The following is a 54478-nucleotide window of genomic DNA, read 5'->3' as shown; positions in this document are numbered from 1 at the left end:
AGCGTGCAGGCGGCATGGATCAGGGCGAGGTGACTGAGACCCTGCGGCGTGTTGCCGAGGAAGTCACCGGTCTTCAGGTCGACCATCTCGCTCAGGATGCCGACCCCTGCAGGCAGAGCACGGATCGTGCCGGTGAAGACCTGCTCTGCCTCCTCCTGCCGCCCGAGCTCTGCCAGCGCCTCCGCCAGCCAGAACGAGCAGGCCAGGAACGCGCCTTCCTCCCGCTCGGCCCCGGAGTAACGGTAGAGGAAGGGCCCGCGTCCGAGCTCCTCGCGGATCGCGTCGAGCGTCGAGGACAGCCTGTCCCGGCCGTCGAAGCCGAAGCGGACGGCCAGCGCCAGCGACGCGTCGAGCCGCTCGGTGCCAGGATGGAGCACGAAGGCCTTGCGTGCTTCGGACCAGCAATGTTCCTCGATCCAGGCCGCGATGCGGTCGCGCTCGCGCGTCCAGCGCGGCACGCAGGTCGGGGGCAGGTGTCCGGCCTCGGCAAGCTCGACGGCGCGTGCGAGCCCCTGCCAGGCGCTGATCTTCGACATCGTGTAGTGCTGAGGCTCTCGCAGCTCCCAGATGCCGGCATCCTTCTGGCGCCAGCGGTCGGCGGCTTGGTCGGCGAGCGCCGACAGCACGGTGGCGCTTCTTTGGTCGAGGATGTTGCCATCGGCCACGAACAGGGCCGCCGTCTCGAAGATGTCGCCGTAGATGCCGTGCTGGTGCTGTAGAGCCGCGGCGTTGCCGACCAGGACCGGGCGCGAGGCGCGGTAACCCGGCAGCTCCAGGGCCCGCTCGTCCGGTCCGACCTCGCCGCACAGGGTGTAGAGCACCCGAGGACCGTGCTGGTCGAGGCGCTTCATCAGCCAGGAGAAAGCCGCCTTGGCCTCCGGCATCGCGCCGACCCGCAGGAAGGCGTTCACCGAGTAACCTGCATCCCGGATCCAGGCGTAGCGGTAATCGTAATTCTTCTCCCCGCCGATGCCCTCGGGCAGGGACGTCGTGGCTGCCGCGGCGATGGCGCCGCTCGGCGAGTAGAGGAGGAGCTTCAGCGCGAGCGCGCTGCGGCGGACCTCGTCGCGGTGCGGGCCGTCGTAGCGCAGCCCTTCGGCCCAGCGCCGCCAAGCCTCGTCGCTGACGTCGATGCGATGGTCGATCTCCTCCATCGTCGGCACTCCGAGCGGCTCGTCCTCACCTGCGAGCAACGCCACGGTCGCGCGCTCGCCCTCGGCGAGGGTCACGGTGGCGGCGATGGTGCGGTCATCCTCCTCGGTGACCCGGACGTTGTCGCTGCACCGGAACAGCCCGAGCACCGGCCCGACGTGGAAGACGCAGCCGTTCGGGTTCGGCTGAAGCCAGGGCGAGGCCGTGTCGCCGCGCGTGCCGAACACTGCGCGGACGCGGAACGTCATCGTACCCGACAGGACCTCGATGCGGCGGGCGAACTCGCACCAGGGCAGGCGGCCGGCGGTGGAACTGTTGAGCGACTCGGTCAGACGCGCCCGGCCCGTGCCCGAGGCCAGCACGGTATCGAGTACGTTGCTGTCCCGGCGGTAGCGCCGCTCGATGACCTTGGCACCCTCTGCCTCGACCTGGAAGAAGCCGCCGGCTTGCGGGTCGAGGAGGCTGTCGAAGAGCGGGGGCGAGTCCATCTCGGGCACGCACCACCACGCGACGGCACCATCCGGCGCCACGAGGACGACGGAGCGCCCGTCGCCCAATGCGGCGTAGTCTTGGATCGGGAAGTCCGAGCCCGGCAAGCGGGCGCCGTCCGAGCCGGCGCCATTGCAGTCCCCGGCGAAGTCTCGCCCGCCGTTCGTCCGTTTGCTCATGGTGCTGCTAGGGTCCCGTGCTCGTGCGATGGTTTCGGGCGGCTTCAGTTCTTGGGCATGGGGCGGGCTTTGGGCCGAGAAGGGCGAGGAGAAGGGCGAGGAGTGCCTGCCGATCGGCGGCGCGTACCTCGACAACAGTGCATCGCAGCATCAGTTGCATACCTATGCAGCCCGGCGCACGGAAAAGGGCTGCGTCGGAGGCAGTGCCTATGAGCGAGGTCGGGCCGGTGACTCGGAAGCGTCCACCTTCGTCGGTCGAGGTCGCGCGTCTGGCCGGCGTCTCGCAATCGGCGGTGTCACGGACGTTCACGCCCGGCAGCGTCGCCTCGCCGTCAACGCGGGCCAAGGTCCTCGCCGCGGCCGAGAGCCTTGGCTATCGGCCGAACCTTCTCTCGCGCTCGCTGATGACCGGTCGTTCGGACATCGTCGCCGTAGCAGTGGGCGCGCTGTCCAACCCGTTTCACGCCATGACCCTGGAGAGCTTCACGGCCGGCCTGCAGCGAACCGGCCGCCAGGTCATGCTGGTGCAGGTCGAGGACGAGTGGGCGCTGGGCTCTGCGGTCGAGCTGCTCGCGGGCTATCAGGTCGACGCGATCCTGAGCTCGCTGCCGGTTACCGAGCCGGAGGTCGTGCAGGCGCTCTCGCGCTTCGGGGTGCCGGTCGTCACCCTGAACTCCCCGGCGACTACGGACTGGGTGCGGACCGTCGTGACCGATGATGCCTGGGCGGGCGCCGAGATGGCGCGCCTGCTCCACGAGCGGGGTGCCCGACGCTTCGGCTACGTCGCGGGCCGGTCCGGAACGATGGGCCAGGAGCGTCGCGAGGCCGGCTTCCGGGAGGGGCTGCGGGAACTCGGGATCGACAGCTACGCCCGCGCTCAGGGCGACCACAAGCACGGCGGCGGCTACGAGGCGGTTCGAGCGCTCTACGCTTCGGGCACCGGGCCCGACGGCCTGTTCTGCTTCAACGACCTGACCGCGATGGGCGCCATCGACGGGCTTCGGCATGAGTTCGGGCTACGCTGTCCCGAGGATGTGCTCGTCGCCGGCTACGACAACATCGCGGCTGCGGCTTGGCCGTCGTACCGCTTGACCACGGTCGATATCGGGCTCGCGGCGGTCACCGAGTCCGCGTTGGCGCTGATCGCGTCGCAAGCCGGCGAAGCCACGGAGGCGCTGGTCAGGCCTCATTTGGTCGAGCGCACCAGTACCCTGAGCCAGCGTTAGCAGGCCAAACACCTATTGGCATCAACAAACCGGCCGGCCGGCCGACTCAAGGAATGCCCTTGTCTGCTGAAGGCGCAGATCTATCAATCATCGCAGCCTGATTAAAAGGTCGCCTCAGCAATTCAGTTCTTGAGAGCTGATCCGTCCCATCCCACGATCGTTGCGCCATCCGTCGGGCCTCGCCCGGCGTGGCCCGCCCGAGCGAGCGCAGGATCTCGCGCTGGCCGAACCGCTGGCGCAGGTCGTGGGGGATGATACGGCGAAAAAAGACCGTTTGTCGGCGGCGGCGGGTGCGAGGCAAGGCAGGAATCCCTGCCGTCCGGACAAGTGGACCTCCCGAGTGGACCTGGACGGAGCGGTCGGCCCGGGCGGGTCCGAAAACAGCCGGAGAATCAACGGTCGGCTGAGAATCTCGAGCCTTTGGCTGGGGCGCCAGGATTCTCACCCAGAACGACCTCAGCAAAAGACATCTACTAAATCATTGCAATTGCATGCGCTTTACCTTCTTGCGCACACGCAGTGGATACGATCCTGCGCTCATTGCCAAGGGCGCCCTCTGGCCATCCACAGGCGGCTGCAAGGCATCGCCCTCTTGCTCACTCAGGTCGCTCTGAAGCATGTTGATCTTGCCCTCTGGCCTGCCCTCATTCTGAAGCTAAGGTCCGTCGATCAGGAGACGGACGATGAAGAAGAGCCGGTTCAGCGAAGAGCAGATCATCGGCATCCTGAAGGAGCAGCAGGCCGGGCTGCCGGTCGCTGAGATCTGCCGCCGCCACGGCATCAGCGACGCGACGTTCTACACGTGGCGCTCTCGCTACGGCGGCATGGAGGTCTCGGACGCGCGCCGCCTGAAGACGCTCGACGAGGAGAACCGCAAGCTCAAGAAACTCCTGGCCGAAGCGATGCTCGACGTGGCCACGCTGCGTGAGGGTTTGAGAAAAAACTTCTGACGCCCGGCGCACGGAGAACGGCCGTGAGCTGGGCCATCGAGGAGAAGGGCTACTCGCAGCGTCGCGCCTGCGGGCTGATCGGCCTGGAGCCGAAGACCTACCGCTACGCCTCGACGCGAGGTGACGATGCGGCCGTGCGGGTACGCCTGCGCGGCCTGGCCGGCGAGCGCCGCCGGTTCGGCTACCGGCGCCTGCTCATCCTGCTGCGGCGGGAGGGCCTCACGCTGAACCACAAGAAGCTGTTCCGCCTCTATCGGGAAGAGCGGCTCTCGGTGCGCAGGCGCGGTGGGCGCAAACGTGCCCTTGGCACGCGGGCACCGGCCGCCGCGCCGCAGGAGCCGAACCAGCGCTGGAGCCTCGACTTCGTCTCCGACACGCTGATCGGCCCCCACGCGGTGGTCCAAGTTCTAAGTTAGTGCAGGGTCGGCCTTTGCTCCACGGGTCGCTTGGCCGGCGGAGCCGACCGGGTGAGCGCAGCCGGCCAAGCGGTGAAGGCCGGCACGAACACCTCCGGGGCCGGTGGTCGGTAGCCGAGCGAGGCGTGCGGGCGCACGCTGTTGTAGTGTAGACGCCAACTCTCGATCACGATCTGCGCCTCCTTGAGCGTGTAGAAGATCTCACCGTTCAAAAGCTCGTCCCGTAGTCGTGCGTTGAAGCTCTCGACGTAACCGTTCTCCCATGGCGAGCCGGGTGCGATGTAGGCTGTTCTGGCGCCGACACCGGTGATCCAGGCCTGCACGGACTTGGCGATGAACTCCGGACCGTTGTCCGAGCGGATATGGCCGGGCACGCCGCGCAGGATGAACAGGTCGGACAGCACGTCGATCACGTCCGCCGCCTTCAGCTTGCGTGCGACGCGGATCGCCAGGCACTCCCGCGTGAACTCATCGACCACGTTCAGCATCCGGAACTTGCGGCCCTCGTGCGTGCGGGCTTCGACAAAGTCGTAGGACCAGACGTGATCGCGACGCTCCGCCCGCAATCGCAGGCAGGAACCATCCCCGTCCCAGATGCGGCCGCGCTTGGGCTGCCGAGACGGGACCTTCAGCCCCTCGCGCCGCCAGATCCGTTCGACCCGCTTGTCGTTGACGAACCAGCCCGCCGCCTTCAGCAATGCACCGATCTTCCGGTAGCCGTAGCGCCCGTACTGGCGAGCCAGTTCCACGAGGTCGGCTGTCAGCGCGGCCTCATCCTCTCTTCCCCGCGGCACCTTGCGCTGCGTCGAGCGATGCTGCCCGAGCGCCCGACAGGCGCGGCGCTCGGAGACGTCTAGGACGTTCATGACATGCGCGATGCAGGCGCGTCGGCGCGCGGGGCTGGTCAGTTTCCCCGAGCGGCCTCCTGCAGGATCAGCTTGTCGAGGGTGAGATCCGCAATCGCCTTGCGCAGCCGCTGGTTCTCAACCTCCAAGTCCTTCATCCGTCGAACCTGATCGCTCTTCAGGCCGCCGTACTCCTTGCGCCAGCGGTAGTAGGTCACTTCCGTCACGCCGATGGCCCGGATCGCCTCCGCCACGCTCTGGCCCTGCGAGACCAGAACATCCACCTGCCGCAGCTTGGCGACCACGTCTTCCGGCTTGTGCCGCTTCGTTCCCATCTGTCCGTCCTCATCTGGCTCAAAAGCCATACCTCAGGGCGGACCACTTCAGTGGGGGCGGATCAGTTGATCGTGGAAGGCCCCGGGAGTGACCAAGGGTCAGCGCCGATCAGAGCGGGGTGGCCCCTGCACGACGCGCCGAGGTATGCGCCGTCGTCGGCCTCTCGTGATGTCGTCGCCAGCGTTGCCGGATCTGAGCGGGTCGGGCATCTCTCGGATGGAGCGCCAGAGCTCTGTTGCCGTCACGATGGCCGCGAAGGCTTGGTGGCGGGGGCGATCCCTCGCGCAACCAAGCGTGGCAAACCGCAGCTTCGGACTGGATCGCGTCCGCACGAGCGCCTACGATCCGGTCAGGGTGGTACGCGCCGCCCTGGGGCGTGGAAACCCCTTGTCTGACGGTATGGCGCCGGCCGTGACGGCGCCGGATTCCTTGACCTTCTTGGTCGGGGAGCCTGCGACGCATGTCCAAGCGCCCCACTGCTAAAGGTCGTAGGGACCGTTCAGACACGGTTTTCCAACTCCCCGACTATGGGTGGTTGAGGCTCGTTAGCGGGGGCGCACCGCGGACACGGGCCTGCAGGGGTGGTTCGATGCACCGCTCGCACGATCGCGAAACCCTGGAAGCGCGGACGATCGAGGCCCAGCGCCTCTACATCAAGGCCCTCGTCGAGCTTGAACGGGTGCAGGACGGGATCGATGAAGGGTCGCTGATCGTCACCCATGGCGACCTGATCCAGGCCGAATGCCTGCTCGCCGAGCGTCGTTTCGCGCTCGTGGATCTGCTGAGCGCGCTCGGCTACACGCCGAAAGGCTTCACCGCCAAGCTGCCGCGCAGGTCGGGCAAGGGCGGCCACCGGCTGGACGCGACGTCCGATCCGGACATCGCCGCTCTGCGCCTCTGCTACCTCGCATGGCAGGGCAATTCCGTCTCGGTGGACACCGGACGGTCGATCCGCTCGATGCTCAACCTCGGCAGGGTCCTGATCCTGCTCGGAGCCCTTTCCGAAGAGGACATGGCGGCGGAGGAGCCGAGCGGAGAGGCCATCCCCAACTGACCCCTGCGAGGCGGGGATGTGCTGGCTGCGCCAAGCGCGGGACCGTGCGCGGGTCCGGGCAAGAGCCCGGATCATGGTCGCGCGCTATGGCGGCCCGGCCTACTGGCTGGCCCGGGATCGGGCTCGGGCCGCGCGCGGCGCGGATGCGGCCCGGGATCGGTTCTGGGGGAAAGTGGCCGTCGAGATCGCCCGGCTCGACGGTCGGGTGATCGGACTCGGGACCGGCGAACGCTGGCGCTAGGGCCCGGCCCCGCAAGAGGATCGGCGCGCCCCTCGTTCGAGAAGCGCAATGCGACAACGCGAAACGTAAGGCCGCCACCCACCAGCGCGACATCCTCGAACGGCTCGGCGCCATACCCTGTCATCGAGGCGATCTCGGCGCCGGCGTGCATGCCGTAGGTGTCGGGCCGCCGCGGCGAGGGCGGCCTGGGCCAGCGCGTGGTCACGCCGTCGGCGACCATCCGCTCGGCGAGGTCCTGGGTCAGCCGCGCGTCGTAGGCCGCGATCGGCGTCGCCGCGTCGCGGAAGCCGTAATGGGCCGACAGGAATGCGACCCGGGCCCGCCGGCCCGCCGGGTCGGCGGCGCGCAGGGTCCGCCACAGCGGGCCGTCGTAGCGCGCGAGTGCCGGGATGGGGTCGGGATCGGAGCGCTTGGTCGCCGAGCAGGCGAGGACGAGGAGACGGGCCATCGGCTTAGCTTTCGCAACGGGCGCCGGAGCCTCTCTCCGGTCGATCATCCCATCGCGAAGCCCCTGGCCTCCTCCGACTCTTGAGCCCGGTCCTAGTTAGGACCGGGCGACCGGCCTGAGGTAAGGGGCCGGGATGTCAGCTCCCCACCCCGTCGCTACCGACCCTGCACCGAATTTTCACTCCTGGCGCGACCGCATCGAGCGCATGAACCCGGCGACGTCCCCCTGCCCCGGCCTGCATGGCGAGACGTGGCAGAGGGTCCACGCGGCGATGCTCGACTTCCTCGAGCGCTTCGGAGCGGAGGCGGTGGATCTCGGCTGGAGCGAGTTCGACCTGTTCGGGGTCCATCCCACGGTCGGGATCATTCGGGCGGACCATTGTGGTGCCCTGGTGGTGGGTGGGCGCGCGGCGCAGTGGATCGACCCGACCCGGATCAACTTCGGCAACTTGACCTACTATCGCGACACACCCGGCCGGCCGCGCGGCATTCCGATCTGGGCTTACGGGGGCTGAGGCGATAGGCCGGGCGCGAACACCGCGAGCGTGAGGGGAGCTGCGATGAGCCGTCGGATGTGGGCCGTGCTGGGGCTGGCCGTCGGCTGTGCGAGCACGCTGGCGATCCGGCCGGCGTCGGCCGAGCGGTTCGATGGCGACCGCCTGATCGTCCTCGACGGCGATACCGTCGCCCTCCCCTGCGCCATGCCCGCGCGCGGTTGTGCCGAGAAGGTCCGTTTGAGTGGGATCGACACGCCGGAGGTGTCCCGGCCGCGCTGCGAGGCCGAGCGGATCTCTGGCCTGAAGGCGAAGGAGCGCCTGGCCCGCCTGATCCGTGGACAGGCCGTCGAGCTGGCGCGCGCCGGCGAGACCGATCGCTACGGCCGGACGCTCGGGACGTTGCGGGTGCCGGCGGGAGAGGTCGGCGCGATCCTGATGCGGGAGGGCCTGGCGGTGGCCTACCGGCCGGGCCGGAAGGCGTGGGAGGAGCGGGCGGATCACTGGTGCCGCTCGGACCGGCGCTGAGGAGCCGGGCGACCGAATTCCGAGGGACGACGAGGCGCCGGGGGGATTCCTCGGACTCCTTGCCGTGCTAGCGTGGCCGGACCGTGCCGATCCGCCCCGAACACCGCCACTTCTACCCGATCGACTGGCCGCAGCTCTCGGCGGTGATCCGCTTCGGCCGGGCCGGCGGGTTCTGCGAGCGCTGCGGACGCCCGCATGGGCGGGTCATCGTCTGCGTCGATGACGGGAGCTGGTACGATGCCGACGGCGGCGTCTGGCGCTCGGGCCGGGGGCGCATTCTGCGGCGCATGCCAGACCTCGCGAGTGCCCGGCTGACCCGGCCGATCCTCGCCGCCTGCCACCGCGAGCACGACACAAGCCGCAACGGCCCCGCCGATCTCGCCGCCTGGTGCCAGCGCTGCCACCTGGACCACGACCGGCCGGAGCACATCCGGCGGCGACGCCTGACCTTCCTGCGCCGCCGGGCGCTGGGGGACCTGTTCCTCGGGCTGTATCCGGTGCTCTGATGACAGTCGGATCCGACAGGTCACGCCTGGCCGCGCTGATCGATGGGAAGGACCGTGCGCTGCTCGCCGCGTTCCTGCGCGACGAGGGGACCGACTTTGCCCTCAACCCGTTCCCGTCGACCACGGCCGGCGCGGCGCGCCTGACCTGTGCCGGGCTGGCCTTCGAGTATCCGATCCTCGGCATCCTCTCGGCCGGCCTGCCGTGTCTCATGGAGGCGCTGGCGCAGTTGCCGAAGACGACGCCGCTCACGCGGTGCATTCTGAAATCCGCGGCGCATACCTGCGTCGTGTTCCTGACCGCCGAGAAGGCCTGCGTCGGCGCGTACCTCCACGGGAAGGCCGGGGTGCCCCTGCCGGTGTTCGCGCCGCCCGCGCCGACGCCTCGCAAGGGCCGGGGACGCCTAGCCAGGGCCCAGCAGCTCGATCTGTTTCTCGACCTCGCCTGAAGCCGGACTGGACGCCGCCTCATTCCGACTGCGCAGGCTCGATACATCTGGACGGCCATCACGACGTACGACTCTCCAGGATATTCCTTACAAATCGAAATATCTCATCCGCACTCTTGGCCGAAGCTGGAATTTCCATGATCGCGCCGACCACTACGATTGCATTTTGTTAAGTCCGCGCGGTCAACCTATGCAGATATAAATATCAGCATTGTCGAACGCGCGGGCTGTGGCATGCCATATACTTCTACGAGCGATGGGAGTTCCGCGCTCCTGCAAAGTCATCTAGCCGCGATATCGACGGCGATCGAGCGGACGCGGCAGGAAATCGCCGAGCTGCGGCATGAGCAGGAGACCGGCCGCACCTGCGACGAGTTGAACGCAGTGGTTCAGGGGATCGAGCGGGCCACCAACACCATCCTGTCGACCGCGGAAGCCGTCGATGCCCCGACCCGCGGGATCGCCAAGCGGAGCCGCGACGAGGGGACCCGGGCGGACGTGATGGCGATCCAGGATCACGTGCAGACGATCTTCGAGGCCTGCAACTTCCAGGATCTCACCGGCCAGCGCCATCGCGAAGGTGGTGAGGACGATCGAGTTCGTCGAGGAGCGGATCGTCGAGATGGTGCGCCTGTGGTCCGGTTCGAGCGCGGCGGCTCCGACGCTGGCGCGCCGCGAGCGGACCGGCAAGTCCGCGCTCCTGAACGGTCCGGCGCTGCCCGGTGCGGTCAGCGTGTCCCAGGATGCCATCGACGCAATGTTCCCTTAGGCCGTCCGGGAGCGAGATCCATGATGGGACAGATGCTTCTGATCACCGACGATCCGGGTCGGAGCGCGGATCTCGTGGGCGGTCTCGATCCCGGCTTGGCGTACCGGGTCCACGACCTGCGTGACGAGGCGGATCCGGCCGAGGCCGCGGCGGTGCTGGTCACGGATGTGGCCGATCTCGGGCCGGCCAACGTCGAGCGCCTGCGCCAGCTTCTGGCACGGACGCGCCGCGGTACTCCGCTGGTCGTGCTGCTGCGCCAGGACACGCCGCAAGCCCGCCTTCAGGCACTGGCGCTCGGGGCGAGCCGGACGGTGAGGGCTCCCTTCGACCTGGGCCGGCTCCGGCGCGCGCTGGGCGCGGCGGAGGATCGGGCGGAGACCGTGCCGGCCGAGGCCCGGCGACGGGCTGAGGCGGTGCGCGCCTTCTACGGGTCGGTCTTCGTGGCCGGCGGGCCGGTGACGCCGGTCGTGGTCGACAACGGCACCGACCTCGTCGCGCAGGCGGTCCAAGAAACCGGCATCCGCGACTGGATCCGGACGGTGCGCCGCTTCGACGATGCTACGCACCAGCACTGCCTGCTGGTGGCCGGGCTGGCCGCTGCCTTCGCGGCGGGCCTCGGCCTCGGACCTTGCGAGCGCCATCGGCTGACCAAGGCGGCGTTGCTGCACGATGTCGGCAAGATCCACGTCCCGGCCGCGATCCTCAACAAGCCGGGCAAGCTCGATGCGGCGGAGAAGGCAGTGATGCGCCTGCATCCGGCGCAGGGCGAGGCCATGCTGGCCAACCAGGGCTTCGAGCCGGAGTTCCTCGGCGTGGTGCGCTCGCATCACGAGATGCTCGACGGCTCCGGCTACCCGGACGGGCTCGTGCGGAGGGCGATCCCCGATCTCGTGCGTGTGGTGACGGTGTGCGACATCTACGGCGCCCTGATCTAGCGCCAGTCCTACAAGCCGCCGATGGCGAGCGAGGCCGCCTACGCGATCCTCCAGGGGAGGATGGGCCGCCTCGATCCTGCGCTGGTGAAGGCCTTTCATCCCATCGCGACGGCTTTCACCCCAAGCTTCCCCCTCGACACCTGACCTCGGTTTAATGGGCGTACCATGCACATCGTCCTCGTCGATCCCAGCGGCGTGATCCGCAAGACAATCTCGGGAATGCTCATCGCGGCCGGACATACCGTGGTGGCGTTCTCCGACTCGGCCGCGGCGCTGGCGCAGGTCGCTGCCGATCCGTCGGTGACCTGCGTGCTCACCAGCCTTGAGGTTCAACCGCTCGACGGGCTGGAGCTGTGCTGGTCGCTGCGGGCTCTGGCCGACGATCGGCGCCCCCTGACGATCCTGGTGATGTCCTCCGCACGGGAAAGGCGGCCGCTGGACGAGGTGCTCGATGCCGGCGCGGACGACTTCCTGATGAAGCCGCCGGAGGCACAGGAGTTGCGCGGGCGCCTGCGCTCGGCCGAGCGGGTGCTGAAGCTGCAGCAGGCGCTGATCCGGCAGGCCGACACCGACCACCTGACGCAGCTCCTCAACCGCGGGGCGCTGATGCGTCAGGCTCGGGCAGCGGTCGAGAACGCGGCGGCGAGCCGGCCGCTGGCGGTGATGCAGATCGACATCGACCATTTCAAGAAGATCAACGACCGCCATGGCCACGATGTGGGGGATCTTGTGATCCGGCATGTCGCCCAGATCCTGCGGGAGACCGGGGCGGTCGCCGGCCGGCTGGGCGGTGAGGAGTTCGCGCTTCTGTTGCCCGAGCACAGCCTGGGCGGCGCGGGGGTAGTGGCTCACCGCATCCGCAGGCAATGCGCCGGATCGGCGCTTCTGGAACGGAGCAATCCGCTGCGCTTCACGGTCAGCATCGGGCTGAGCGAATGGCCGGAGGGCGACAGCGTCGGCACGTTGCTCAAGCGGGCGGACGTGGCGCTCTATGCCGCCAAGGAGGGCGGCCGGGACCGGGTGGCGTTGACGAGTTCGTCGTTGAAGACCGAGTTCGTGAGCTAGGATCGAGCGCTGTCAGTTTGCCCGAGCGATGGGCCGCTCGGGGTGGAAAGCAGCCATTCATAACACGATGAGGCAGGACTTGTTACCTTCTAAGCCGCGCACGCGAGATGATGCGGTGGCCGATAGCAACCAGAGCGAGGCCCGGCAGCGTCAGGTGCCAGTTGCCTTCCAAGACGATGCCGTTGAACCGTCGACCGTCGCCAGTGCGATTGATCACCACAAGGCCTACGTAAAACAGTAAGCTCACACCGCAAAGCCAAACCGAGGTGCCGAAGACAAATCGCGTCATGATCATCCATATAGCGGGAGGCAGTTAATACGGCCCTGCGCCGCTATCCTAAACTCGGCGAAATCGTATTTTCACACGTTCCGCCTAAGGCACATCGGTGATCATTATGTTCGAGCTCCCACCTTGTTGGCGGGCGGCGTCGCATTGACCTGTGGTTGCGCGTGCGACGGATCACAATTAAATTTTAGCCGCAGACATGAAGCGCATAAGTCGAAAGGCTGGCGATGAGCCGTCACGAGTTCATGCAACCAGGCGTCAGGCTCGCGATCGGCTGGGATGCACCGCTCTCCACCTTTTACCTCCAGGTCTGGAGCGAGGCGCTGCAGACTGCTGAGATGGACGAGGAGGAGCGCGAGTCGCCGCAGATCTGGTTTGGAACTGAGTATGCGGAACAGCTCAGTCCAGGCCTCCTCGTCTCTGTGGCACGCCAACATCTGCCGAGCCTCCCCGTAGACATCGAGGCGGCCCTATTGCGCGATATGGTCAAGGAGCCGGCCCGGCCCCTCTCCCCCGATCACGCCAAGATCCGCCTGATGCTGGAGGCCCACTTGGGCGAGGGCTCCCCCGTGGCGCTGGCTCCGCAGCGCACCCCTGACGAGACCGCTCGCCTGGAGATGGAGGCGCTGATGAAGGGGGCGACCTCCGAAACGAGGCGCCACTAGCTGGGGTCAACCTGCTGGGTCGGTTCTGGTGAGCCTGCTCCTCGACGCGAGCCCGCGCGATGTGATCGTCACCCGCAGGGACGAAACCCGGTACGGGATTCGGGGAGCGAAGCGAGTAGGACACGGTCCCGAAGGGACGCGCCCATCCAGGAGTGCAAAAAGAAATGAAGTCTGAAATCCCCCTTTTTGCAATTTTTGTTTTGGCCTCGACTATTGCTTCAGGTTCTCTGGCTCAAGAACCACGAATTCCGTTATCGGAAGTCGGGACGCGCGCTCAATCAGCCTGCAAGTTCCCATCCCTGGCCGAGAGGGTTAAACTCGCTGCCGTTGGTACTTACGAGGGTGAAGCACTTTCAACCGCAAGCATCGGCGGCGATGACCAGGAAGTCACGGTTTCCCACCTAGAAATCGAGAGTGGGTCCGAGCCTCTTTACCTTGCGCTTACAAGCTACAGTGCGAATATTTGGCTGATAACGGGCGCTGTCGAGCGCATCGCGGACGTCGTGGCCAACTCACAGCAGGTCGGGGTCGGCAAGCGGCCGCGCGTGGGCGTTGTCGGCGTGAAGCCGGAGCGTGTGCATTTCGTGCTGGAAGCCGGGTGCTTTCCCTACTTCTACGAGCAAACCTCGCCGGAGAGCGGGCAGGCGGTCATGGCGCTCAAAGCCTCCCTTGGTCGCGCACCGGATGCGGTCGTTGCCTCCTACGGCATCGCGAGCATGTCCGTCCCATCGGGGCGACCGAACAAGCAGATCCCCGTGTCCGGCACCGTCTCACTTCCCAAAAGCGGACCGGCGAAGGACCTTTGGGCAGAGATGCTGCGCTTCAATCCGGCCGGCCTCGTCGCCATCGCCCCAGAAGCTGTCGTATCTCCACTACCTGTGAAGCGCTATGATGTGCTCCCACAGGAAGCCGGCCTTGCGCAACTCGTCGAGGAGGGTGTCCTCAAGGTGACGGGCAGCGATAACGGCATGATCTTCAATGGCGGTCGACCCGAGTTCGCAAACAAGCCAGACAATTTCCTAATCCAGCGCAAGACCAAGTTCCCGGCCGGGCTTAACGGGGCCCATTCGGTCAATTTTGTCTTGGGGCGGGGAGTGCCAATGCCGGATGGGGATCCGGGACATTCTTGTGTGATGTCCGAGGATGAAGGTCGGGCCGTCGCTGGACGAGTCCGGTGCTGACGTTTTGCAGCGGTCGTGACCCGCAGGGCCGAAACCCGCAGGTGTTCGGGGAGCGAAGTGAGTAGGGTACGGTCCCGAAGGGACGCGCCCTAAACCAATGCTCAACGAGCAGCGGCGCCAAATATTAAAAAAACCAGAAACGTTTTTTGGAATATCTGGCGAACTCCTCCTCTTTTAGAAAATCGACAACATTACTCAAAGATTTTAAACTTTTATCTATTTCTACCATATTTTCCAATAAAGACGGGATATCGACCTCTGAAAGCAACTTGTCTGGATGTACCCTTTTCAACTCCGAAACTTTCATTGGTATTGATTTACTATTCTCAAAAACCACACCACAGTTCTCGTAGAACTTCCTTCTTCGCTCGACATTGTCTGGCGAATTATCACCGCCCAGCGTGATCGTTTCGACCGTCAAGTCAGGTGCATGAGACTGAACCCACTGCACAACACGGTCCATGGCATAAGTACCAAGGCCGTAGCCTCTCAGGCCGTCCGGATCAACGAAGATCCCTCCGTTCGTGATCTTCGCGCTACCAGCGATGCGGCTGAATGATGCGCCGAAGGAGAACCCCCGATGACGGTAGTCCGACAGGCGCCATCCGAAGACGTATTCCATCCGGATTTCGAATGATCCGCGGGATGAAGCAACGTCTTCATTTATGACAGCTTCAACAACCTCGAGCCTTTCGATACGCGACGATTTTTTATCAAATGGGCTTAACGCGCGCGGATGACGCAATTTCAAGAACTTACGGTCCACGATAAAATAATACCTTACAATAGATTGCGAAGTATGGCCAGATCTCTGGTACTGAAAAATAAATTTATTGCGTCATCGCAACGAGAGTAGCCTGCCACGTTCTCATGCTCCTCCATCGATTTTATCGTTTCGATTGTTCGTGCCTAGTGCGCGGTAGACACTGGCCCGGGCGATACCGAGGCGGCGGGCGATCTCCGCCGGGCCCACGCCCTCGGCCTTGAGGGCGCGCACCTTGGCAGGGTCGATCGACGGGCGCCGTCCCCTGTAGATGCCGGCGGCCTTGGCCTTGGCGATCCCCTCCATCTGGCGCTCACGGCGTAGGTTGGTTTCGAACTCGGCGAACACGCCGAGCATGTCCAGGAACGCCTTGCCGGCAGCCGTGCCGGTGTCGATCGGCTGCTCGGTCGCTTGCAGGCGAGCTCCTTTGGCCTTCAGGGAGCGCACGATGTCCTGCAGATCGCCGATGGAGCGGGCGAGGCGATCGATGCGTGTGACGACGAGGGTGTCGCCCTTGCCGATGAAGTCCAGCACGATGGACAGCTCGGTCCGGCCGGTGGTCGATGTGCCGGAGGCCTTCTCCGCCCGGATCGGGTCGCAGCCGGCGGCCTTGAGGGCTTCGAGCTGGATTGAGAGGTCCTGATCGAGGGTAGAGACGCGTGCGTAGCCGATGCGAGCCATGAAACGTCCCGTATGGGTCTAGACACAGTGCGCTTAACGTCCCAAAATCCCGAAAGCAACCCTAATGAGACGCCATTTCGCGTCTCACGGCACTGTCTCTCTGGGGTATATTTCTATGTATATCCCGACGATCCCAAGGTCATCCGAAGTGTCCACTGATCGCGTGGACACCACATTCGGCGAGACGGAGACTGACGCACCGGTGGGACGCCTCCCGGACGTTGCATCATGACGTCTTCCGCCGCATGCCTTCGATAATAACGGCCGCTCGGGTCACGTGATCGGGCCTCTGCCGGGAACCACCCTCTCATTCAGATCTACGTCTGCGGCTTGGCTGTAAGGGCGGCTGCGATGATTGAGAGGTCGTTGATCCGGCTGAACGGAATAATTCTCGGATTGTCGTTCGCGAATGGAAAGCGCGTGACCACAAGATGCTCGATGTGAGAGAGGCCAAGCTCGGTGGTCAGCAGGGCCTCGCGACCCAACTCCTTGCGAAGCGCCCGTTCATAGCTCGCAACACGCGCGCGATTATAGCGGGCGAACAGCTTTGGATCCGCCTCAAGTCGGCTCAGATCGATGAGATTGTTTTTGCATTGCACGTTGAAAATCACGCCATCACGCGTGGTCACGACATCGAACTCCTTCCGGTTCAGGCGTTTGATCCCAGTGAGTTGAAATCCTTGCAGCTCAAGCGCATCGGCAACGGTTTTCTCAAAGATGAAGCCGGAGCGGATCTGAAAGCGCCTGATTCTGTAAAGGAAAATATTTTTCCAGTTGTAGAGAAACCGGCTGAGTAGAGTCACCGACGAATGCAGCATGCCTGCGATTTCGACGAACGGAGTATGGCTGTTCGTATTGGCGACGTAGCTGGCGTTCGTCTGGAGAAGCGCTCGGCGCAGGGGCGGCGACAGTCCGAGATCATCCGCCAGCCGGTCGAGGTCGGCCCGGGAGATATGCACCCAGTGATCGTCGACCGCGCGTTCCGACAGGCACCGCACCAGGGCTGCGGCCGGCGCGAATTCTGAGCCGGCGAGGTCGAATTCGGCATAGGCTGTCTCGATGAGGCGGATATCGTTGCGGAGCTCGGCGGCAGAGAAGAGTCGGTCGCGTCGAACCTTCTCTAGGCTCGCGGGGCGTGGATCGTCGATGCCCGCGAACATTTCGACGATCGAAGCCCGTTCTGGATCTAGATAGAGGGTATCGAGCGCAGGATACTCATGCGAGCCCGCGAAGCCACGTCGGTCGACGTACAGCTCGTATTCGTGGAATACCTCTGACAGCATCAATTGCTGATAGAGCCCTGTAAGCGCCACGCCGTTCAGTTCCACCAGGGGGAGGAGCTGGTTGAGCGTGTCGAGCGGGTGCATGCGTCGGCTGCCGCGGCAGGCGTGAGGGAGCGTGTACAGCATCGCCACGAGGTGCCGACGACGGGACTGGAAGTAGCTTACGGCCGTCCCGACGGTCACGAAGCCAGCCGCGGCTGACGACAGGCCATGTAGCGCGAAGGAGTGACCCATCGCGGCCGCCTGCACGAGAAGGGTCATGAACCGTTTCGCGAAACTCTCACCGTAGCGGTAGGCAATGTGATGACGCACAGCCCGAAGCCGCCGCGGGCGCGTATGTAGCGCGGCGACCGGAAGGCTGATCAGGGCTGCCTTAACCGCGTCGTCGTCCAGCCCAAATAAGACAAGGTTGATGAACTCCTCGATCCCACGAAGGGTCTCGAGCCAAGCTTCGACTGTCGAGCCGGCGTCGAACGAGGCGAGCGCGGCGTGAAGGCCGCCGCTGTTGTGATCGATTTGGTCGCGTAGCAAAGCGCGCGCGTCGTCGCCTTTGAGGACCCGGGTCTGGTGATCGGCCACCGTCATCGACGTAATTTCGGGAGCGAGGGGCGCGAGCGGAAGCTGGCGCTCAACACCTGGTACGTCAACATCGAACCAATCGACTGGCCGAGGGGCTGGCCGTCTGCGACATCACAGCTGCACTCCGGCCTTTTACCCTCGCCCATATCAACCTTAAGATGCCTGTTTCGAGCAAGGGATGACACGCCTTGATCCAGGAAGCCAGCGAGACTCTCGTCAATCTGAGACGGCTCCTTGAGCGCATCCGCGATAAGAAAATGGATGTCCTGTCGGGATGGGGTGCGTTGCGAAACAATGCTCGCGTAAATGGCATCGAAGCTGATCCCGAAATCGAAAGAACGTGCACTGCGTTCCTCGAAGCCGCAGCCATCTACACTGGCGAGGGAAATCCTATGCGGACCGCTCTTCAAGATAAGGATTGGCACCGTATCGCGTTTGAGAATGCGATGGGCAAACTGCTTGAATACCGTACGGCTCTCCGCGCAGCCCGGGGCCGGGAGGATGCCCGCATTATCTGTTCCGTCAATGAAACTGAAGTCGAAGATCCATTCTAGAACATGGAGTCATCGTGCACTATTACGTTGATGAAAGTGGCAATACCGGCCTTGAATTGTTCGATAAAAATCAACCGGTACTCTATTATGGCGTGCTCGGCGCCCAAGCCAATCTCGATGTCATTGCCAAGCCATTGCTCGAAGAACTCAGGAAGGAGCTTGGTGTAAAAAGGATTCATGCGAATGAACTGGGTGTTGGCAAACTAACGCCGATCGCACACAAAATCGCGCGGTTCAGCAAAAAGAACGACTTGAGATTTTCTCTTTTGAGGGTTGTCAAGCCAGATCATGCAATTATCTCATTTTTTGACCAAGTGTTCGACGCTGGATTGAACAAAGCCGTCAGGTGGGAGGATTATTGGACACCACTTCGATATGTGCTCCTCTTCAAAGTGGCGCATCTCTTCAATGACGAATTGGCGAAGTACGCATGGAAGACGAGGCGCCAGGTCAACCCAGCGCAATGCGCAAAAATGCTGACGATCTTATGCGATAGACTTTGTGAAAATTTAGACAACCTTCCGGATGTTCGATCACGGGAACTGATTTCTGGCGCTCTAAAGTGGGCTTCGGCCCATCCGCATGAGATTAGCTATGGGGTCGGCAATCACGATACGGCTCTTCAAATCTCTCCAAACCTTGTCGGCTTTCAGAACGTATTGATGCTGATTGCACAGCAATCTTCGGCTAGGAACAAGACGGTCAGAAAAATTACGGTCGACAGGCAGACGGAATTCAATAAAGCCCAAGGCGAACTAGCGGAAATTTATCAGAAATTGCGCGGCCACAACATGGAGCTTGGGCCCGGCATGCCAAGCTTCGATTTTTCCACGATGCCAGAAACACCCCCAACATTTACGCCTGGAGACGAAAGTAGCGGTCTCGAATTGGTGGATGTTTCTCTCTGGATCGCAAAAAGGCTCAAAGAAGAAAAGTCAATCTCGCAAGAACTTCATGAACTGCTGTTGACGCAGGCGAAGCGCGGACTGGCGGATGAAGTTTCACTTAGCGGGATGGATAAGAGGTGGCGCTTTATAACTCAGCTTCCGGAGCCGGACCGTCCCATCCCCACCGAACTACGGGAAGTTCTCGATGAGCACGAGATGAAACGGAAAATCGAGGTCGAAAAGCTCTGATAATTAGTGCTTCATATGAGGTCGCTGAGGCGAACTCGACGCGCGAGTGTGTAGAGAGAGGACCGCTCTGACTTAGGCTTGTGCACCAACGTGCGAGCTATGCTCTGTTCTGGAGCGTTGCCAGCTTCCGGGCAGCGCCGCGTTGTGCGCGGAGGCGTTCGCCGTAGCGGGCCGGCATCGCGGGCGTCTTCCACGAACCGGCCTGCATCACCTCGAGCAACTCGAACCCCGCCGCGAACATATCCTGCGTCGCCCCGACTCGTGTGGAATGTCCCGAGGGAAGGCGAGAGAGCTTCAGCCCGGCCGCCGTGGCGAGTGCGCGGAACACCCGCGCCACCTCCTTGTCACCGAGCGCGCTCGCTCCGACCCGCCCCCCCTTGGTGAGCGGCCGGAACAGCGGCCCGCTCTCCAACCCGGCCGCCGCGAGCCACGCCGCGATATGCGCCATGGTATCGGGGGCGAGATACTTGATCGCGCCTTCACCCTCCTGGTCTGCCTTCGAGCGCCGCACCAGCACGGTGCCGGAGCCGTCGTCGCCCTTGTGGAGATCCTCTATATATAAAGAGACGAGTTCGGACCGACGCAGCAGCGTGTCGTAGGCGACTGCGACCAGCGCGGCGTTGCGTAGCGCGATCAGCGGAGCACTGTGCTTGCCCTCCAACACGCGCCGGTGCAGCCGCTCGGGCGTCATCACGGTCAGCATGCGCTCGATGCTGCCTCGGTTGAGCGGCTCGGCCTGCTTCTGGCGCCGACCCTTGGCGCGGTTCATCCGCTTCACCGCGAGCCGCACGATCTCGTCGGCGCACGGGTTCTGAAGACCGGCCGCGCGGTGCAACGCCGCGATCGACGAGCGATAGCGCTCGACTGTGGCTCGGGATTTCAGCTCCGCCTGCGCATCAACGAAGGCGGCGACGGTGTCCGGGGTTGCCGGCAGCATTGCCCGCCCGGCCTCCCGGCACCAAGCGGCGAAGATCCGGCTGTCGGCCGCGAAGGCGCGCACTGTGTTGTCGGCGAAGGCGCCGCGTGCAGCCCGGGCGTGCCCCTCCAGGCGCTCGATGAGAAGCTCGGAACTCAGCGGCAGTGCCTCGGCCTGCGGGACCGGCACAGCCGACGCGTCGCGGGACGGCTCGGAGGCAGGATCGGCGGTGTCAAGCTCCATGGTGGGAGTCTAGCCGTTCGGGGGTTAATGATCCACAAATTCCGGACGATAGTGCTTATTATCGGACGCAATTACCCGACTCAAAAGGGTATACCCTTTTGAGGCGCGAAAGTCATCCTCTGATGACGGAGTGACACTTAGTCGCCATGGCGCATATCCGTCGCACTGTCATTCGAGCATAGATGACAGTGCGTGATCGAAACGATATGATTGTTTGAACCCAATAAAGCGGTGGCCCTCTAATGTCGTTTGTCACTGATGTAAAATTGGCCGCTAACGGCCGCATGGTTCTACCTCAGGCGGTCCGCGAGGCGATGGGCGTATCCGGCGAGACGCGGATCATTGTGACGGTCGATGGCACCGAGGTTCGTCTGTCTCCGATCGCGAACGTCGTTACCAAGCTCCAGGCTTTGTACCGCGAGCATGTCAAAGACGATGCCGACGCCGCCTCGTTCCTGGAAGAGCGGCGCGCGGATGACAGCGACACCGTGGGTGCCAAAGCGTGAGCGCCGTCGTCTTCGATACCTCTGCCGTGATCGCGCTCCTGCGCAGCGAGCCGGGAGCGGCCGTGGTCGCCGCGCGTGTCGGTCAGGCCGCCATGTCAGCCGTCAATCTTCAGGAACTCGTCAAGGCCCTGATCCTGCGCGGGTTGGCGCTCCCGGTGATTGAGGAGGTGGTGCAGGAGTTGCGCCTCGATCTGTACTCGCATGATCGCGAGGCCGCCTTCGCCGCCGCGCAGATCACGGAGGCGACGCGACAGCACGGCAGTGGGCTCGGTGACCGGAGCTGCATGGCGCTCGCGATAAAGCTCGGCGTGCCGGTCCTCACCACCGATCGGGCCTGGGCGAAGCTGAAGATCCCCGGCCTCGTGGTCGAGCTGGTACGTTGAGGCGATGGCGGGCGCCGCGGCCCTCGCAGCGATCGCGACTGGGCTGAACGAGCGGCAGCAGGCCAATCTGCTCGCGGCTTACGATGAGGATCAGGCCCGCGAGGCCTCCCACCAGCGACCTGGCGGGCCGCCGGCTCGGCAGTGGCGCTGGATCGAGTATGGCCCCGTTGGCCACAGATGACTCGACGGGCCGGGATCTCGGCTGCTGCGGGCCAAGCTGGCCGAGTCCGGCATGGTCAGCTAGGGCACCGGCGCCACCTGGGCGGCGTTGGCCGAGCGCGGTCTTCTGAGCACGAGCTACGCCCATACCGGCCTGATTGACACGCGCAGCCGCTGGCCCATCAGATCCCTCACAGTGCGCCTGACGACCGACGGCCGGAAGGTCGCTCGCCTCCTGCGGGGCGAGCCGCCGACGCGGCCGCGGAGCAAGGAGCCGAAGCCGCTCTCCCTGTCGGCCCTGCGGATGGTGGCCTACGGCCAGCAGCATCCGAAGGAGACGTTCGATTTTCACGCGCCCTGGGGCATCTGCCCGCTCGACTACCTTGTGGCCCTCGGGATCTGCCGCGGCCTCGTCAAGCGTGGCCTGCTCGATGGAGATCCTCCGACGCACCTCCGGATCACGCCGGCCGGGCTCACGCTGGACGTTTCATCCATCAACATCAACCGCCGAGCCACAACAGCTTGAGGCGGCATACGCTGTAAAAACGAACAAAGGTTGTGAACCCTCGTTGACTGAGAGGGACTGCTGTCTACGGTGCCGCTCGGCCTCCGCGTTCGCGCCGAGGAGAACCGACGAGGCGGGTTATATCCCCCCGATCACTCGCCTCGTCGGACCAAGCAACGCCGACGTATCCTCGGAACCGACCGACCTCAGGACTCCCTTGTTCAGCTACGCCTCCACGGCGAGGCGGGAAGGCCTTCAGATGGTGCGGGCGAAGGGCGTCTGGGGGTCGGTAGCGAGCCGCCGCCCCTGTTGCTCGGGGGACAGATCGTGGAAGAACTTCACCTCGTAGTTGGGGGTCCAGGCCGGCGGTGCCGGCTGTTTGGGCGAGGCGCGGAACACCTCGACGACCGGCCCGCCGAGCAGGTCGGTTTGGATACCGATCAAGGCTCGCTCGTACTGCGCCTGGCGGTAATCGGCCCGCCAGCGGGCGTCGCTGCCGGCCGGCAGCCGCGTCACGTCCTGGCGGATGTGGTACGTTTTAAAGCGTGGGATTTTAGGCGGGACCGCCTCACTCGTCCCAGGGATTGACGGGAGGTACGACCAGGTCGGGGAAGTGCCGGACGTTGCGGGTTGCGAGGGTGGCCCGCCGCGCGATGGCGGTACCAGCGATCATGCTGTCGCGCAGCTCTTGCGGTTGGCCCCGTCTCTGTCGAGCCGCCATGAGGGTTGCCGTCTCGCCGGCCGCAGCGGCATCGAACGGGGCGATCCTCCTTTGGAGCATTTCTGCGACGAGGCGATCGAACGCAGTGCGCAGGCCTGCGGCGCGCCGGCCATCCGGCATGAGGTCGAGGCCGAACTGGATCTCGAGGACGGTAATCGTGGTGATCCAGACGGAGTTTCTGGGTTGGCTGTCGAGCCAACTGACGAGAATCGGATCCGACGACGCGCGCATCAGACCGGATACGACGTTCGTGTCGAGGATGATCATGCGAAGGGATCAGCGAGGCTGTGCCCGCGGAACTGGGTCAGTTCCTCGTCGGGCTTCAGGCCGATTTCTTCGAAGAGGGACGCGATCTGCGTCCCCAACCCCGTGGTTAGTTCATCCTCGGCGGCGGCGGAGCGCAGGATGTCGCGCAACTCGGCCTCCATGCTGCGACCGTTCCGGGCAGCGCGCTGCTGCAAGCGTTCCTTCACACCGTTATCGATGTCGCGGACAAGAATTTGGGCCATGGCATCTCCTCTTGCTATCATGATAGCATACGAAATTCCTCCCACAAAGTGGGGCCAGTTGAGCTTGCCGTTCTCGTCCTCCAGTTGCTTGAGCCGTCGGATCTCCGGCACGCCCATGCCGACGAACTGCTTCTTCCAGCGATAAAAGGTCGGCTCGGATACGCCCATCTTCCGGCAGACCTCGTCCACCGTCGCGCCGTTCTCCGCCTGTCGCAGGGCGAAGGCGATCTGTTCAATCGTGAAGCGTTTGCGAGGCATGGCATCCACCCTCCTTCAGGGTTCAGGATGCCCGAAAAACTTGCGCTCAGCGCGGACCAGTTTGATGGGTCAGGGTCAAGGGGGACGTCGGTCGGGCAGCCATATCGAATCAGTCTTCACTGGGTCTGTACAGGACGCGCGGAGAATCACCTGACCCAGCCGCCGCTACCTCAGTCGGCACGACGGAATGCGGAGGGGCTCGATCCTGTGACGCGCGAGAAGTAGCGCGAGAAATACGCAGGGTCGTGGAAGCCGAGGTCGTAGGCGATCTCCGCCACCGGCAGGTCGGAGTAGCGCAGGGAGCGCTTGGCCTCCAGGATGACCCGGTCGGCGATGAGCTGGCCCGGCGTCGCGCCGGCCACAGCCCGGCAGGCGACGCGCAGACGCCCGACCGTGGTGCCGATCCGGTTGCAGTACTGCTCCAGGCTGAGGCCGGCGCGGTAATGCTCCTCGATCGCCGCTCGGAAGCGGGCGACGATCCTTGCATGGGCGGCCAGGCGAGTGGGACCATCGGCCGCCCGCGCGTCGGCAAGGCGCGCCAGTTCGACGAGGAGCAGCGTGAGATGCGCTTTCAGGGCGGCCCGCTGGGCCGGGGCCGCGCTGGCCCGCTCGCGGTCCAGCCCGTCGAGCGCCGCATCGAGGTGCGCGGTTCCGTCCAGAGCGAGGCAGCGCACCCCCTCGAACAGGGCCGCAAAGGCGCGCTCGTCCCGCCCGAGCCCGCGCAGGACCGCGTCCGAGACGGTGAGGACGCGGCCGGTGCTGCCCGCCTCGTAGACGAAGCCGTGCACCACGCCCGCCGGGACGACCAGCGCACAGGGTGCCGCGAAAGCGGTCTCCTCGCCCTCGGCCGTGACGGTGCCGCGGCCGTACCGGATGCAGAACACTTGGTGCAGGTCGGCATGGGCGTGCGGACGAATCCGCCAGGCCGCCGGGCGGCTGCGATCGTCCAGGTCTTCGAGGTGCAGAAACCCGTCATCCGCAGTCTGCGGTGGCTCGCCGTAAAGGAAATACCGGGGCACGACAGGTTTCGGCATGGGGCACGCGGCCTTTCGATAAACGGCACAAAAGTACAAGAAAAACGCCGCCGCCTCCATACCCGCGCGGCGCCGGCATCGGCAAGATCCTGCACAAGCCGGTGCGGATCGACCGTCACGGATCAGGGAGGGCCGGCCATGCGCACGCAGGTCGCGATCGTCGGTGCCGGGCCGGCCGGGATGGTCTTGGCGCATCTGCTGCACGCGGCCGGCATCGCCAGCGTCGTGGTGGAGCGCCGCACGCGCGACTACGTCGAGGGCCGCGTGCGTGCCGGCGTGCTGGAGCAGGGCACCGTGGACGTGCTCGCGCGGCTCGGCCTCGACGGGCGCCTGCGCAGCGAGGGCCTCGTCCACACGGGCGCCAACCTCGCGGTGGACGGCGAGAGCTTCCGCATCGACATGGCCGCGCTGACCGGCGCCGCAGTCACGGTCTACGGCCAGCAGGAGGTGATGCGCGACCTCTTCGATGCGGGCGAGGCGCGGGGCCTCGCGGTGGTGTACGAGGCCCAGGACCTGCGCCTGCACGATCTCGACGGCGCCGCCCCGAGCCTGACCTACCGCACGCCCGCGGGCCCGCAGCACCTCGTCTGCGACTACGTTGCGGGCTGCGACGGCTTCCACGGCATCTCCCGCCGGTCGATCCCGGCGGACGTGCTGAGAACCTTCGAGCGGATCTACCCCTTCGGCTGGCTCGGCATCCTCACGGACGTGCCTCCCGCCGCGCACGAGCTCGTCTACGCGAGTCACGCCAACGGCTTCGCGCTCGCCAGCATGCGCTCGGCGACACGCAGCCGCTACTACATCCAGTGCGGCATCGACGAGCGTCCGGAGGACTGGCCGGACACACGTTTCTGGGACGAGCTCTGCTTGCGCCTCGGCCCCGGCATCGCGGGCGGGATCGTGCGCGGCCCCGCCTTCGAGAAAAGCATTGCGCCCCTGCGCAGTTTCGTCGGCGAGCCGATGCGCTGGGGCCGGCTGTTCCTGGCCGGGGATGCCGCCCACATCGTGCCGCCCACCGGCGCCAAGGGCCTCAACCTCGCCGTCTCGGACGTGGTGATGCTGGCCGAGGCGCTGGAGGCCTTCTACGCCCGCGGCACGGGTTCGGGTCTCGACGGCTACTCGGCGCGGGCGCTGGCGCGGGTGTGGAAGGCGGAGCGGTTCTCGTGGTGGTTCACCCGCCTGATGCACCGCTTCCCCGAGGAGACCGGCTTCGACCGGCGTATGCAGCTGGCGGAGCTCGCCTATCTCGGCACCTCGCGCGCCGCCCAGACGGTGCTGGCCGAGAACTATGTCGGCCTGCCCCTCGATCCCCCCCCGGTCTCGACCTCTGTTGCGGACTTTTTCTCGGCCCCGAGCGCGAACCTGCGCGGGATGTGCGCATGAGCCACGAGAGCGCCGCCGGGATCCTCGATGTCCCCGCCCTGATCGACGCCCGCCCGATCGGCGCGGCGCAGGTCCTGACCTTTCTCCTCTGCTTCCTCGTGGTGCTCCTCGACGGGTTCGACACCGCGGCCATCGGCTACATCGCGCCCTCGCTGATGACCGAGTGGGGCGTGGGCCGCGCCGCGCTCGCCCCGGTGCTGAGCGCCGCCCTGTTCGGCCTCGCGATGGGTGCGCTGGCAGCGGGGCCGCTGGCTGACCGCTACGGGCGCAAGGCGGTGCTGGTCGCAGCGGTGGTCGAACTCGGCTTGGCCTGCCTTGCTTCCGCCTTCGAGGCTGATCTCCCGCAACTCGCGGCCCTGCGCTTCCTCACCGGGCTCGGCCTCGGGGCGGCGATACCGAACGCCGTGACGCTGACGAGCGAGTACGGCCCGGTCCGGCGCCGGGCGCTGCTCACCAACATGATGTTCTCGGGCTTCCCCCTCGGCGCGGCGCTCGGCGGCTTCCTCGCCGCCTGGATGATCCCGACGCTGGGGTGGCGCAGCGTGCTCCTGCTCGGCGGCGCCGCGCCGCTGGCCCTGGCTGCGCTGCTGGCGCTGCTGTTGCCGGAATCTGTGCGCTACCTCGTGGCCCGCGGCGCGGCGCCGGCCCGCATCCACGCGGTGCTCCGCCTGATCGCCCACGGGACTGGACCGGCCGCCGGCTACGACCTCGGCGCGGCGGCCGCGGGGCCCGGCCGGCCGGCCGGCCTCCGCCTCGTCCTCTCGCCGGCCTACCGGATCGGATTGGTCATGCTGTGGGCCGCCTATTTGATGGGGATCGACCGGTTCGGCGGCATCGCCGGCTCCTTCCTGGTGGCGGAACTTGCCGGGACGAGCCTGCCGGTGACCTTCGCGTTAGTCGCGGTTCCGGCCCTGCTCGCGGCCGCCGCCGTCGCCACCAAACGCAACGCCCGCCGCGGCGCGGCCCCGGCCCGCGCCGCCGCCCTCGGCCACTGACCGGCGGCGCGGGTCGCCCCACCGGCCGCCCGCGCCGCCCAGCCCTCACGCGACCCGAGGATTTCGATGTCCGACGCCACGTTCGACCACCCGCGGGATGCGGGCCAGCCGCCCTCGCTGTTCCCCGCCTACCGCTCGACCGTTCTGCGCAGCCCGCGCGAGCCGCTGGTGCGAATCCCCCACACGCTTACCGAGACCACCGGGCCGGCCGGGACCTGGGAGGCCCTGATGGGCCCGGCCATCGCCGACCTGACCCGCCACGACCGGGGGCCGGGCGTGGCGATCGGTCAGCGCATCGTGGTCACCGGCCGCGTTCTCGACGAGGCGGCGCGGCCCGTGCCTGACACGGTGGTCGAGGTCTGGCAGGCCAACGCCGCCGGCCGCTACATCCACCGACGCGATCAGTGGGATGCGCCGCTCGATCCGAACTTCACCGGCACCGGCCGGGTCGTCACCGATGCGCAGGGGCGCTACCGCTTCACCACGATCCGGCCCGGAGCCTATCCATGGGGCAACCACCGCAACGCCTGGCGCCCGGCCCATATCCACCTGTCCCTGCTTGGGCCGGCCTTCGCCACCCGGCTGGTGACGCAGCTCTACTTCCCCGACGACCCGCTCATCGAGATCGACCCGATCGCCAATGCCGTGCCGATGCCCTACCGCAACCGCCTCGTCGCGCGCTTCGACATCGACACGACGCAGCCGGATTACGCCCTCGGCTACATCTTCGACATCGTGCTGCGCGGGCGCGACGCCACGCCGTGGGAGCCTTGAGATGACCGACGCCCTCGAAGGCCTGCCCCGCAACGCCGCTCCCCGCGCCGACAACCAGGACCCAGCCTTGTTCGGCCAGACGCCCTCGCAGACGGTTGGTCCGTTCTTCCATTACGGCCTGCCCTGGAAGGGGGGCGCCGACCTCGTCGGCGCTTCCGACATCGGCGCGCGCCTCGACCTGTTTCCGGAGGAGCATGACGTCCTCCACCTAGCCCCCCCGCGCGGGCCGGTGACGGGCGAGATCGTCTCCGTCGTCGGTACGGTGCGGGACGGGGCGGGCGAGCCGGTCACCGACGCGATGATCGAGATCTGGGGTGCCAACGCCGCCGGCCGCTACCACGGCGCCGCCGACACCCGGGCGGAGATCCCCCTCGATCCGGGCTTCATCGGCTTCGGGCGAGCGGCGGTCGATGCCGCGGGCGGCTTCCGCTTCCTCACCCTGCGGCCGGGCCGTGTGCCGGTCGCGGTCGAGAGCAACCGCTGGCAGGCGCCCCATCTCGCCATCGGGGTCTTCGGCCGCGGCCTGCTGAAGCGGCTCGCCACACGGATGTACTTCGCCGACGGGACCGACAACGACGCGGACCCGATCCTCGCCCTGGTGCCGGAGGCGCGCCGCCGCACGCTCATCGCCCCGCGCGTCGCCGAGGCACCGCCGACCTATCGGTTCGACATCGTGCTGTGCGGGGCGGACGAGACCGTGTTCTTCGCGCTGTGAGGCGGGAGACGCGTCATGGGGCGGGAGTGGTGAGGCGAAAGCCTGAGGCAAGTTCGTGAGGCAAGGTCGTGAGGCAAGAGAGATGAGCAGCAATTCCGTCGTCGTCGCGGTGGCGATCACCGGCTCGGTGCCGCGCAAGGCCGACAACCCGGCCGTGCCGATTGCGGTCGCGGAGCAGATCGAATCGACCCATCAGGCCTTCGAGGCCGGCGCGACGCTGGCCCATATCCACGTCCGCAACGACGACGAGACTCCCTCGTCCGATCCGGACCGGTTCGCCGCCGTGCAGGAGGGGCTGCGCCGCCACTGCCCCGGGATGATCGTGCAGTTCTCCACCGGCGGGCGCGGGCGCGACCCGGCGAGCCGCGGGCTGTCGCTCCGGCACCGGCCCGACATGGCCTCGCTCTCGACCGGTTCGGTCAACTTCCCGAGCATCGTCTACGAGAACCACACCACCCTGGTGACCGATCTGGCGACGCAGATGAAGGGCCACGGCGTGCGGCCCGAGATCGAGATCTTTGACCTCTCGCACATCCATGGGGCCGGGCGCCTGATCGCGGCCGGGCTGATGGACCCGCACCCCCACGTGCAGTTCGTGATGGGTGTGCAGAACGCGATGCCGGCCGAGGAGCACCTGCTCGACCTGCTGCTCTGCGAGACCCGCCGGGTCATCCCCGGGGCGACCTGGACGGCGGCCGGGATCGGCCGCAGCCAAGCGGTGGTGATGGACTGGGCGCTGGCGCGCGGGGCGGACGCGGTGCGCACCGGACTCGAGGACAACATCCGGGTCACGAAGGACCGGCTGGCGGCGAGCAACGCCGAGCTCGTCGGGCTCGCGGTCGAGGCCGTGCAGCGGCACGGCCGGCGTCCGGCGACGCCCGCCGAGGCCCGCGCCGCCCTCCGGCTCGCGGCCTGAGGATGAGCTTCTCTGCCCTCGATTCGGGCCTGCTTGGGCCGCTCTTCGCGAGCGCGGCGATGCGCGAGGCCTTCTCGGACGCGGCGCGCCTCGCCGGGATGCTGCGGGCCGAGGCGGCGCTCGCCCGGGCCGAGGCAGAGGTCGGCCTCGCGCCGGCGGCCCTCGCCGACGCCATCGCGGCGATCGCGCCGGAGACGCTCGATATCGACGCGCTGGCGGCCGGCACCGCGCTGGCGGGGGTGCCGGTGATCCCGTTCGTCGCGGCCGTGCGCAGGCGCCTGCCGCCCGAGCTGGAGCCGGCCTTCCACAAGGGCGCCACCACCCAGGACATCGCCGACACCGCCCTCGTCCTGCAGATGCGGTCGGGGTTCGACCTGATCGCGGCCGAGAGCGAGGCCGTTGTCGCCGGGCTCGTGCGCCTCGCCACGGAGTACCGCGCCACCCCCTGCGTCGGCCGCACCTACGGCCAGCACGCCGCGCCGATCTGCTTCGGCTACAAGGCGGCGACCTGGGCGCTCGGCCTTGCGGAGGTCACCGACCAACTGCCGGGCCTCCGGGCGCGCGTGCTCACCGCCTCGCTCGGCGGTCCCGTCGGCACGCTCGGCGCTCTCGGCGGGCAGGCCGAGGCCGTGGCCACCGCCTATGCCCGGCATCTCGGCCTCGGCCCCGAGACGGTCGCCTGGCACACCCGCCGCGCCCGCATCGCCGAGGCCGGAGGCTGGCTCGCCCGCCTTCTCGGGGCGCTGGCGAAATGTGCGGGCGACATCGCCCATCTCGCCTCGACGGAGGTGGCGGAAGTGTCCGAGCCCTTCGTGCCCGGCCGGGGCGGCTCCTCGGCGATGCCGCACAAGCGCAACCCCGTCTCCGCCACCGTCATCCTGGCCGCCTTCGGGGCCGCCAAGGGCCATGCGGGCACGCTCCTCGACACGATGGCCGCTGCTCACGAGCGGCCGGCCGGCGCTTGGCATGCCGAGTGGCATGCCCTGCCCCAGCTCTTCGGTCTCGCCTCCGGGGCGTTGCGCGAGGCGCGGGCGGTGGCAGAGGGGCTCGTCGTCGATCCCGGACGGATGCGCCGCAACCTCGATCTCACGCGGGGCCTGCTCTTCGCCGATGCCGCGGCCGCGGCCTGCGCGCGCCGCTGCGGCGGCGCGGCGGCGCACGCCCTGGTGGAGCGCGCCTGCGCCGAGGTGCACGCTTCCGGCCGCGACCTGCACACCGTGCTCGCGGCGATGCCGGAGGCGCAGGGCATCGATCTCGGCGCCGCCTTCGACCTCACGCACCCCGTCGCCGCCGCAGCGGCGGCCACCGACCGTGCGCTCGCACAGATCGCGGCGCGCGCGGATTCGACTGCATCGCAATGATCCTGCCGAGACGGAGCCTCGACCCCGCATGCCCCTGATCCGCATCAACGATATCGACCTGACCTACGAGTTCTCTGGCCCGAGCGGCGCGCCGGTCCTCGTCCTTTCGAACTCGCTTGGCACGACGCTGGCGATGTGGGACGGCGTGGCCAGACGGCTGCACGGGCGCTACCGGATCCTGCGCTACGACACCCGCGGGCACGGCGGCTCCGCGACCCGCGACGCCGAAACCCGGATCGAAGATCTCGCCGCCGACCTGCTCGGTCTGCTCGACGCCCTGGGCATCGCACGGGCGCATCTCGCCGGCCTGTCGCTCGGTGGCATGACCGTCCAGGCAGCGGCGGCCGCCGCGCCCGAGCGGGTCCTGAGCCTCACCCTGATGGCGACCTCGGCCCACCTGCCGAGCCCCGAGAGCTGGGGCGAGCGGGCCGCCACCGTGCGGGCGCAGGGCACTGCGGCGATCGTCGAGGCGACACTCGGGCGCTGGTTCACCCCCGGCTTCTCGGCGCACGCGCCCGCCGCCATCGCGGCGATCCGCGAGGCCTTCGTGGCCTGCGATCCGGTCGGCTACGCCGTGTGCTGCGGGGCGATCGGCCGGATGGACCTCCGGCCGGTGCTCGGCCGCATCGGGGCGCCGACCCTCGTCATCGCCGGGCGCGACGACCCGGCGACGCCGCCCGCGATGGCCGAGGCGATCTGTGCGGGCATCCCGCAGGCGGAGCTGGTCCTGTTACCGCGCGCCGCTCATCTCCTCGCCGTCGAGCACCCGGAGGCGACGGCCGCCCATCTTGGCGGCTTCCTCGACCGGCAGCGCGGCGACCGTGCCGCCACCGGCGCCGTGCCCTTCGCGGAGGGGCTGGAGAATCGCAAGGCCGTGCTGGGCACGGCCCATGTCGAGCGCTCCCTGGCGGCGGCCGGGCGCTTTGCCGGACCCTGGCAGGACTTCATCACCCGCACGGCCTGGGGCGAGATCTGGGGCGATCCGCGCCTGCCCTGGAAGACGCGTTCCCTGGTGACCCTCGCCCTGATGGCGGCGCTGGGGCGTGAGGAGGAGTTCAAGCTCCATATCCGTCCGGCGCTCGCCAACGGACTCGACCTCGACGAGTTGCAGGCCCTGCTCCTGCAGACGGCGATCTATGCCGGAGTCCCGGCCGCCAACGGTGCCTTCCGCTGGGTGCGGGACACGCTGGGCGAGGCCGCCGATGCCGGCCCCTGAGGCCGGGGCAGGAACCTGCGCCGCCCGGCGCAGATGCGCGCCGCCGGGCGGGTCGCGGTCCGGCGCCGCTTGTGAGCGCGGGTGCAGGGCTCAGGCATCCTTGCTACCGATGCGGCGCAGGAGCGCGATCAGCTGGGCGCACTCCGCCGCATCGAGCTCGGCGAGCAGCGTCGCTTCGTGGGCGTGCAGCTGCCGCCGCACCTCCGCGAAGACCGCCTGTCCCTCGGGGGTCAGGTCGAGGACGAAGGCGCGGCGATCGGCCTCGTCGGCGCGGCGCGAGATCCAGCCCTTCTCGATCAGCTCGTTCACCAGCACGACCATGTTGGCGCGGTGGATGCCGAGCACGCGGCCGATCGCCCCTTGGTTGATGCCGGGATTGGCCTCGACGACCGACAGGATGCCGAACAGCACCTGCCGCATGCCGCTGCCTTCGATGACGCGGGCAAAGTCGTTCCGCACGGCCGTGCTGGCCCGCCGGAGATGGTAGCCCACAAGATCCTCGATCGCGCCGAGCCGCGGCTGGAGATCCGCCGGGGCAATAACCAGTTCTGTCGCTTTCGCCACGCGGAGCCTCCCGAACCGGCGTGGCTTAACGAGGCGGGCAGCAGGGTTCAAGCGGACGCCGACGCGCGCCGGGCCGGTTACCGGACGCGCAGGGGCGGGGCGCCTCGGGCAGAGGGGTCCGCCGGGCGATTCCGCTTGCGGTAGGCGGCCGGACTGATCCCCGCGCGCTGGGCGAAGAAGCGCGAGAAATAGGCCGGGTCGTTGAAGCCGAGATCGAACGCGATCTTCGAGATCGGCAGCGCGGTGTAGATCAGGGCGCGCTGAGCCTCGAGCATCTGGCGCTCGTGCAGCACCGACTGCGGCGGCTTACCCACGACCTGTGTGCAGGCCGCGTGAAGGCGGTCAGGGCTGACCCCGAGATCGGCCGCGAAGCGGGCGACCGGCCAGTTCTGCCGGAGATTGGCCTCAAGCAGTCGGCGGAAGCGTCGGTAGAGTCCGGCCCGCGCCGCCGCGGCGGGCTCGGTGAAGGCACGCAGGGCGTGCGTGCGTACGACGCCGACGAGCAGAAGCTTGACCAGCGCCGCCACAGCGCTGAACGAGCCCGGCTGCGCGCCGCCGACCTCGCGCCGCAGGCCCTCGAACAGCGAGACCACGTTCATGTCGATCTCGTCGGGCGCGCCTGGGGGGCCGCTGAACACCGCCGCGGCTGTCGCGTCGAGGCGCGCGGCCTCGTGGTCGTGGGTGATGACGGACCCCAGGAAGTCGTCGGAGAGGGAGAGAACGACCCCCTCTGTCTCCGGCCGGAACGAAAAGGCGTGCACCGTGCCGGCGGGGATCCAGAGCAGCCAGGGCGCCCGGAAGCGGTCGTTGCCTGCGTCGATTCGGACCTGGCCGCCGCCCTCCGTAACCATGAGAGCCTGGGTCAGGTGGTCGTGGCGGTGGGCGGCGATCTCCCAGTCGTGCAGGCGCGCGCTCGGCCCGATCCGCTCGGCGTGCACGAAATTCGGCGCGGCGGCCTCCGCCACCTCGCCGTAGAGGCGGAAGACGGGAATCGCGCGCGTGTGGTCCGGCTGCATCGCTGGTCCTGGCCTCCCCATGGCGCGGGCGTCTCGGCGCCCAAATTCGTCCAAGTCTTTCTTGGCGGCGTGCAGGAATCCGGAATTCCGGACCTGTAGGCTCCATTGCTAGAGTGAACTTGTTCTCGGCCGGGATCTACGCCCCGGGAGCCGGAACACAGAACACGAACCGGATACACTTCGGGAGGAGATCGCCCCGCCGGCCGGCACGCGCGAGCGGCCGGATCGCGTCCGGGGCGGCCCGTGCCGCGACGGCAGGGGCGCGACCGCCGCGGGACCCCGCGTCCCGCCCGGCCGCGGTCTGCCGCGCGGCCCCTCCGCCCGGCGACGCGATGGCAGCAAGGAGGGCCTGATGACTGCGCCGAAGCCGTTCCCGATGAACGCATGGTACGCCGCGGCCTGGGATTACGAGATCAAGCGCGCGCTGACCCCGCGCCGGATCTGCGACACCCCAGTGGTGCTCTACCGCCGCGGCGACGGCGGCGTCGCCGCGCTGGAGGACGCCTGCTGGCACCGCCTTCTGCCGCTGTCGCTCGGCCATCTCCGGGGAGACGAGGTGGTGTGCGGCTATCACGGTCTGGTCTTCAACCCGGCCGGGCGCTGCACCTTCATGCCCGCGCAGGAGACCATCAACCCCTCGGCCTGCGTCCGCGCCTTCCCTGTCGTCGAGAAGTACCGGCTGATCTGGGTCTGGATGGGCGACCCGGCGCTTGCCGACCCCGCGACGGTGCCGGATTTCCACTGGAACAGCGACGCGCCGTGGGTCGGCGAGGGCGGGACCTATTACGGCCTGAAATGCGATTACCGGCTGGTGGTCGACAACCTTATGGACCTCACGCACGAGACCTACGTCCATGCCGGCTCGATCGGCGACGAGGCCATCACCCGCAACCCCTTCGAAGTCACCCATGCCGGCCGCAAGGCCGTGGTGGAGCGCTGGATGGAAGGCATCGAGCCCCCGCCGTTCTGGGCTCGGATGCTCGGCCGCCCCGGCCCCGTGGACCGCTGGCAGATCATCCATTTCGAGGCGCCCGGCATCGTGGCGGGCGATGTCGGCGTGGCTCCGGCCGGGACCGGCGCGCGGACGGGCGACCGCTCGCAAGGCGTGAACGGCTTCTTCCTGGCAGCGATCACGCCCGAGACCGAGACGAGCTGCCACTATTTCTGGAACTTCGTCCGCAACTTCCGCACCGACGACCAGTCCCTCACCAAGACGCTCAACCTCGCCCATGTCAACGACGGCAACGGCGTCTACGATCAGGACTTCGCCGTGCTGGAGGCGCAGCAGCGGGCGATCGACCGCAACCCGCGCCAGCCCTTCTACAACCTGAACATCGATGCCGGCGCGCTCTGGGCCCGCCGCCTGATCGACACGATGCTGGCGGCCGAGCAGGGCGGCCCGGCCGGGGACCCGCCGCGCCTCGCGGCCGAGTAGGGCTGGCCTTCCGCGGCGCGCAGACGCCGCCGGAGGAGGAGAGGGAGTGGGACATGCACGCGAGACCCGAATGGCAGGGCGCCCGGCTCAGGGAGATCCGCGATCTGACGCCGGACATCCGCCTATTCACGATCGAACCCGAGCGCTTCGAGCGCCCGTCGCCGGGCAGCAACATCGCGATCGGCGTCCGGATCGGGGAACGGCCCGACACGCGGCGCTACTCTCTCGTCGGACTCGCGGCGGACGGGCTCTACCGGATCGCCGTCAAACGCCTGCCCGACAGCCGCGGCGGCTCCGCCTACCTCCACGGCCTGGCGCCCGGCGCGCGGCTGACGATCTCCGCGCCGGCAAACCACTTCCCGCTCAACCGGGGACGCCCGGACTACCTCCTGGTCGCGGGCGGGATCGGCATCACGCCGATCTACGGCATGGCGGTGGCGCTCGCCGAGGCGGGCGCGCCCGTCCGCGTTCTCTACACGGCGCGCGCCGCAGCGGACCTCGCCTTCGCCGACAGCCTGCGCGAGCGCCTCGGCGCGCGGCTCCGGATCTTCCTCGACGAGCGGGGCGAGCGGATCGACCTCGCAGCCGAGACCGCCCGCCTCGCTTCAGGGGGCGAACTCTACATCTGCGGCCCGATCGGCCTGCGCGAGGCCGCCCAGCGCGCCTGGGCGGCGAGCGGCCGGCCCATCGACGGCCTGCGCTTCGAGACCTTCGGCAGCAGCGGTCGCTATCCCGCGGAGCCGTTCCGGGTCCGCATCCCGCGCCTTAGCCGGGAGATTCTCGTGCCGCACAACCAGAGCCTGCTGGACGCCCTGGAGGCGGCCGGGATCGCGGTGATCTCCGATTGCCGCCGCGGCGAGTGCGGCCTCTGCGCCGTGAAGGTCCTCGACCTCGCGGGCCGGCTCGACCACCGCGACGTCTTCCTCAGCGACGCCCAGAAGGACACGAACGCGCAGATCTGCACCTGCGTCTCGCGGGTGGCAGGCGGCAACCTCAGTATCGACGTCGCCGACCGGAGCTGACTGCGCCGATCGACTGCGAACCGGCACCCCGCGCCCGGAATTACAATCTAGAAGCGCTGTCGCGAAAAGGCGGCGAAGACGTCGGGATGGGATGGACTACGGACGACTTCGCTCTTGTCTGCCGTCGCCATTATGTTATGTCACATAACAAGAGTTGAGAATCATCGGGAGGAAACCATGCTGGACACCAGCACGGAGCCGGGCGCCGCGCCCGCGGATACGTCGTACCTGGAGCGGCGTAACCCGCTGACCGGCGCGGTCGCGACCCGGATGCCCGCCCACGACGTGGACGCCGCCCGTGCGGTCGCCGACGCGGCCGAGGCCGCCCTGCCGGCCTGGTCCGAGCTCGGGCCGACGGCCCGACGCACCGTGCTGCTGCGGGCGGCTGAGTGCCTGACGGCGCGAGCCGACGCCTTCGTGGCGGCGATGACGGCGGAGATCGGGGCGACCGAGGCCTGGGCCCGGTTCAACCTCCAGCTCGCCGTCGGCATGACCCGGGAGGCGGCGGCGCTGACCACGCAGATCGGCGGCGAGGTGATCCCCTCCGACAAGCCGGGCTGCCTCGCCATGAGCGTGCGGGAGCCCGCTGGCGTCGTCCTCGGCATCGCGCCCTGGAATGCCCCGATCATCCTGGGCGTGCGCGCCGTGGCGGTGCCGCTCGCCTGCGGCAACACGGCAATCCTGAAGGCCTCCGAACAGTGCCCGCGCACGCATGCGCTGATCGTCGAAGCCTTCCGGGAGGCCGGTCTGCCGGACGGCGCGCTCGGTTTCGTGGCGAACCGGCCTGAGGCGGCCGGCGCCGTCGTCGGCGCGCTGATCGACCACCCGGCCGTGCGCCGCATCAACTTCACCGGCTCCACGTCGGTCGGGCGGGTCATCGCCCGGCGGGCGGCCGAGCACCTGAAGCCGGTGCTGCTGGAACTCGGGGGCAAGGCCCCGCTCCTCGTGCTGGAGGATGCCGACCTCGACGAGGCCGTGAAGGCCGCGGCCTTCGGCGCCTTCATGAACCAGGGCCAGATCTGCATGTCGACCGAGCGCATCATCGTGCTCGACGCAGTGGCCGACGAATTCGCCGAGCGCTTCCGCGCCAAGGCCGCCGCGCTCAGCGTCGGCGATCCCCGGGAGGGCAGGGCGCCCCTCGGCGCGGTCGTCGACCTGAAGACGGTCGATCACGTGCGGGGCCTCGTGGAGGATGCGGTGGCGGACGGCGCGACGCTGCTGACCGGCGGGGCGGCCGACGGCGTGCTGATGCCCGCCCATGTCGTCGACCGGGTGACGCCCGCCATGCGGCTGTTCCGCGAGGAGACCTTCGGCCCGGTGGTGGCGCTCGTGCGGGCCCGTGATGAGGCAGAGGCGATCGCTCTCGCCAACGACACCGAATACGGCCTCTCGGCCTCGATCTTCACCCGCGACACTGCGCGGGGCCTGCGCGTAGCGCGGCGGATCAAGTCAGGCATCTGCCACGTCAACGGGCCGACCGTGCACGACGAGGCCCAGATGCCCTTCGGCGGCGTCAAGGCCTCCGGCTACGGCCGCTTCGGCGGTCGGGCCGGCATCGACGCCTTCACGGAGCTGCGCTGGATCACGGTCGAGACCCAGCCCGGCCATTTTCCGATCTGACGGAGGCGCGCGATGAACCGTCTCACGACACGCTGCGCGGCCGAACGGCTCGCGCTCGCGGCTGGCGCCGCCGCGGCGCAGGAGGCCGGCGCCGCCGCGCCGGGGCCGCACGACGGGATACGCCGGACCCTGTTCGTCGCGCACGGCCTCCGCAGGCCCGACCACGTCGCGGTTGATTCCTCCGCGTCGCGGTGAGGACCGGTCCCGGCCCGCGGCACCCGTCTCAAGTCTTCTCCGAACTCCCGTCGCGAATCTCATTTCGGATCTTGTCCCGCATCCACTCGCGGACTTCATTGGAACAACAGTCATGGCCAACGATCACGACACCGTCGCCTACGAGGTCCAGGACCGCGTCGCCTGGGTCCGCTTCAACCGGCCCGAAAAGCGCAACTGCATGTCGCCCGCCCTCAACCGGCGTATGATGGAGGTTCTGGATACGCTGGAATTCCGCGAGGACGTCGGCGTCCTGGTGCTCACCGGCGAGGGCACGGCCTGGTCGGCCGGCATGGACCTGAAGGAGTATTTCCGCGAAACCGAGGCGCAGGGGCTGGCCGGTACCCGCAAGGCGCAGCGCGAGAGCTACGGCTGGTGGCGGCGTCTGCGCTGGTATCAAAAGCCCACCATCGCGATGGTCAACGGCTGGTGCTTCGGCGGCGGCTACGGGCCGCTCTACGCCTGCGACCTCGCTTTTGCGGCCGAGGAGGCGCAGTTCGGCCTCAGCGAGATCAACTGGGGCATCCTGCCGGGCGGCGGCGCCACGAAGGTGGCGGTGGCGCTGACTTCGTTCCGCAACGCCATGTACCACGCGATGATGGGCGAGACCGTCGACGGCCGCACGGCCGCCGCCTGGGGCTTCGTGAACGAGGCGGTGCCGGCTGATCAACTCCGGGCGCGCGTCGCGGCGGTGGCAGCCGTGCTCCTGAAGAAGAACCCGGTCGCCCTGAAGGCCACGAAGGACGCAGTGCGGCGGGTCGCCGACATGACCTACGATGACGCCGAGGATTATCTGATCCGGGCTCAGGAAGCGGCGAACAGCTTCGACAATGAGGGTCGGAAAGAGGGCATCCGGCAGTTCATCGACGAGAAGAGCTACAAGCCGGGCCTCGGCGCCTACGACCTGTCCAAGCATAAGACCTGACGAGAGCGCCCCGGCGGACACCTGGGCGGCGGAGGCCGCCCGGCCCGTCGGCAGCCGCTGCCGCAATCCCCGACCCATCCCGATGAGCCCGCGCGCATCGCCTGCGCCGCGAGGGAGAGCCGAGTCATGCCCAACCTTGCCCGCCTGCTCCGGCCCCGATCGGTCGCGATCGTCGGCGCGTCCGACAAGCCGGGCGCGCTCGGCTCCTCGGTCCTCGCGAACCTGACGCGGGCCGGATATGCCGGCCCGATCCACCTGATCAATCCCCGGCGCGCCGAGATCGCCGGCCGCGCCTGCCTGCCCTCGGTCGAGGCGCTGCCCGAGGGCATCGACGTCGCGGTGCTGGCCATCCCCCGCGCGGCGGTGCTGGAGACCGTGCGCGCCCTGGCGGAGCGCCGGGTCGGGGCAGCGATCATCTTTTCGGCCGGCTTCGCCGAGGGCGGGGAGTCCGGGCTCGCCGAGCAGCGCGCGATCGCCCAGATCGCGCGGGACGCCGACATGGTCGTCGAGGGGCCGAACTGCCTCGGCCTCATCAATTTCGTGGACGGCGTGCCGCTCACCTTCGTGGAACTGCCCGTGACGCCCCTGGCCGGCCGGCCCGGCATCGGGATCGTGTCGCAGTCCGGCGCGATGGCGGCGGTACTCGGCGTCACGCTGCTGGCTCGGGATCTCGGCCTGTCCTACTCGATCTCGACCGGCAACGAGGCCGCGAGCGGCGTCGAGGACTACGTCGACCACCTCGTCGACGACCCCGATACCCGGGTGATCGCGATGATCGTCGAGCAGTTCCGCCGACCCGCCCGCTTCCTGGCCGCGGCCGAGCGGGCGCGCGCCGCCGGCAAGCCGGTCGTGTTGCTCCATCCCGGGCGCGGCGAGGCGGCACGCCGCTCGGCCGCGACCCATACGGGGGCGCTCGCGGGCGATTACGCGGTGATGCGCCTCAAGGTCGAGCGGGCGGGCGTCAGCGTCGTCGGCACCCTGGAGGAACTCGGCGACGTCGCCGAACTGCTGCTGCGCTGCCCGCCCTTCGGCGCGGGTGGCACCGCGGTGCTCACCGAATCCGGCGCCTACAAGGCGCTGACCCTCGACCTTGCGGAGGATGTCGGCCTCGCCCTGCCGCCGCTCGGCGACGCCGACAGCCCGGCACTGCGGGCGGCGTTGCCAGACTTCGTGCCGGTGAGCAACCCGGTCGACCTCACCGCTCAGGCCCTGGTCGATCCCGACCTCTACCGGCGTGCGCTAGCCGCGCTCTTGGACGACGCGCGAGTCGCCGCCGTGGTGCTCGGCATCATCCAGACCGACACGGCGACCTGCGCCCTCAAATTCCCGCCGATCATCGCGGCCCTGCGCGCCCTGAAGCCGGGAAAGCCCGTCGTCTTCGGCGGCCTCGACGAGGGCGCGGCTGTGGCGGGGGAGCATATCGCGGCCCTGCGCGCCCTCGGGGTCCCCTATTTCGCCACCTGCGAGCGGGTGATCCGCGCGCTAGCCGTGGCGGCGCGGCGCGGTGGGACGCCCGCGGAGGCCGTGCCGGTGCCGCCCCTGCCACCGCGCTTCGCCGACGACGTCCGGGGCGTCGCACCGGAATACCGGGCCAAGGCCCTGCTGGCACCCCTGGGCATCCCGTTCCCGGAGAGCCGCATGGCGACGACCCTGGCGGAGGCACACGAAGCGGCCGGACAGCTCGGCTATCCGGTCGTCCTCAAGGCGCAGTCGGCGGAGCTGTCCCACAAGAGCGATGCCGGCGGGGTCATCGTCGGCCTCGCCGACCCGGGCGACCTGGCCCGGGGCTGGGCGCAGCTCGCCGCCAACATCGCGCATCACCGGCCCGGCCTGGTGCTCGACGGTGTCCTCGTCGAACGGATGGGCGCGCGCGGCGTCGAACTGATCGTCGGCGGCCGCAGCGATCCGGATTGGGGGCCGGTGGTGCTGGTCGGGTTCGGCGGCGTCCAGGCGGAGGTGCTCAAGGACGTGTGCCTGCTGCCGCCGGACCTGGACGAGGCCGCCATCGCCGACCAGATCCGCACCCTGCGCAGCGCCGCCCTGCTCGACGGGTTCCGCGGCGCTCCGGCCCTCGACGTCGCGGCGGTCGCCCGCGTGGCCGCGGCCGTGGGCCGAGCGCTCCTCAGCGAGACGCGCATCCGGGAGATCGATCTCAACCCCGTCGTGGTGAGGCCCGTCGGCGAAGGCGCCGTCGCCCTCGATGCGCTCATGATCTTCGCGCCGCCCTGAGGGCGCCCGTCCTCGCCGCGACCGAACACCAGGAACCGATTGTCGGCGAGGCCAGGGGCCGTGAGCCGCGGCCCGGTTCCGGACCGGACGACAGATTTCGGAGAAGAGCCCGAACAAGGGCCGCTCATCAGACCTTTGAAGAGGGAGAGGAACGCATGGCTGACGCATTGATACTGGGGCGCAGCACCCCGAGGGCAGGAGCGGTGACGGTCGGCCTCTGCTGCCTCGTGACCTTGATCGAAGGGTTCGATCTCCAGGCGGCCGGCGTCGTCGCCCCACGGCTCGTTTCCATCTTCAACCTCACCCCTGGCCAGCTCGGCCTGTTCTTCTCGGCAAGCACGATGGGGATGCTGATCGGCGCCGCCTTCGGTGGCCGCTTCTCCGACCGGTTCGGCCGGAAGAAGACCCTCATCGTCTCGGTCGCCCTGTTCGGCCTCATGTCGATCCTCACGGGGCTGGCGCACAGCTTCGAGGTGCTGCTCCTCGCCCGTCTTCTCACGGGTGTCGGGCTCGGGTCCGCCCTGCCGAACCTGATCGCCCTCGTCACCGAGAGCACCGCGCCGGGGCGGCGCGCGAGCGCCGTGGCCCTGCTCTATGCAGGCCTTCCGGCCGGGGGCGCGCTGGCAAGTCTGTTCACGCTTGTCGGAGCGGAATCCCACCACTGGTCGACGATCTTCATCACCGGGGGTGTCGCGCCGCTTCTGGTCGTGCCGCTGATCTGGGCTTGGCTGCCGCACAGCAGCACGGCCAGCGCACAGCGGGGTGGGGGCAGCGTGAGGAGCGTCCCGACGGCCCTGTTCGGCGAAGGACGGGCAGCAACGACTCTGATCCTGTGGCTTGCCTTCGTGCTCGGACTGCTGGTCCTCTATCTCCTGCTCAACTGGCTTCCATCGCTCGTCATCGCCCGTGGCATGAGCCGGGCCGACGCCTCCTGGGTGCAGTTCGTGTTCAATCTCGGCTCCGCCCTGGGCAGCACTGCGACCGGTCTCCTGATGGATCGCTGGGGAAAAGTGACGACCGCGGCCCTCGTGTTCAGCGCGAGCGTCGCCGCCCTGATCCTGATTGCCTTGGTTCCCTCTGACCTGTCGGCGCTGGTCTTCGCGGGCTTCTTCCTCGGGGTCGCGCTGGCCGGAACGCAGGCCGTGCTCTACGCCTTGGCGCCGAGCTGTTATCCGACCGATGTCCTCGGCACGGGAGTCGGGGCTGCCGTCTCGATGGGACGTTTCGGCTCCGTCCTCGGGCCGATGCTGGCCGGAACGCTCGTCGGCGCCGGCCGGAGCGACGTCGAGGTGCTCGTCGCGCTCATTCCGATCCTGATGGTCTCGGGCGGCGCGGCCACGATCCTGAGCCTCCGTATCCGGTCAGCGTAAATCGCGTCACTTGTCGGGACCCGTCGGGACGCCGGTTTTCCAACCGTTTCAACCCGCTCCATGCGCGGAAATGCAACCACAGCGTGCTTCCGTGACGCAAGAGCACGCAGCCGCACAGCGTGGCACGCTCGAATATCAAGAATAGACCACGGCCGTTGATGCCAACCACAAGCAAATGGGGAGAGGGATGAAAGTTAAAATATCGATTTCATGCCTGTCGTACTACCGGCGGGAAAATTCGCGAAGCACACGCGGCAGAACAGCACGCGCCGCCGCTCTTCTGGCCACCACCTTGATACTTGCCGGCGCTGCGCCGGGCGCGGTGCAGGCGGAAGACCTGATCCAGGGGCCGTCGGGCGCTCCCCTGGGGCCCGAACCGCCGAAACCGTCCTCGCCCTTCTTCCGGTTCAGCGATACGCAGGTGACCTACACATACCTGAACGATCTCCGGCAGCCGGGCGTCACCGGCGGCCGGGCCGGACGCTCCATCGAAGGCCGCAGCGCGCCGGGCAACATGCTGAGCCTCACCCATGTCAATGGCTGGGAGTACGGCACCAATTTCGTCAACCTCGACCTGCGGCGCTACGGTTCGCAGATCCCGGCCGGCAGGCCGCCCTATCCCGGACCGGCCACGACCTTCGATTACGGCCAGACCACCCTGTTCCTGACCTATCGCGGCACCTTGAGCGGCAACGCCATGGCGGGAACGCCGCTCTTCGTCCTGCCCGGCATCATCAAGGACGTGTCGCTGGCCTACGGCGTCGATCACCAGAGCGACAACACGCGGCTGTCGCTGCTGCGGACCCGGGCGATGGGCGGCCTCAGCGTCTCGTTCGATGTCCCGGTCGGCTTCTTCAACCTCGCGGTGTTCGCCCAGAAGGACTGGTTCCGCTTTGCCGATCTGCTGCCGCCCCTTCGCCAGACCGGGACGGACATCGTGCCCCGCGTCGAAGCGACCTATCTGGTGCCCCTGACGTTCACGGGCCTGCCGCTGTCGCTGACGGGCTTCGCCTCCTACAACCCGCCCCGCGGCGACGACCCGAAGGGCGGACGGCTGAAGGCCGAGGTTCTGATGCGCAGCAACCTCGTCCTCGACCTCGGCGACCTCCTCTACCAAAAGCCCAACCGCATGAAGGCCTTCATCGGCGTCCTGCATCAGAAGAACCTGCTCGGCGCCAATTCCCGCGTCGTGCCCGGCGCGCAGTTCACCTCGTTCCTCGCTGGCCTGAGCTTCTCCGTGTTCTGAACGGGCCATCCATCCATTAGAGCATCGTCCCGAAAGGTGGCTGCCGGCTTTCGGAAGAAAGATGATGCGAAAACAAGAGCCTAAAGCATCGTCCTGGATCAGGTATCCAGAACGATGCTTTAGACTTCTCCGACGCTCTCCCACCTCCTATCCGAGGCGGCATGAGCGGACGCCGCCCCTATGGATACTCCGGATCGGGGTCGAGGCCGTTCCTGCCTCGTCTCTGGCGGGTCCGGTTACGCGATGAGAGGGATTTGCGGACTGCATCTCTGGCACTTCCGATCACATCGGCATCGTCTCCGCTGCGTGCGAGGACGCACCGTCGTTCCCCGCATTCGGTCCTCCTGGCTGGAACAGGCGGTCCGCTGACGGCCCAGGCTGTGTGAAAAGCGCGCTTAATGATCAGGCTGACCTTACATCGCGGAAGGTCGCCTTGAGGTTTTGCAGGACATGCGTGTCGTCGGCGGCGACCTCGTAGAAGCTGCTGTCGATGGCGCGCACGATCAACACGGGCACCGTAGTGCTCGCATCCGCGTAAGCTTGAAACTCGCCGCAGATGACCTGCTGGGTTCCGTTCGCGAGGTCTCGCAGCCGATCTCCTTTGATCCGCCTGCCGGAGGTCGCAAGCTGATCGAGACGTCCGGCCTGTCCGCCCGTCGCATCGAAATCTGCATCGTATGCGGCGACACCGCTCACCATCCATGAGCATTCGATGGCCTGCGTTCCGCAGCGCTGCCAGGATATCACGCAGGTCGAAATCAAAAATGCCGTCTCATCTCGTATATACGAACGATTTTCCTGAGAACTCTTCTTGTTAAAGTTTCGTGTAAAATAGGATATTCTTTCTTCCAAGGCGGGAAATGAAATATGGCACGCTTTGTCAAAGCCGCAGACCGCAATCACGCTACGTTGATTTCTGCCTGTCTGGACGATTGGGTTGCCCGAAATAACCCGACCCGCGTCGTCGATGAGCTCGATCTCACGGCCCTCGGCTTTGCCGGCCTGACGCCCGCCGCCACCGGTCGACCCGGCTATCACCCTGCGACGTTGTGCAGGGCGGTGACAGAACGATCCACTGGAGCGTCGGCGGAGTGCTGATGCGGGCGGGGTAAAAGCCGGCCAGTGGAGAGGCTTCTCTTTCGAGAGGGGCCGAGGATGTTCGTCGTGCAAGTCTACGCGGCCGTTCGGCAGTTCGTATTGAGCCGGGAGACGATCACCAAGATGGGTCGGTTCTCGCTACCGCCGGGCTACACACGCTCGAAGCCGGTCGAGAAGCCGAAGCTCGGGCCCCTGCTGCCGGTGATCGCGGCGATCCTGGATGCGGACCGGATCGCACCGGTCAAGCAACGGCATACGGCCAAGCGGACCTTCGAGCGCCTGCGCGACGAGCATGGCTATGCTGGCGGCTACACGGTGGTGAAGGATCACGTGCGTATCTGCCGGGCACAGGGGCAGGAGACCTTCGTGCCGCTGGCCCACCCGCCCGGTCACGCCCAGGTCGACTTCGGCGAGGCGGTGGCCACGATCGGCGGCGGCAGCCCTCCAGGGCTGGGATTGACCTGACCGGTATTTTGGACCGAGCCGATTGAGAGGCTACTGCATGGTAGCGGCCACGGGTAGCCGGAAGGCCAGATCCGGGAAGGTGACAGGCGCGGGCGGCCGGTAGCCCAAGGACGAATGCGGTCGAACGCGGTTGTACGTATTCTGCCAGATCCCAATCACGGTCTGTGCCTCCTTGAGCGAGTAGAAGATTTCTTGGCGTAGGCACTCATCCTTCAGCTTGCCATTGAAGCTCTCACAATAGCCATTCTCCCAGGGCGATCCTGGTGCGATGTACTGGATCTGTGGGCCGGTTTTGGCGACCCATTTCCGCAAAGCCTTCGAGATCATCTCTGGACCATTGTCGCAGCGGATGTTCTCTGGGATGCCATGCAGACACATCGCATCGGCCAGCGCCTCGATCACACCCAGACTATTGATGCGCCTCGCGACCTTGAGCGCCAGGCAGGCGCGACTGTGCTCGTCGATCAGCGTCAGGATGCGCAGGCTTCGCCCGTCATGGGTCTGACCCTGGACAAAGTCGAAGCTCCAGACGTGATTGCGATGGAGAGCCCGCAGCCGTACGCAGGAGCCATCGTTCAACCACAACCGGCTTCGTGGCCGATGCTTTTGCGGTACCTTGAGCCCCTCACGACGCCAGATCCGCTGAACCCGGTCCTTGCCCACCTGCCAGCCCGCCGCCTGCAGCAGCGCGGTGACACGGCGGTAGCCGTAGCGTCCGTACTCGGACGCCAGGGCGATGATGGCGCGGGTCAGCGCATCCTCGTCAGCCGGCACCGTCGGCACGTAGCGTTGCGTGCCCCGGTGCTGGCCGACGATCCGGCAGGCATGGCGCTCCGAGAGGCCGTACTTCTCCTGGATCGCGTCGACTGCCTGCCGGCGTCGCTCCGGGGCTATAAGTTTCCCGAGGCGACATCCGCCAGCACTTGCTTCTCCAGGGACAAGTCAGCCACGAGCCGGCGCAATCGCGCGTTCTCCCGCTCCAGATCCTTCATCCGACGGGCCTGATCAATCTGCAGGCCGCCGTACTCCTTGCGCCAGCGATAGTAGCTCTGCTCGGAGATCTCGGCCTCCTTGCAGGCCAGGGCCAAAGTCTTGCCCTGGGCCGTTTGAACCTCGATCTGGCGCAGCTTCAGAACCACCTGCTCCGCACTCGCCTTCTGACCTCGCTTCATATCCAGCTCCTTCAGTCCTGGCTGATCCTCTCAATCAGCCCGGTCCAAAGCCAGCCGGTCAGGTCAATCTCATCGTCCAGCCCGAGGGCCCGCATCCGGTCCATGTTCAGGCCCAGCACCTTGGCTGAGCCCTCCGACTTCACGGCGGCGTTCATGATCTTCTGGACCGCGGCGGCGGACGCCCAGCGGCGCGAGGCGGTGTCCACCACGCTCATCCCGGACATGATCTTCGTCGTCGTCAATGACCCCTTCGATCGGTTCCGATTGAACCGTCAGGCATACGAGATGCCGTTCGGTGGGGGCATCCACCGCATCAGTTCCAGCTGCCATCACCTTCGGGCCGATGCTGGCGTCCGCGTTCGATGGCTCTCGGCACAAGCCAGCAGCCAGATGGCGAGACCGCCAAGAGACAGCACCGCACCGACGAAGCCTACCGAGGAAAAGCCGTAGCCCAATGCGATGGGGATGCCGCCAAGCCATGGGCCGATCGCATTCGCCACGTTGAAGGCGCTGTGGTTGAAGACCGCCGCCGCTGTCTGGGCGTTTCCAGCCACGTCCATCAGCCGTGTCTGAAGCACACCGCTCGTGGCGCTAAAGAAGCTGACGGCCAGCATGGCAAGCCCGACGGTCCACGCGTTCTCGGCCGCGAGCGCGAACCCGACGAGGGCCAGTGCACCGGCGGACAGGAAGATCACCGGCGTTCTCAACAGAGCTCGGTCGGCGAGCCGTCCGGCAACGAAGTTTCCACCGGTCATGCCAAACCCATAGAGCGCGATCATGATCGGAACCCACCGCTTCTCCAGCCCCGTGACGGCAACGAGGATGGACGCCGTGTAGGCATAGACGGCGAAGAAGCCTGCGAAGCCGATGGCGCCGGTCAGAAGCACGAGCCAGATCTGTCGGTTCCAGAGCCCCTTGAGTTCAGTCAAGGCACCCGCTCGGCGATCCGGCATGTCCTGAGGAAGCTGCCATATGCAGAGCCCGGTCACCACAACCGCGAGAAGACCCGGCGAGGCAAAGGCCCAGCGCCATCCATAGGCCTGGCCGAGCGCCGTCACGGCGAAGACGCCGACGATCATGGCGAGGGTCAGGCCGAGGATGACCGTCGCCACGGCACTGGCACGTTTGTCACGCTCGACGAGAGAGGCGGCCATGAGAGCGGCAATGCCGAGATAGGCACCGTGCGGGATGCCGCTCGCAAAACGGAAAACCAGTAGCGTCGAAAAGGACGGCGCCATCATGCTCAAGCCGTTGCCGAATGCGAACAACGCCATGCAGCCGATCAACAGGCGTCGCCGCGATACGCGCGCCAGCGGAAACGCGATGAGGGGCGCGCCGACGACCACACCGATGGCGTATGCGCTGACGACGCGTGCCGCGGCAGGCTCGCCGAGGCTGAAATCCGCGGCGATCTCCGGAAGGAGGCTCATGGCGGCGAACTCGGCGGTTCCGAAGGCGAAGGCACCCAGTGCGAGCGTCAGGAGGATGAGTGAAACGTTGACGCGCGTTCGCTCGGCCTTTGGGATGAACGCTCTTGCGGCGGTCGGCAGGTGGGCATGGGACATCTTGTGCCTGCGGTTCTGGCGCCGCCTCGAGGCGGCGGCCTCCTTGGGGAGGCGTTTGCGTCCTCGGTTTGCCGTCGATGGGGCGAGCGAGGTGGCCGCGGCGTGTCGGCGCCGAAGGTCGCGACGGGGGCGTCGTCGCGCGTCGAGCGCTCGGCCGAATGGGATCGAGGAGCCGGCAGCTCTCGACGCACGCGATCCTATGAGCTGGGGAGCCAGCGGCGTGCGATCTCCCGGCCCGGAGAGGGGATCTGGATCAGTTCGATGAGCATCCCCCAGGGCGTGCGGATGAATCGGATCGTGTTGCCGTCCCCGGCCTCGTAGGAGCTCAACGGCGAGGGACCCTCGAGAAGCTGCGCCCCACAGTCCCGCGCCTTGGCCGCGATCGCCGCCACGTCGTCGCAGTAGATCGAGAAATGGTGGAGACCGATGTCGTTGATGCCGGTCGGCGTTGGGCGATGCACCTCGCTCATCTCGAAGAGTTCGAGGTTGGGCCCGTTGTGAAGGCGCAGCATGCGCAGGTCGCGGATCACGCTGGTGGGTGAGATCCCGTTCACCGCGCTGACCTCGGGCCCGCCGATCGGCGCGGCCTCCTTCCTGGTCAGGGCGTAGAGTTCCTCGGCCCCGAAGACATCGCGAAAGAAGCGGACCGCCGCCTCCATATCCGGGACGGTCAGTCCGACATGCTCGATGCCGCGCGGCTGGGGCGTTCGGGTGTCCTGCGTCATGGCTTCAGCTCCAACTTGCGAAGGTCTTGGCCGCGAACTCGGCCAGGGACTGTTCGCTCTCTTCGGTGTCGCCGCTGACGGAGACGGCACCGACGAACGCGTCGGCATGCGTCAGCGGTACGGCCCCGCCGAGCGGGATCAGGCCAGGCAGATCGCCGAGCCAAGGCTTCTCTCGCGCCAGCTTGCCGAACGCCTGGAGCGGCGCCCGGAAACCGGCACATGATCGCGCCTTGCCGATCGCGGCATCGACGCTGCCGTGGAAGGCACCGTCCATCCGGTTGAACGCGACCAGATGGCCGCCGCAATCGACGACGGCGACGCTGACGGCGCAGTTCCGCTCGCGCGCCGCATCCACCGTCGAGGCCAGGATGCGGTTGGCCGTCTCGCGATCGACGGATCGCTGCGTGTTGAAGGTGCTGGTTTCGGCCATGGTGCGCCTTGCCTGTCGTTTGGAAGCGGCACGCGGCGAGGGACGAGACGGTATCGATCGCTGCATGTCGGGAGAACCGCCTCCGCCGCGCCGTCGTTGCAGGCCGTCTTCGCAATGCACAATCCTCGAAACGGGAAGAATTGACGGTTTCGGGTCGGGGCCGATAGCTCCGGCGTCACCCCCGATCTCGGGTCGTGCCGATTCGGAGCTTTCCGTGGTCAAGCTGAACAACATCCAGAACCTTCGGGTCTTCGACGCCGTGGCACGCGTCGGCAGCCTGACCCGCGCGGCCCGCGAGCTAGGCGTCTCCCTCACGCTGGTCTCGAAAAGACTGAAGGAACTGGAGGCGGAACTCGGTTTGCGGCTGGTGCAGCGCTCGACCCGCAAACTCGCGCTGACCGAAGAAGGGCATGTCTTCCTCGATCGCTGCCGCGACGTGCTGGATGCCGTCGCTGCGGCCGAGGACGTGCGTCTGCGGCAGACCGAAAGCGGCATCATCCGCATGTCCGCTGGCGTGGCCTTCGCCCATCGCCAGATCGCCCCGCGTCTTCCCCCCTTCCTCGACCGCCACCCGGACGTGACGGTCCAGCTGATGGCGAGCAACGAGATGGACGACCTGATCCAGCATCGCCTCGACTTCGCCGTCCGCCAGCTCGACCTCACCGACAGCGCGCTGGTGATGCGGCGGCTGGCCCCCGATGCGCGGATCCTGTGCGCCTCGCCGGGCTATCTCGCCCGGCATGGCGTCCCCGGCCATCCGCAGGACTTGCAGGATCATCGCTGCCTGACGATTGGCCTGCCGCCGCCGCGGCGATGGCCGATGTGGCGCGGCGAGGAGGCCGTCGAGATCGACGTCCCCAGCACCGTGACCGGAACGAGCGGCGAGATCGCCCATGCCGTCGCGCTGGCCGATGGCGGCATAACGCTGAAGTCCGTCTGGGATCTCATCCCCGACCTCCGCAGCGGGCGCCTGGTGCGGATTCTGCCAGAATGGTGGGGCAGCCGGGAGCGCTGGCTTCACCTGGTCTATCCCGCACGCCGCCACCAGCCCCGACGCGTGCGCGCCTTGATGGACTTCCTTCAGGTGGAACTGGCGCAGGTCGTGGAAGAGAATGCCGATCTCGGGCTGTTCGAGAACTCGTGAGCGTCGCGCCTTGCCGGTGTAAGGCCGGAGCAACGTGCAGACTTTCCGTTTTCGCAACAATCCCTTGCTGCGACTGCCAGGAACGATGCCCGGCTCGCCCGCTTGAATGCCCCGTCACCGCCCTCGATCCGACGAGGCCGAACAAGAATATGGAGGATGACGCGACATGACGAATACGCTCGACGCAGCCATCCGAAGCGCGGCCCTGGCGGGGACTGCCGACCCTCCTTCTCGCAGCGTCCCCGGGCGGGGCGGCGGCGGGGCGGCGTCCGCCAAGGACGCTGCGCCGACGCCGATCGAGTTCTATGCCTCGATCTCCGTCAAACCGGAGGCGATGGACGGGTTCCTGGCGGTGATGCGCGCGAACGCGCGCGCCTCGCGCGAGGAGGCCGGCACCGTCTCCTTCGACGCCTACCGCCGCGCGGACTGTGGCAACGAGCTGCTCCTGATGGAGCGCTGGGCCAACGAGGCCGCGGTCGAGGCACATGGCCAGACGCCGCACCTTCAGGCCGTCGTCGACCGCATCGAAAGCGACTTGAACGGGGCGCCGCAGGAGCTGCATCTGGTGCGCCTCTCGCCGATGGCGCCGGAAAAGCCGATCACGGACCCGGCCGCCACGCGCAACGTCGCCGTCACCCTCCACGTCAAGCCGGAGAAGCGCGAAGCCTTCCAGCAGGCTCTTCTGGACGTGGTCGAGCCGTTCAACGCGATCTGGGCGGAATCCCTTGCCCGACCGCTCGGCGAAGGTCGGCGCCTTCTCTCGGACGCCGCACCGAGCTGAGCCGTCGCGCTGGCGCGCGACCGCCGAACGATCGCCCCGCGGCACCGCCCCGTGCCGGACATGGACGCTTGGTGCCGGAGCGCCGCCGTCCCCGGCGGCGCCCGCACCCTTTCCAGATCCCGCCACCAATCCGGAGACCCCGCATGACCGCCCGCCGCCGCGACGTTCTCCTGTCCGCAGGCGCCTTCCTAGCCGCCGCCACGCTTCCCGGCCGTGCCGGCTCCGCCCAGGCGACCGGCGCGGCGGGCGGGCCGCCCGAGGTCGTCCTCTCCGGCGGCTTGGTCGTCAGCATGGATCCGTTGGTCGGCGATCTCGAACGGGGCGACGTGCACGTGCGCGACGGCGCGATCGTGAGGGTCCCCGAGCCGAGATTGCCGCAGAACAGGCGCTCGTCGGCGCCGGTGGTCTTCGGGCCGCCGCCGACCGTGCGCTGGCCGATCTGCCGGAAGGCCTCGGCGAAGCTCGCCGGGTTCGGCGTCGTCCGGGGGGTGAATGTGTGCCGACCGCCCCACGGAGGCCGAGCCGGATCGATCCGGCCGGTGGCGATCTCGTGCAGCAGGGTCCCGAGGTAGCTCGGATCGGCCGGATATGGGCAGACCCGCCACAGCGCCCGGATCGCCAAGCGCTGGGCGGTCGGGTGCGCGAAGAGACGGGCGCGGGTCCGGCGCCAGCCGTCGGCCCGCTGCCGGCGGCTCTCCTGCTGCTGGCGCTCCCATTGGCCGGTACGCCGCACCATCTCGACGTCGACGTCGAGCTGGCGCTCGGCGATCGCTTCGGCGAACAGGGGCAGCGCCGCCTGCTCGCGGACTTGTTTGCGCCGGTACGCCGCGCGTTTGCGCGACGTGTCCTCGAACGGCGTCGGACGCGGCCAGCGCTTGAAGCGCATCACGCCGCCTCCTGCAGGGGCGCCGTCTCGTCCTCCGGCCCATCCTCCTCGATCTGTTCGCCGACACCGGCCGGGGCGAGCTCGGGCGGCAGGCGGCCGAGCAGCCAGTCGGCCGAGCGGCTGGCAAGCCCCGCCGCCTGCACGATGGCGCGGGGATCGGAGCGCAGCACCTCGAGCCAGGACGCGATGTAGTCGGCGTGGCGCACCGTCGGTACGATGCCGAGGCTGGCGCAGACGTAGGCTGCCGAGATCTCGGCGACGAGCTCCTCGCGGGCGTGCCCTTCGCTGCCGTAGCGGCCAGTGAAATCGCGGGCGAGCCGCGAGGGATGGCCCGTCGCGTGGCTCATCTCGTGCGCCGCGGTCCTGTGAAAGTTGATCGGCTCGTGGAAGGCCTGCGGCGGCGGCAGCACGATCGCGTCGTCGGATGGGCGGTAGAACGCCATCTGGCCACCCATGTGGATGGTCAGGCCGCTCGCCTCCATCAGGGCACGGAAGCGCGGCTCGATCAGGTCCTCGCGCGGCGGCGGGGGCGGCAGGTAGAGGTCCTCCGGCAGGCCGTCGCACTGCGCGGCGTTGAACACCCAGTACTGCTTCAGGAACGCGATCGAGCGCGCCTCCTCGCCCGCCTGCGAGGCCCGCGCACGCTCCTGCTCGGGTGTGAAGCGATTGGCGTAGACGACCGGGGTGCCCTTCTCGCCGCGGCGGACGCAGCCGCCGAGGGAGAGCGCCTGGCGGAAGGTGAGCCAGCGCTGGGTCGGGTAGCCCATGGCCATGCCGCTTCCCCACAGCAGCATCACGTTGATCCCGGAATACGCCCGGTCGGTCTGGGCATTACGCGGCATCCCGACCGCGGCGGTCCCCGGCAGGTCGCCCCACGGCTGCACCCACGGCACGCGGCCCTGTTCGAGCTGGGCGATGATCGTGTCGGTGATGCGCTGGTAGAGATCGACGCGCGGGGCTGGAGTGGCCTCGGTGCGGCGGGCAGCGGCTTTCCGGGAGGAGGAGGGGCGGCGGGCCATCGGCGGTGCTCTCGCGACGGGCGCCGGAGCCTCTCTCCAGCCTGATCTCCCGTCACGCAGCGCAGCGCCCCCTCTCCCTCTGAAGGGCAGCGCCACGCGGAAGGGTGAGCGGGGAAGGCGCGACGCCGGGGGGAATCCGCCTATCCCTGCCTGGGGCTGGAATGATCGAACACGGGCAGGTCGAACGTCGTCGGCTCCAGCTCGGTGTCGAAGAGGATCCAGACGGCGTCCTGCGCGTGCGCGGCGCGCAGCACCGCGACGAGGGAGGCGGGCAGCCCGTCGGGCATGCCGGCGCCGACGATGCCGGTGTGGATCCAGCAACCGTGGCTGTGCGGATCGACGATCAGCGCGTGCCAGGGATCTTCGGCGTCGTAGGCCGCCCCACCCGGCCGGCCGGGACCGGTCTCGGCGACGTCACGTAGTTCTCCGGCTCGAGGTACTGAACCGAGGCCGGGCAGAAAAACAGGCAGATGGTCATGGAAGGGATCTCACGACGGCTGCCGGAAACCATCTCTCCGGACACCGAACCGTCGCGAAACTCAGCCCTGTCTCCAGCTCTTCGGCGCCCCGCCCAGCGGTGCGAGGCGCCAGAACCCGATTAGGTCAGCTTGATGAGGGCTGCAAGCGCTGCAAACCCGGCCACGAAACCGGCCGCGACGATGCCGCCGAGACGCACCGTCATCTGGAGCGTCTGAAGCTCCATTGCCGTGCGCAGATCTTCCTTCGTGACGAGTTCGTGCATGATGAACTCCCGGGCCGCCTCGGCATGGGCCTCTGCCTATTCGGCAGGGATACCAGCCGTGCGCAGGGTCTTGGAATATCCGAGTGTGTCAAACGCGTAAGCCATTCCGATGTTCTCCGCTTGATCCTGAACCCGCCCCGCCCGTCGGGGCGGGGCGCCGAGGCTCCGGGGCTCAGTCCCGGCGGCTCTGCTGGCGGCCCTGCTGGCGGCCCTTGGAGCGGCTCCAGATCGCCTGGAAGGTCTTGCCATCCTCGGCGGCGAAGAGGTTGGCGAAGAGCGGGGCGGGCAGGCTCGGATCGTCGATCTTGAGGGAGATGTAGTCGCGCTGCTCCTGCGAGCGCTTGGCCCAGCCGGCGCCGATCTCCGCCTTGCCGAGGTAGATGCGGTGCGTGGGCGCGTTCTCGCTGTCGCCAGTCGTCTCGACGATCGTGACCCGCTTGGCCTGGATCGTCAGGGTCGCGATCTCGCCGGTGAAGCCGTTCTGGGTCCGGGTGAAGGTGCCGATGGTCGCCATGGTGAGGTCCTCTCTCGCTTCGGAGCCGCGCCCTCGCGGCCTCGATGGCGGTCGTTGAGCCGGAGGCGGCCGGCGCCGCACCAGCGTGCTGGCCGAAGCGCAGCGGAGGACGGCAGGGGGCCGGGTTTGTTGTTCCGCGAGGAGCCGCCCGCAGGGCGGCGGGGAAGAAACCCGGGATCCCGCCGTTGCGGTAGTCCGGCCGAGGCGAAGCCGTCCCCGGTTAGACCAGCCGATCTCGAGAGGCCGCAGGGCAGCGGTTCGTGCGCGGGGGTTCGAGGACAGCCTGGCGTCCCCTGGCCCGCCGGACCGACCTGACACGCGCTCCGGTCGATGACGCTCGCTCCGAGCTCCCAGCCAGGATCACGCCGCCTCGATGTCGGTCCGCGCGAAGCCGTCGCCCTTGTAGAGCAGCGGCAGCCGGTAGTAGCGGGCACAGGCATAGGCGAGGCAGTCGCCGAAGTTGAGGGCAGCCGGGTGCCGTCCCTCGCCGTAGCGAT

General features: G+C 67.7%; 61 protein-coding genes and 4 pseudogenes (2 of these 65 cut by a window edge). 37 read left to right on the top strand and 28 right to left on the bottom strand.

Annotation, left to right across the window (positions count from 1 at the left end):
• Positions 1-1820: the 5' portion of a glycoside hydrolase family 15 protein gene (locus J2W78_RS24200; RefSeq protein WP_083530800.1), read on the bottom strand. It extends 37 nt beyond the left edge of the window; 1820 of the gene's 1857 nt are visible here — the first part of the coding sequence; the start codon lies at positions 1818-1820; its stop codon lies off the left edge, out of view.
• A gap of 209 nt (positions 1821-2029) precedes the next feature.
• Here J2W78_RS24200 and J2W78_RS24195 point away from each other — a divergent pair, with 209 nt between their 5' ends.
• Positions 2030-3046 (top strand): LacI family DNA-binding transcriptional regulator, encoded by a 1017-nt coding sequence (locus tag J2W78_RS24195; RefSeq protein ID WP_060769323.1) that lies wholly within the window; start codon positions 2030-2032, stop codon positions 3044-3046.
• Positions 3047-3092: 46 nt separating this feature from the next.
• On the opposite strand, the gene J2W78_RS24875 is transcribed toward J2W78_RS24195, so the two are convergent.
• Complete coding sequence (locus J2W78_RS24875) at positions 3093-3491, bottom strand: DUF6538 domain-containing protein (protein ID WP_353612596.1); 399 nt, start codon at positions 3489-3491, stop codon at positions 3093-3095.
• A 238-nt stretch (positions 3492-3729) separates the two neighbouring features.
• Here J2W78_RS24875 and J2W78_RS24190 point away from each other — a divergent pair.
• Positions 3730-4376 (top strand): annotated as a pseudogene (locus tag J2W78_RS24190) (transposase); the annotation flags it as partial.
• A gap of 32 nt (positions 4377-4408) precedes the next feature.
• On the opposite strand, the gene J2W78_RS24185 reads toward J2W78_RS24190, so the two are convergent.
• Positions 4409-5592, bottom strand: a protein-coding gene (locus J2W78_RS24185; RefSeq protein ID WP_085985476.1) for an IS3-like element ISMex5 family transposase whose coding sequence is annotated in 2 segments (ribosomal slippage) — positions 4409-5328 and positions 5328-5592 — 1185 coding nt in all. Because the reading frame shifts where the segments join, the coding sequence is not laid out codon by codon here.
• 590 nt (positions 5593-6182) lie between these two features.
• Between J2W78_RS24185 and J2W78_RS24180 the strand changes: the two genes are divergently transcribed.
• On the top strand, positions 6183-6647 hold the full coding sequence (locus J2W78_RS24180) for a transcriptional repressor TraM (RefSeq protein WP_253374250.1): 465 nt from the start codon (positions 6183-6185) through the stop codon (positions 6645-6647).
• 71 nt (positions 6648-6718) lie between these two features.
• Here J2W78_RS24180 and J2W78_RS24175 read toward each other — a convergent pair whose 3' ends face one another.
• Positions 6719-7336: a hypothetical protein gene (locus tag J2W78_RS24175; protein WP_253374249.1), complete on the bottom strand. Its 618-nt coding sequence runs from the start codon at positions 7334-7336 to the stop codon at positions 6719-6721.
• A gap of 133 nt (positions 7337-7469) precedes the next feature.
• Here J2W78_RS24175 and J2W78_RS24170 point away from each other — a divergent pair, with 133 nt between their 5' ends.
• The 4 genes from J2W78_RS24170 (at position 7470) to J2W78_RS24155 (ending at position 9309) form a co-directional block, all read left to right on the top strand.
• Positions 7470-7850 carry a hypothetical protein gene (locus J2W78_RS24170; RefSeq protein ID WP_253374248.1) on the top strand — a complete coding sequence of 127 codons (381 nt, stop codon included), beginning with the start codon at positions 7470-7472 and terminating at the stop codon, positions 7848-7850.
• Positions 7851-7895: 45 nt separating this feature from the next.
• Positions 7896-8357, top strand: a complete 462-nt coding sequence (locus J2W78_RS24165; protein ID WP_253374247.1) for a thermonuclease family protein — start codon at positions 7896-7898, stop codon at positions 8355-8357.
• An 83-nt stretch (positions 8358-8440) separates the two neighbouring features.
• Positions 8441-8863, top strand: coding sequence for a hypothetical protein (locus J2W78_RS24160; protein ID WP_253374246.1), 423 nt, complete (start codon positions 8441-8443; stop codon positions 8861-8863).
• Entirely contained in the window at positions 8863-9309 is a 447-nt protein-coding gene (locus J2W78_RS24155; RefSeq protein ID WP_253374245.1) for a hypothetical protein, read from the top strand. The genes J2W78_RS24160 and J2W78_RS24155 overlap by 1 nt, the downstream gene beginning before the upstream one ends.
• A 285-nt stretch (positions 9310-9594) precedes the next feature.
• Here the strand turns inward: J2W78_RS24155 and J2W78_RS24150 are convergent, their stop codons facing one another.
• Complete coding sequence (locus J2W78_RS24150) at positions 9595-9882, bottom strand: hypothetical protein (protein ID WP_253374244.1); 288 nt, start codon at positions 9880-9882, stop codon at positions 9595-9597.
• A 10-nt stretch (positions 9883-9892) separates the two neighbouring features.
• On the opposite strand from J2W78_RS24150, the gene J2W78_RS24145 reads away from it, so the two are divergent.
• The 6 genes from J2W78_RS24145 (at position 9893) to J2W78_RS24125 (ending at position 14210) form a co-directional block, all read left to right on the top strand.
• A complete protein-coding gene (locus J2W78_RS24145) occupies positions 9893-10078 on the top strand; it encodes a hypothetical protein (RefSeq protein WP_253374243.1) in 186 nt (61 codons plus the stop codon).
• A 20-nt stretch (positions 10079-10098) separates the two neighbouring features.
• Positions 10099-11013 (top strand): HD-GYP domain-containing protein, encoded by a 915-nt coding sequence (locus J2W78_RS24140; protein WP_253374242.1) that lies wholly within the window; start codon positions 10099-10101, stop codon positions 11011-11013.
• Between the two features lie 21 nt (positions 11014-11034).
• Complete coding sequence (locus J2W78_RS24795) at positions 11035-11157, top strand: hypothetical protein (protein WP_301288965.1); 123 nt, start codon at positions 11035-11037, stop codon at positions 11155-11157.
• 21 nt (positions 11158-11178) lie between these two features.
• Positions 11179-12078, top strand: a complete 900-nt coding sequence (locus J2W78_RS24135; RefSeq protein WP_253374241.1) for a GGDEF domain-containing protein — start codon at positions 11179-11181, stop codon at positions 12076-12078.
• A 531-nt stretch (positions 12079-12609) separates the two neighbouring features.
• Positions 12610-13029, top strand: a complete 420-nt coding sequence (locus tag J2W78_RS24130; protein WP_253374240.1) for a hypothetical protein — start codon at positions 12610-12612, stop codon at positions 13027-13029.
• Between the two features lie 164 nt (positions 13030-13193).
• Positions 13194-14210, top strand: coding sequence for a hypothetical protein (locus J2W78_RS24125; protein ID WP_253374239.1), 1017 nt, complete (start codon positions 13194-13196; stop codon positions 14208-14210).
• A 124-nt stretch (positions 14211-14334) separates the two neighbouring features.
• Here J2W78_RS24125 and J2W78_RS24120 read toward each other — a convergent pair whose 3' ends face one another.
• The 3 genes from J2W78_RS24120 to J2W78_RS24110 form a co-directional block, all read right to left on the bottom strand.
• On the bottom strand, positions 14335-14976 hold the full coding sequence (locus tag J2W78_RS24120; RefSeq protein WP_253374238.1) for a hypothetical protein: 642 nt from the start codon (positions 14974-14976) through the stop codon (positions 14335-14337).
• Between the two features lie 102 nt (positions 14977-15078).
• Entirely contained in the window at positions 15079-15654 is a 576-nt protein-coding gene (locus J2W78_RS24115; RefSeq protein WP_253374237.1) for a recombinase family protein, read from the bottom strand.
• A gap of 317 nt (positions 15655-15971) precedes the next feature.
• The gene (locus tag J2W78_RS24110; protein WP_253374236.1) at positions 15972-17522 is read right to left on the bottom strand and encodes a hypothetical protein; all 1551 of its coding nucleotides are present in this window, start codon (positions 17520-17522) and stop codon (positions 15972-15974) included.
• Positions 17523-17704: 182 nt separating this feature from the next.
• Between J2W78_RS24110 and J2W78_RS24105 the strand changes: the two genes are divergently transcribed.
• On the top strand, positions 17705-18070 hold the full coding sequence (locus J2W78_RS24105) for a hypothetical protein (RefSeq protein ID WP_253374235.1): 366 nt from the start codon (positions 17705-17707) through the stop codon (positions 18068-18070).
• A 14-nt stretch (positions 18071-18084) separates the two neighbouring features.
• On the top strand, positions 18085-19206 hold the full coding sequence (locus tag J2W78_RS24100) for a DUF3800 domain-containing protein (RefSeq protein ID WP_253374234.1): 1122 nt from the start codon (positions 18085-18087) through the stop codon (positions 19204-19206).
• Positions 19207-19303: 97 nt separating this feature from the next.
• Here the strand turns inward: J2W78_RS24100 and J2W78_RS24095 are convergent, their stop codons facing one another.
• Positions 19304-20365 carry a tyrosine-type recombinase/integrase gene (locus J2W78_RS24095; protein WP_253374233.1) on the bottom strand — a complete coding sequence of 354 codons (1062 nt, stop codon included), beginning with the start codon at positions 20363-20365 and terminating at the stop codon, positions 19304-19306.
• 242 nt (positions 20366-20607) lie between these two features.
• Here J2W78_RS24095 and J2W78_RS24090 point away from each other — a divergent pair, with 242 nt between their 5' ends.
• The 3 genes from J2W78_RS24090 to J2W78_RS24080 all read left to right on the top strand — a co-directional run bounded on the left by J2W78_RS24090 (position 20608) and on the right by J2W78_RS24080 (position 21939).
• A complete protein-coding gene (locus tag J2W78_RS24090) occupies positions 20608-20871 on the top strand; it encodes an AbrB/MazE/SpoVT family DNA-binding domain-containing protein (protein WP_253374232.1) in 264 nt (87 codons plus the stop codon).
• A complete protein-coding gene (locus J2W78_RS24085) occupies positions 20868-21254 on the top strand; it encodes a PIN domain-containing protein (RefSeq protein WP_253374231.1) in 387 nt (128 codons plus the stop codon). The genes J2W78_RS24090 and J2W78_RS24085 overlap by 4 nt, the downstream gene beginning before the upstream one ends.
• 268 nt (positions 21255-21522) lie before the next feature.
• Positions 21523-21939 (top strand): hypothetical protein, encoded by a 417-nt coding sequence (locus J2W78_RS24080; protein ID WP_253374230.1) that lies wholly within the window; start codon positions 21523-21525, stop codon positions 21937-21939.
• 234 nt (positions 21940-22173) lie between these two features.
• Here J2W78_RS24080 and J2W78_RS24075 read toward each other — a convergent pair whose 3' ends face one another.
• The 5 genes and pseudogenes from J2W78_RS24075 to J2W78_RS24060 all read right to left on the bottom strand — a co-directional run bounded on the left by J2W78_RS24075 (position 22174) and on the right by J2W78_RS24060 (position 24425).
• On the bottom strand, positions 22174-22434 hold the full coding sequence (locus J2W78_RS24075) for a hypothetical protein (RefSeq protein ID WP_253374229.1): 261 nt from the start codon (positions 22432-22434) through the stop codon (positions 22174-22176).
• 52 nt (positions 22435-22486) lie between these two features.
• Entirely contained in the window at positions 22487-22906 is a 420-nt protein-coding gene (locus tag J2W78_RS24070; protein WP_253374228.1) for a type II toxin-antitoxin system VapC family toxin, read from the bottom strand.
• The gene (locus J2W78_RS24905) at positions 22903-23148 is read right to left on the bottom strand and encodes a FitA-like ribbon-helix-helix domain-containing protein (RefSeq protein ID WP_437179884.1); all 246 of its coding nucleotides are present in this window, start codon (positions 23146-23148) and stop codon (positions 22903-22905) included. The genes J2W78_RS24070 and J2W78_RS24905 overlap by 4 nt, the downstream gene beginning before the upstream one ends.
• Before the next feature lie 60 nt (positions 23149-23208).
• A pseudogene (locus tag J2W78_RS24065) lies at positions 23209-23406 on the bottom strand (transposase); the annotation flags it as partial.
• Positions 23407-23576: 170 nt separating this feature from the next.
• Positions 23577-24425, bottom strand: coding sequence for a helix-turn-helix domain-containing protein (locus tag J2W78_RS24060; protein ID WP_253374227.1), 849 nt, complete (start codon positions 24423-24425; stop codon positions 23577-23579).
• A gap of 153 nt (positions 24426-24578) precedes the next feature.
• Between J2W78_RS24060 and pobA the strand changes: the two genes are divergently transcribed.
• The 7 genes from pobA (at position 24579) to pcaDC (ending at position 31800) form a co-directional block, all read left to right on the top strand.
• Positions 24579-25823 (top strand): 4-hydroxybenzoate 3-monooxygenase, encoded by a 1245-nt coding sequence (gene pobA / locus J2W78_RS24055; protein WP_253374226.1) that lies wholly within the window; start codon positions 24579-24581, stop codon positions 25821-25823.
• The gene (locus J2W78_RS24050) at positions 25820-26818 is read left to right on the top strand and encodes an MFS transporter (RefSeq protein ID WP_253374225.1); all 999 of its coding nucleotides are present in this window, start codon (positions 25820-25822) and stop codon (positions 26816-26818) included. Before pobA ends, J2W78_RS24050 begins: the two co-directional genes overlap by 4 nt.
• Before the next feature lie 66 nt (positions 26819-26884).
• Positions 26885-27592, top strand: a complete 708-nt coding sequence (gene pcaH, locus J2W78_RS24045) for a protocatechuate 3,4-dioxygenase subunit beta (protein ID WP_253374224.1) — start codon at positions 26885-26887, stop codon at positions 27590-27592.
• A 1-nt stretch (position 27593) separates the two neighbouring features.
• The gene (gene pcaG / locus J2W78_RS24040) at positions 27594-28307 is read left to right on the top strand and encodes a protocatechuate 3,4-dioxygenase subunit alpha (protein WP_253374223.1); all 714 of its coding nucleotides are present in this window, start codon (positions 27594-27596) and stop codon (positions 28305-28307) included.
• 82 nt (positions 28308-28389) lie between these two features.
• Entirely contained in the window at positions 28390-29223 is an 834-nt protein-coding gene (locus tag J2W78_RS24035; protein ID WP_253374222.1) for a 3-keto-5-aminohexanoate cleavage protein, read from the top strand.
• Between the two features lie 2 nt (positions 29224-29225).
• Positions 29226-30584: a lyase family protein gene (locus J2W78_RS24030; RefSeq protein ID WP_253374221.1), complete on the top strand. Its 1359-nt coding sequence runs from the start codon at positions 29226-29228 to the stop codon at positions 30582-30584.
• A gap of 28 nt (positions 30585-30612) precedes the next feature.
• Entirely contained in the window at positions 30613-31800 is a 1188-nt protein-coding gene (gene pcaDC, locus J2W78_RS24025; protein ID WP_253374220.1) for a bifunctional 3-oxoadipate enol-lactonase/4-carboxymuconolactone decarboxylase PcaDC, read from the top strand.
• Positions 31801-31890: 90 nt separating this feature from the next.
• Here the strand turns inward: pcaDC and J2W78_RS24020 are convergent, their stop codons facing one another.
• Together J2W78_RS24020 and J2W78_RS24015 are read right to left on the bottom strand one after the other, a co-directional pair.
• Complete coding sequence (locus J2W78_RS24020) at positions 31891-32364, bottom strand: MarR family winged helix-turn-helix transcriptional regulator (RefSeq protein ID WP_201026749.1); 474 nt, start codon at positions 32362-32364, stop codon at positions 31891-31893.
• A gap of 77 nt (positions 32365-32441) precedes the next feature.
• Entirely contained in the window at positions 32442-33380 is a 939-nt protein-coding gene (locus J2W78_RS24015; protein ID WP_253374219.1) for a helix-turn-helix domain-containing protein, read from the bottom strand.
• 352 nt (positions 33381-33732) lie between these two features.
• Here J2W78_RS24015 and J2W78_RS24010 point away from each other — a divergent pair, with 352 nt between their 5' ends.
• The 8 genes from J2W78_RS24010 (at position 33733) to J2W78_RS23975 (ending at position 43440) form a co-directional block, all read left to right on the top strand.
• Complete coding sequence (locus J2W78_RS24010) at positions 33733-34815, top strand: aromatic ring-hydroxylating dioxygenase subunit alpha (RefSeq protein ID WP_253374218.1); 1083 nt, start codon at positions 33733-33735, stop codon at positions 34813-34815.
• A gap of 53 nt (positions 34816-34868) precedes the next feature.
• Positions 34869-35837, top strand: a complete 969-nt coding sequence (locus J2W78_RS24005; protein ID WP_253374217.1) for a PDR/VanB family oxidoreductase — start codon at positions 34869-34871, stop codon at positions 35835-35837.
• Between the two features lie 177 nt (positions 35838-36014).
• Positions 36015-37457: an aldehyde dehydrogenase gene (locus tag J2W78_RS24000; protein WP_253374216.1), complete on the top strand. Its 1443-nt coding sequence runs from the start codon at positions 36015-36017 to the stop codon at positions 37455-37457.
• Between the two features lie 12 nt (positions 37458-37469).
• Complete coding sequence (locus tag J2W78_RS23995; protein WP_253374215.1) at positions 37470-37652, top strand: hypothetical protein; 183 nt, start codon at positions 37470-37472, stop codon at positions 37650-37652.
• A gap of 112 nt (positions 37653-37764) precedes the next feature.
• Positions 37765-38595 (top strand): p-hydroxycinnamoyl CoA hydratase/lyase, encoded by an 831-nt coding sequence (locus J2W78_RS23990; RefSeq protein WP_060771147.1) that lies wholly within the window; start codon positions 37765-37767, stop codon positions 38593-38595.
• Positions 38596-38721: 126 nt separating this feature from the next.
• Complete coding sequence (locus J2W78_RS23985) at positions 38722-40824, top strand: acetate--CoA ligase family protein (protein ID WP_253374214.1); 2103 nt, start codon at positions 38722-38724, stop codon at positions 40822-40824.
• Positions 40825-40979: 155 nt separating this feature from the next.
• Positions 40980-42194 carry a 3-(3-hydroxy-phenyl)propionate transporter MhpT gene (gene mhpT / locus J2W78_RS23980; RefSeq protein WP_253374213.1) on the top strand — a complete coding sequence of 405 codons (1215 nt, stop codon included), beginning with the start codon at positions 40980-40982 and terminating at the stop codon, positions 42192-42194.
• A gap of 421 nt (positions 42195-42615) precedes the next feature.
• Entirely contained in the window at positions 42616-43440 is an 825-nt protein-coding gene (locus J2W78_RS23975) for a hypothetical protein (RefSeq protein ID WP_253374212.1), read from the top strand.
• A 402-nt stretch (positions 43441-43842) separates the two neighbouring features.
• On the opposite strand, the gene J2W78_RS23970 is transcribed toward J2W78_RS23975, so the two are convergent.
• Positions 43843-44139 (bottom strand): hypothetical protein, encoded by a 297-nt coding sequence (locus J2W78_RS23970; RefSeq protein WP_253374211.1) that lies wholly within the window; start codon positions 44137-44139, stop codon positions 43843-43845.
• Between the two features lie 168 nt (positions 44140-44307).
• On the opposite strand from J2W78_RS23970, the pseudogene J2W78_RS23965 reads away from it, so the two are divergent.
• A pseudogene (locus tag J2W78_RS23965) lies at positions 44308-44496 on the top strand (IS5/IS1182 family transposase); the annotation flags it as partial.
• A gap of 99 nt (positions 44497-44595) precedes the next feature.
• Positions 44596-44973: pseudogene (locus tag J2W78_RS23960) on the top strand (IS21 family transposase); the annotation flags it as partial.
• Between the two features lie 60 nt (positions 44974-45033).
• On the opposite strand, the gene J2W78_RS23955 reads toward J2W78_RS23960, so the two are convergent.
• The 5 genes from J2W78_RS23955 to J2W78_RS23935 all read right to left on the bottom strand — a co-directional run bounded on the left by J2W78_RS23955 (position 45034) and on the right by J2W78_RS23935 (position 49129).
• Positions 45034-46175, bottom strand: a protein-coding gene (locus tag J2W78_RS23955; protein WP_253374210.1) for an IS3 family transposase whose coding sequence is annotated in 2 segments (ribosomal slippage) — positions 45034-45908 and positions 45908-46175 — 1143 coding nt in all. Because the reading frame shifts where the segments join, the coding sequence is not laid out codon by codon here.
• 11 nt (positions 46176-46186) lie between these two features.
• Entirely contained in the window at positions 46187-46417 is a 231-nt protein-coding gene (locus J2W78_RS23950) for a hypothetical protein (protein ID WP_253374209.1), read from the bottom strand.
• 87 nt (positions 46418-46504) lie between these two features.
• The gene (locus J2W78_RS23945; protein WP_209688099.1) at positions 46505-47740 is read right to left on the bottom strand and encodes an MFS transporter; all 1236 of its coding nucleotides are present in this window, start codon (positions 47738-47740) and stop codon (positions 46505-46507) included.
• A 197-nt stretch (positions 47741-47937) separates the two neighbouring features.
• The gene (locus J2W78_RS23940; RefSeq protein ID WP_253374208.1) at positions 47938-48465 is read right to left on the bottom strand and encodes a VOC family protein; all 528 of its coding nucleotides are present in this window, start codon (positions 48463-48465) and stop codon (positions 47938-47940) included.
• A 4-nt stretch (positions 48466-48469) separates the two neighbouring features.
• On the bottom strand, positions 48470-49129 hold the full coding sequence (locus J2W78_RS23935; RefSeq protein ID WP_253374207.1) for a GlcG/HbpS family heme-binding protein: 660 nt from the start codon (positions 49127-49129) through the stop codon (positions 48470-48472).
• Between J2W78_RS23935 and J2W78_RS23930 the strand changes: the two genes are divergently transcribed.
• Both J2W78_RS23930 and J2W78_RS23925 read left to right on the top strand, forming a co-directional pair.
• Complete coding sequence (locus tag J2W78_RS23930; protein ID WP_253374206.1) at positions 49110-50039, top strand: LysR family transcriptional regulator; 930 nt, start codon at positions 49110-49112, stop codon at positions 50037-50039. The two genes, J2W78_RS23935 and J2W78_RS23930, sit on opposite strands and share 20 nt — an antisense overlap.
• Before the next feature lie 166 nt (positions 50040-50205).
• The gene (locus J2W78_RS23925) at positions 50206-50820 is read left to right on the top strand and encodes a putative quinol monooxygenase (protein WP_209688095.1); all 615 of its coding nucleotides are present in this window, start codon (positions 50206-50208) and stop codon (positions 50818-50820) included.
• On the opposite strand, the gene J2W78_RS23920 is transcribed toward J2W78_RS23925, so the two are convergent.
• The 6 genes from J2W78_RS23920 to J2W78_RS23895 form a co-directional block, all read right to left on the bottom strand.
• Positions 50741-51706, bottom strand: a complete 966-nt coding sequence (locus J2W78_RS23920; protein ID WP_253374205.1) for a hypothetical protein — start codon at positions 51704-51706, stop codon at positions 50741-50743. The two genes, J2W78_RS23925 and J2W78_RS23920, sit on opposite strands and share 80 nt — an antisense overlap.
• Positions 51706-52725, bottom strand: a complete 1020-nt coding sequence (locus tag J2W78_RS23915) for an ArdC family protein (protein ID WP_253374204.1) — start codon at positions 52723-52725, stop codon at positions 51706-51708. The genes J2W78_RS23920 and J2W78_RS23915 overlap by 1 nt, the downstream gene beginning before the upstream one ends.
• A gap of 140 nt (positions 52726-52865) precedes the next feature.
• On the bottom strand, positions 52866-53012 hold the full coding sequence (locus J2W78_RS23910) for a hypothetical protein (protein WP_209688094.1): 147 nt from the start codon (positions 53010-53012) through the stop codon (positions 52866-52868).
• A 311-nt stretch (positions 53013-53323) separates the two neighbouring features.
• Positions 53324-53467 (bottom strand): hypothetical protein, encoded by a 144-nt coding sequence (locus tag J2W78_RS23905; protein WP_253374203.1) that lies wholly within the window; start codon positions 53465-53467, stop codon positions 53324-53326.
• Between the two features lie 172 nt (positions 53468-53639).
• Positions 53640-53981, bottom strand: coding sequence for a DUF736 domain-containing protein (locus J2W78_RS23900; protein ID WP_253374202.1), 342 nt, complete (start codon positions 53979-53981; stop codon positions 53640-53642).
• Positions 53982-54341: 360 nt separating this feature from the next.
• Positions 54342-54478: the 3' portion of a type II toxin-antitoxin system VapC family toxin gene (locus tag J2W78_RS23895; RefSeq protein ID WP_209688091.1), read on the bottom strand. 259 nt of this gene lie beyond the right edge of the window; the window shows 137 of its 396 coding nt (coding positions 260-396); its start codon lies off the right edge, out of view; it ends in the stop codon at positions 54342-54344.

The organism is Methylorubrum extorquens (assembly GCF_024169925.1).
Classification (GTDB): domain Bacteria; phylum Pseudomonadota; class Alphaproteobacteria; order Rhizobiales; family Beijerinckiaceae; genus Methylobacterium; species Methylobacterium extorquens_A.
The sequence above is the reverse complement of the archived record's forward strand: the minus strand, read 5'-3'. Positions and strand labels throughout refer to the sequence as shown.

Bases quoted from the DNA above. Each gene is read 5' to 3' on its own strand.
- J2W78_RS24195 (WP_060769323.1), top strand. From the start codon at position 2,030: ATGAGCGAGGTCGGGCCGGTGACTCGGAAGCGTCCACCTTCGTCGGTC.
- J2W78_RS24180 (WP_253374250.1), top strand. From the start codon at position 6,183: ATGCACCGCTCGCACGATCGCGAAACCCTGGAAGCGCGGACGATCGAG.
- J2W78_RS24175 (WP_253374249.1), bottom strand. From the start codon at position 7,336: ATGGCCCGTCTCCTCGTCCTCGCCTGCTCGGCGACCAAGCGCTCCGAT.
- J2W78_RS24170 (WP_253374248.1), top strand. From the start codon at position 7,470: ATGTCAGCTCCCCACCCCGTCGCTACCGACCCTGCACCGAATTTTCAC.
- J2W78_RS24165 (WP_253374247.1), top strand. From the start codon at position 7,896: ATGAGCCGTCGGATGTGGGCCGTGCTGGGGCTGGCCGTCGGCTGTGCG.
- J2W78_RS24155 (WP_253374245.1), top strand. From the start codon at position 8,863: ATGACAGTCGGATCCGACAGGTCACGCCTGGCCGCGCTGATCGATGGG.
- J2W78_RS24150 (WP_253374244.1), bottom strand. From the start codon at position 9,882: ATGGCGCTGGCCGGTGAGATCCTGGAAGTTGCAGGCCTCGAAGATCGT.
- J2W78_RS24140 (WP_253374242.1), top strand. From the start codon at position 10,099: ATGATGGGACAGATGCTTCTGATCACCGACGATCCGGGTCGGAGCGCG.
- J2W78_RS24795 (WP_301288965.1), top strand. From the start codon at position 11,035: ATGGCGAGCGAGGCCGCCTACGCGATCCTCCAGGGGAGGATGGGCCGC.
- J2W78_RS24135 (WP_253374241.1), top strand. From the start codon at position 11,179: ATGCACATCGTCCTCGTCGATCCCAGCGGCGTGATCCGCAAGACAATC.
- J2W78_RS24130 (WP_253374240.1), top strand. From the start codon at position 12,610: ATGCAACCAGGCGTCAGGCTCGCGATCGGCTGGGATGCACCGCTCTCC.
- J2W78_RS24125 (WP_253374239.1), top strand. From the start codon at position 13,194: ATGAAGTCTGAAATCCCCCTTTTTGCAATTTTTGTTTTGGCCTCGACT.
- J2W78_RS24115 (WP_253374237.1), bottom strand. From the start codon at position 15,654: ATGGCTCGCATCGGCTACGCACGCGTCTCTACCCTCGATCAGGACCTC.
- J2W78_RS24110 (WP_253374236.1), bottom strand. From the start codon at position 17,522: ATGACGGTGGCCGATCACCAGACCCGGGTCCTCAAAGGCGACGACGCG.
- J2W78_RS24095 (WP_253374233.1), bottom strand. From the start codon at position 20,365: ATGGAGCTTGACACCGCCGATCCTGCCTCCGAGCCGTCCCGCGACGCG.
- J2W78_RS24090 (WP_253374232.1), top strand. From the start codon at position 20,608: ATGTCGTTTGTCACTGATGTAAAATTGGCCGCTAACGGCCGCATGGTT.
- J2W78_RS24070 (WP_253374228.1), bottom strand. From the start codon at position 22,906: ATGATCATCCTCGACACGAACGTCGTATCCGGTCTGATGCGCGCGTCG.
- J2W78_RS24905 (WP_437179884.1), bottom strand. From the start codon at position 23,148: ATGGCCCAAATTCTTGTCCGCGACATCGATAACGGTGTGAAGGAACGC.
- pobA (WP_253374226.1), top strand. From the start codon at position 24,579: ATGCGCACGCAGGTCGCGATCGTCGGTGCCGGGCCGGCCGGGATGGTC.
- J2W78_RS24050 (WP_253374225.1), top strand. From the start codon at position 25,820: ATGAGCCACGAGAGCGCCGCCGGGATCCTCGATGTCCCCGCCCTGATC.
- pcaH (WP_253374224.1), top strand. From the start codon at position 26,885: ATGTCCGACGCCACGTTCGACCACCCGCGGGATGCGGGCCAGCCGCCC.
- pcaG (WP_253374223.1), top strand. From the start codon at position 27,594: ATGACCGACGCCCTCGAAGGCCTGCCCCGCAACGCCGCTCCCCGCGCC.
- J2W78_RS24035 (WP_253374222.1), top strand. From the start codon at position 28,390: ATGAGCAGCAATTCCGTCGTCGTCGCGGTGGCGATCACCGGCTCGGTG.
- J2W78_RS24030 (WP_253374221.1), top strand. From the start codon at position 29,226: ATGAGCTTCTCTGCCCTCGATTCGGGCCTGCTTGGGCCGCTCTTCGCG.
- pcaDC (WP_253374220.1), top strand. From the start codon at position 30,613: ATGCCCCTGATCCGCATCAACGATATCGACCTGACCTACGAGTTCTCT.
- J2W78_RS24015 (WP_253374219.1), bottom strand. From the start codon at position 33,380: ATGCAGCCGGACCACACGCGCGCGATTCCCGTCTTCCGCCTCTACGGC.
- J2W78_RS24010 (WP_253374218.1), top strand. From the start codon at position 33,733: ATGACTGCGCCGAAGCCGTTCCCGATGAACGCATGGTACGCCGCGGCC.
- J2W78_RS24005 (WP_253374217.1), top strand. From the start codon at position 34,869: ATGCACGCGAGACCCGAATGGCAGGGCGCCCGGCTCAGGGAGATCCGC.
- J2W78_RS24000 (WP_253374216.1), top strand. From the start codon at position 36,015: ATGCTGGACACCAGCACGGAGCCGGGCGCCGCGCCCGCGGATACGTCG.
- J2W78_RS23995 (WP_253374215.1), top strand. From the start codon at position 37,470: ATGAACCGTCTCACGACACGCTGCGCGGCCGAACGGCTCGCGCTCGCG.
- J2W78_RS23990 (WP_060771147.1), top strand. From the start codon at position 37,765: ATGGCCAACGATCACGACACCGTCGCCTACGAGGTCCAGGACCGCGTC.
- J2W78_RS23985 (WP_253374214.1), top strand. From the start codon at position 38,722: ATGCCCAACCTTGCCCGCCTGCTCCGGCCCCGATCGGTCGCGATCGTC.
- mhpT (WP_253374213.1), top strand. From the start codon at position 40,980: ATGGCTGACGCATTGATACTGGGGCGCAGCACCCCGAGGGCAGGAGCG.
- J2W78_RS23970 (WP_253374211.1), bottom strand. From the start codon at position 44,139: ATGGTGAGCGGTGTCGCCGCATACGATGCAGATTTCGATGCGACGGGC.
- J2W78_RS23945 (WP_209688099.1), bottom strand. From the start codon at position 47,740: ATGTCCCATGCCCACCTGCCGACCGCCGCAAGAGCGTTCATCCCAAAG.
- J2W78_RS23940 (WP_253374208.1), bottom strand. From the start codon at position 48,465: ATGACGCAGGACACCCGAACGCCCCAGCCGCGCGGCATCGAGCATGTC.
- J2W78_RS23935 (WP_253374207.1), bottom strand. From the start codon at position 49,129: ATGTTGTTCAGCTTGACCACGGAAAGCTCCGAATCGGCACGACCCGAG.
- J2W78_RS23925 (WP_209688095.1), top strand. From the start codon at position 50,206: ATGACGAATACGCTCGACGCAGCCATCCGAAGCGCGGCCCTGGCGGGG.
- J2W78_RS23920 (WP_253374205.1), bottom strand. From the start codon at position 51,706: ATGCGCTTCAAGCGCTGGCCGCGTCCGACGCCGTTCGAGGACACGTCG.
- J2W78_RS23915 (WP_253374204.1), bottom strand. From the start codon at position 52,725: ATGGCCCGCCGCCCCTCCTCCTCCCGGAAAGCCGCTGCCCGCCGCACC.
- J2W78_RS23910 (WP_209688094.1), bottom strand. From the start codon at position 53,012: ATGCCCGACGGGCTGCCCGCCTCCCTCGTCGCGGTGCTGCGCGCCGCG.
- J2W78_RS23905 (WP_253374203.1), bottom strand. From the start codon at position 53,467: ATGCACGAACTCGTCACGAAGGAAGATCTGCGCACGGCAATGGAGCTT.
- J2W78_RS23900 (WP_253374202.1), bottom strand. From the start codon at position 53,981: ATGGCGACCATCGGCACCTTCACCCGGACCCAGAACGGCTTCACCGGC.